This is a genomic window from Streptomyces sp. NPDC030995 (assembly GCF_055571215.1).
This window is the reverse complement of the sequence record NZ_JBVIFS010000014.1, coordinates 27,429-81,391: the sequence shown is the minus strand read 5'-3', so window position 1 is coordinate 81,391 and position 53,963 is coordinate 27,429. Positions and strand designations below refer to the sequence as shown.

47 protein-coding genes are annotated in these 53,963 nt (G+C 72.3%); 24 read left to right on the top strand and 23 right to left on the bottom strand.

Translation table 11 applies throughout. The features are described from left to right. Nucleotides 1-290 precede the first annotated feature (290 nt). Nucleotides 291-3,278: a bifunctional [glutamine synthetase] adenylyltransferase/[glutamine synthetase]-adenylyl-L-tyrosine phosphorylase gene (locus ACZ45T_RS21600; RefSeq protein ID WP_468443626.1), complete on the top strand. Its 2,988-nt coding sequence runs from the start codon at nucleotides 291-293 to the stop codon at nucleotides 3,276-3,278. Nucleotides 3,279-3,387: 109 nt separating this feature from the next. Here the strand turns inward: ACZ45T_RS21600 and ACZ45T_RS21595 are convergent, their stop codons facing one another. From ACZ45T_RS21595 to ACZ45T_RS21585, 3 genes are all read right to left on the bottom strand, one after another. Continuing rightward, nucleotides 3,388-3,597, bottom strand: coding sequence for a DUF4287 domain-containing protein (locus ACZ45T_RS21595; protein WP_468443831.1), 210 nt, complete (start codon nucleotides 3,595-3,597; stop codon nucleotides 3,388-3,390). 115 nt (nucleotides 3,598-3,712) lie between these two features. Beyond that, the gene (locus ACZ45T_RS21590; RefSeq protein ID WP_468443624.1) at nucleotides 3,713-4,282 is read right to left on the bottom strand and encodes a maltokinase N-terminal cap-like domain-containing protein; all 570 of its coding nucleotides are present in this window, start codon (nucleotides 4,280-4,282) and stop codon (nucleotides 3,713-3,715) included. 83 nt (nucleotides 4,283-4,365) lie between these two features. Beyond that, nucleotides 4,366-4,884, bottom strand: coding sequence for a VOC family protein (locus ACZ45T_RS21585; RefSeq protein WP_468443622.1), 519 nt, complete (start codon nucleotides 4,882-4,884; stop codon nucleotides 4,366-4,368). A 172-nt stretch (nucleotides 4,885-5,056) separates the two neighbouring features. Between ACZ45T_RS21585 and ACZ45T_RS21580 the strand changes: the two genes are divergently transcribed. Then, complete coding sequence (locus ACZ45T_RS21580) at nucleotides 5,057-5,827, top strand: hypothetical protein (RefSeq protein WP_468443620.1); 771 nt, start codon at nucleotides 5,057-5,059, stop codon at nucleotides 5,825-5,827. Between the two features lie 32 nt (nucleotides 5,828-5,859). Here ACZ45T_RS21580 and ACZ45T_RS21575 read toward each other — a convergent pair whose 3' ends face one another. The 3 genes from ACZ45T_RS21575 to ACZ45T_RS21565 form a co-directional block, all read right to left on the bottom strand. Next, nucleotides 5,860-6,753 carry a phosphatase PAP2 family protein gene (locus ACZ45T_RS21575; protein ID WP_468443618.1) on the bottom strand — a complete coding sequence of 298 codons (894 nt, stop codon included), beginning with the start codon at nucleotides 6,751-6,753 and terminating at the stop codon, nucleotides 5,860-5,862. 74 nt (nucleotides 6,754-6,827) lie between these two features. After that, nucleotides 6,828-7,868 (bottom strand): LacI family DNA-binding transcriptional regulator, encoded by a 1,041-nt coding sequence (locus ACZ45T_RS21570; protein WP_468443616.1) that lies wholly within the window; start codon nucleotides 7,866-7,868, stop codon nucleotides 6,828-6,830. 26 nt (nucleotides 7,869-7,894) lie between these two features. Continuing rightward, nucleotides 7,895-9,823: a glycoside hydrolase family 13 protein gene (locus ACZ45T_RS21565; RefSeq protein WP_468443614.1), complete on the bottom strand. Its 1,929-nt coding sequence runs from the start codon at nucleotides 9,821-9,823 to the stop codon at nucleotides 7,895-7,897. A 222-nt stretch (nucleotides 9,824-10,045) separates the two neighbouring features. On the opposite strand from ACZ45T_RS21565, the gene ACZ45T_RS21560 reads away from it, so the two are divergent. Genes ACZ45T_RS21560 through ACZ45T_RS21540 form a run of 5 tightly spaced genes read left to right on the top strand, consistent with a single transcriptional unit; the run spans nucleotide 10,046 to nucleotide 15,856 of the window. Continuing rightward, entirely contained in the window at nucleotides 10,046-11,320 is a 1,275-nt protein-coding gene (locus tag ACZ45T_RS21560) for an extracellular solute-binding protein (protein ID WP_468443612.1), read from the top strand. A gap of 7 nt (nucleotides 11,321-11,327) precedes the next feature. Continuing rightward, complete coding sequence (locus ACZ45T_RS21555; protein WP_468443610.1) at nucleotides 11,328-12,362, top strand: carbohydrate ABC transporter permease; 1,035 nt, start codon at nucleotides 11,328-11,330, stop codon at nucleotides 12,360-12,362. A 2-nt stretch (nucleotides 12,363-12,364) separates the two neighbouring features. After that, nucleotides 12,365-13,207, top strand: coding sequence for a sugar ABC transporter permease (locus ACZ45T_RS21550; protein ID WP_468443608.1), 843 nt, complete (start codon nucleotides 12,365-12,367; stop codon nucleotides 13,205-13,207). A 49-nt stretch (nucleotides 13,208-13,256) separates the two neighbouring features. Beyond that, a complete protein-coding gene (locus ACZ45T_RS21545; RefSeq protein ID WP_468443606.1) occupies nucleotides 13,257-14,846 on the top strand; it encodes a glycoside hydrolase family 13 protein in 1,590 nt (529 codons plus the stop codon). Next, a complete protein-coding gene (locus tag ACZ45T_RS21540; protein ID WP_468443604.1) occupies nucleotides 14,834-15,856 on the top strand; it encodes a LacI family DNA-binding transcriptional regulator in 1,023 nt (340 codons plus the stop codon). The genes ACZ45T_RS21545 and ACZ45T_RS21540 overlap by 13 nt, the downstream gene beginning before the upstream one ends. 110 nt (nucleotides 15,857-15,966) lie before the next feature. Here the strand turns inward: ACZ45T_RS21540 and ACZ45T_RS21535 are convergent, their stop codons facing one another. Then, nucleotides 15,967-16,629, bottom strand: a complete 663-nt coding sequence (locus ACZ45T_RS21535; RefSeq protein WP_468443602.1) for a hypothetical protein — start codon at nucleotides 16,627-16,629, stop codon at nucleotides 15,967-15,969. 381 nt (nucleotides 16,630-17,010) lie between these two features. Between ACZ45T_RS21535 and ACZ45T_RS21530 the strand changes: the two genes are divergently transcribed. Both ACZ45T_RS21530 and pulA read left to right on the top strand, forming a co-directional pair. Further along, on the top strand, nucleotides 17,011-18,714 hold the full coding sequence (locus tag ACZ45T_RS21530; RefSeq protein WP_468443600.1) for a carbohydrate-binding module family 20 domain-containing protein: 1,704 nt from the start codon (nucleotides 17,011-17,013) through the stop codon (nucleotides 18,712-18,714). A 145-nt stretch (nucleotides 18,715-18,859) separates the two neighbouring features. Beyond that, on the top strand, nucleotides 18,860-24,205 hold the full coding sequence (gene pulA, locus ACZ45T_RS21525; protein ID WP_468443598.1) for a pullulanase-type alpha-1,6-glucosidase: 5,346 nt from the start codon (nucleotides 18,860-18,862) through the stop codon (nucleotides 24,203-24,205). On the opposite strand, the gene ACZ45T_RS21520 is transcribed toward pulA, so the two are convergent. The 7 genes from ACZ45T_RS21520 to ACZ45T_RS21490 all read right to left on the bottom strand — a co-directional run bounded on the left by ACZ45T_RS21520 (nucleotide 24,192) and on the right by ACZ45T_RS21490 (nucleotide 31,042). Then, the gene (locus ACZ45T_RS21520; RefSeq protein WP_468443596.1) at nucleotides 24,192-24,728 is read right to left on the bottom strand and encodes a GNAT family N-acetyltransferase; all 537 of its coding nucleotides are present in this window, start codon (nucleotides 24,726-24,728) and stop codon (nucleotides 24,192-24,194) included. The genes pulA and ACZ45T_RS21520 overlap by 14 nt on opposite strands. 42 nt (nucleotides 24,729-24,770) lie before the next feature. Then, complete coding sequence (locus ACZ45T_RS21515; RefSeq protein ID WP_468443594.1) at nucleotides 24,771-25,535, bottom strand: TetR/AcrR family transcriptional regulator; 765 nt, start codon at nucleotides 25,533-25,535, stop codon at nucleotides 24,771-24,773. Between the two features lie 22 nt (nucleotides 25,536-25,557). Further along, the gene (locus ACZ45T_RS21510) at nucleotides 25,558-26,604 is read right to left on the bottom strand and encodes a PDR/VanB family oxidoreductase (RefSeq protein WP_468443592.1); all 1,047 of its coding nucleotides are present in this window, start codon (nucleotides 26,602-26,604) and stop codon (nucleotides 25,558-25,560) included. Further along, nucleotides 26,601-27,497: a metal-dependent hydrolase gene (locus ACZ45T_RS21505; RefSeq protein WP_468443590.1), complete on the bottom strand. Its 897-nt coding sequence runs from the start codon at nucleotides 27,495-27,497 to the stop codon at nucleotides 26,601-26,603. The genes ACZ45T_RS21510 and ACZ45T_RS21505 overlap by 4 nt, the downstream gene beginning before the upstream one ends. A gap of 81 nt (nucleotides 27,498-27,578) precedes the next feature. Further along, entirely contained in the window at nucleotides 27,579-29,519 is a 1,941-nt protein-coding gene (locus ACZ45T_RS21500; protein WP_468443588.1) for a hypothetical protein, read from the bottom strand. 73 nt (nucleotides 29,520-29,592) lie between these two features. Continuing rightward, entirely contained in the window at nucleotides 29,593-30,387 is a 795-nt protein-coding gene (locus ACZ45T_RS21495; protein WP_468443586.1) for a tyrosine-protein phosphatase, read from the bottom strand. A 55-nt stretch (nucleotides 30,388-30,442) separates the two neighbouring features. After that, complete coding sequence (locus ACZ45T_RS21490) at nucleotides 30,443-31,042, bottom strand: rhomboid-like protein (protein WP_468443584.1); 600 nt, start codon at nucleotides 31,040-31,042, stop codon at nucleotides 30,443-30,445. A 65-nt stretch (nucleotides 31,043-31,107) separates the two neighbouring features. Between ACZ45T_RS21490 and ACZ45T_RS21485 the strand changes: the two genes are divergently transcribed. Both ACZ45T_RS21485 and ACZ45T_RS21480 read left to right on the top strand, forming a co-directional pair. Beyond that, nucleotides 31,108-31,821 carry a hypothetical protein gene (locus ACZ45T_RS21485; protein ID WP_468443582.1) on the top strand — a complete coding sequence of 238 codons (714 nt, stop codon included), beginning with the start codon at nucleotides 31,108-31,110 and terminating at the stop codon, nucleotides 31,819-31,821. A gap of 61 nt (nucleotides 31,822-31,882) precedes the next feature. Next, nucleotides 31,883-33,364, top strand: a complete 1,482-nt coding sequence (locus ACZ45T_RS21480; RefSeq protein ID WP_468443580.1) for a PepSY-associated TM helix domain-containing protein — start codon at nucleotides 31,883-31,885, stop codon at nucleotides 33,362-33,364. A 107-nt stretch (nucleotides 33,365-33,471) separates the two neighbouring features. Here the strand turns inward: ACZ45T_RS21480 and ACZ45T_RS21475 are convergent, their stop codons facing one another. The 3 genes from ACZ45T_RS21475 to glnII all read right to left on the bottom strand — a co-directional run bounded on the left by ACZ45T_RS21475 (nucleotide 33,472) and on the right by glnII (nucleotide 35,849). After that, nucleotides 33,472-34,059 (bottom strand): winged helix-turn-helix domain-containing protein, encoded by a 588-nt coding sequence (locus ACZ45T_RS21475; protein ID WP_468443578.1) that lies wholly within the window; start codon nucleotides 34,057-34,059, stop codon nucleotides 33,472-33,474. 347 nt (nucleotides 34,060-34,406) lie between these two features. Continuing rightward, nucleotides 34,407-34,736, bottom strand: coding sequence for a hypothetical protein (locus ACZ45T_RS21470; RefSeq protein ID WP_468443576.1), 330 nt, complete (start codon nucleotides 34,734-34,736; stop codon nucleotides 34,407-34,409). 93 nt (nucleotides 34,737-34,829) lie between these two features. After that, nucleotides 34,830-35,849, bottom strand: a complete 1,020-nt coding sequence (glnII, locus tag ACZ45T_RS21465; protein WP_468443574.1) for a glutamine synthetase — start codon at nucleotides 35,847-35,849, stop codon at nucleotides 34,830-34,832. A gap of 278 nt (nucleotides 35,850-36,127) precedes the next feature. Here glnII and ACZ45T_RS21460 point away from each other — a divergent pair, with 278 nt between their 5' ends. After that, nucleotides 36,128-37,006, top strand: a complete 879-nt coding sequence (locus tag ACZ45T_RS21460) for a Gfo/Idh/MocA family protein (protein WP_468443572.1) — start codon at nucleotides 36,128-36,130, stop codon at nucleotides 37,004-37,006. Here ACZ45T_RS21460 and ACZ45T_RS21455 read toward each other — a convergent pair. Further along, nucleotides 36,999-37,547: a hypothetical protein gene (locus tag ACZ45T_RS21455; protein ID WP_468443570.1), complete on the bottom strand. Its 549-nt coding sequence runs from the start codon at nucleotides 37,545-37,547 to the stop codon at nucleotides 36,999-37,001. The two genes, ACZ45T_RS21460 and ACZ45T_RS21455, sit on opposite strands and share 8 nt — an antisense overlap. Nucleotides 37,548-37,879: 332 nt before the next feature. Here ACZ45T_RS21455 and ACZ45T_RS21450 point away from each other — a divergent pair, with 332 nt between their 5' ends. Both ACZ45T_RS21450 and ACZ45T_RS21445 read left to right on the top strand, forming a co-directional pair. Next, nucleotides 37,880-38,752, top strand: coding sequence for a nuclease (locus ACZ45T_RS21450; protein WP_468443568.1), 873 nt, complete (start codon nucleotides 37,880-37,882; stop codon nucleotides 38,750-38,752). 722 nt (nucleotides 38,753-39,474) lie between these two features. Further along, a complete protein-coding gene (locus tag ACZ45T_RS21445; RefSeq protein WP_468443566.1) occupies nucleotides 39,475-40,029 on the top strand; it encodes a GNAT family N-acetyltransferase in 555 nt (184 codons plus the stop codon). A gap of 466 nt (nucleotides 40,030-40,495) precedes the next feature. Here ACZ45T_RS21445 and pdxR read toward each other — a convergent pair whose 3' ends face one another. Both pdxR and ACZ45T_RS21435 read right to left on the bottom strand, forming a co-directional pair. Further along, nucleotides 40,496-41,977: a MocR-like pyridoxine biosynthesis transcription factor PdxR gene (pdxR, locus tag ACZ45T_RS21440; RefSeq protein ID WP_468443564.1), complete on the bottom strand. Its 1,482-nt coding sequence runs from the start codon at nucleotides 41,975-41,977 to the stop codon at nucleotides 40,496-40,498. Then, nucleotides 41,974-42,465 (bottom strand): MarR family transcriptional regulator, encoded by a 492-nt coding sequence (locus tag ACZ45T_RS21435; RefSeq protein WP_468443562.1) that lies wholly within the window; start codon nucleotides 42,463-42,465, stop codon nucleotides 41,974-41,976. The genes pdxR and ACZ45T_RS21435 overlap by 4 nt, the downstream gene beginning before the upstream one ends. A gap of 62 nt (nucleotides 42,466-42,527) precedes the next feature. Here ACZ45T_RS21435 and ACZ45T_RS21430 point away from each other — a divergent pair, with 62 nt between their 5' ends. Continuing rightward, entirely contained in the window at nucleotides 42,528-43,412 is an 885-nt protein-coding gene (locus tag ACZ45T_RS21430) for an alpha/beta fold hydrolase (RefSeq protein ID WP_468443560.1), read from the top strand. Here ACZ45T_RS21430 and ACZ45T_RS21425 read toward each other — a convergent pair. Further along, the gene (locus ACZ45T_RS21425) at nucleotides 43,409-43,780 is read right to left on the bottom strand and encodes an ArsC/Spx/MgsR family protein (RefSeq protein WP_468443558.1); all 372 of its coding nucleotides are present in this window, start codon (nucleotides 43,778-43,780) and stop codon (nucleotides 43,409-43,411) included. The two genes, ACZ45T_RS21430 and ACZ45T_RS21425, sit on opposite strands and share 4 nt — an antisense overlap. 117 nt (nucleotides 43,781-43,897) lie before the next feature. On the opposite strand from ACZ45T_RS21425, the gene ACZ45T_RS21420 reads away from it, so the two are divergent. Then, a complete protein-coding gene (locus ACZ45T_RS21420) occupies nucleotides 43,898-44,149 on the top strand; it encodes a hypothetical protein (RefSeq protein ID WP_468443556.1) in 252 nt (83 codons plus the stop codon). Nucleotides 44,150-44,273: 124 nt separating this feature from the next. Here ACZ45T_RS21420 and ACZ45T_RS21415 read toward each other — a convergent pair whose 3' ends face one another. Further along, nucleotides 44,274-45,362, bottom strand: coding sequence for a PP2C family protein-serine/threonine phosphatase (locus ACZ45T_RS21415; RefSeq protein WP_468443554.1), 1,089 nt, complete (start codon nucleotides 45,360-45,362; stop codon nucleotides 44,274-44,276). Between the two features lie 89 nt (nucleotides 45,363-45,451). On the opposite strand from ACZ45T_RS21415, the gene ACZ45T_RS21410 reads away from it, so the two are divergent. From ACZ45T_RS21410 to ACZ45T_RS21400, 3 genes are all read left to right on the top strand, one after another. Further along, nucleotides 45,452-46,192 carry a VIT1/CCC1 transporter family protein gene (locus ACZ45T_RS21410; RefSeq protein WP_468443552.1) on the top strand — a complete coding sequence of 247 codons (741 nt, stop codon included), beginning with the start codon at nucleotides 45,452-45,454 and terminating at the stop codon, nucleotides 46,190-46,192. Between the two features lie 195 nt (nucleotides 46,193-46,387). Continuing rightward, complete coding sequence (locus ACZ45T_RS21405) at nucleotides 46,388-47,275, top strand: TIGR01777 family oxidoreductase (RefSeq protein ID WP_468443550.1); 888 nt, start codon at nucleotides 46,388-46,390, stop codon at nucleotides 47,273-47,275. A gap of 176 nt (nucleotides 47,276-47,451) precedes the next feature. Beyond that, complete coding sequence (locus tag ACZ45T_RS21400; protein WP_468443548.1) at nucleotides 47,452-48,723, top strand: FAD-dependent oxidoreductase; 1,272 nt, start codon at nucleotides 47,452-47,454, stop codon at nucleotides 48,721-48,723. Between the two features lie 49 nt (nucleotides 48,724-48,772). Here the strand turns inward: ACZ45T_RS21400 and ACZ45T_RS21395 are convergent, their stop codons facing one another. Continuing rightward, nucleotides 48,773-50,212, bottom strand: a complete 1,440-nt coding sequence (locus ACZ45T_RS21395; protein WP_468443546.1) for a regulator — start codon at nucleotides 50,210-50,212, stop codon at nucleotides 48,773-48,775. A gap of 173 nt (nucleotides 50,213-50,385) precedes the next feature. Here ACZ45T_RS21395 and ACZ45T_RS21390 point away from each other — a divergent pair, with 173 nt between their 5' ends. The 5 genes from ACZ45T_RS21390 to ACZ45T_RS21370 all read left to right on the top strand — a co-directional run bounded on the left by ACZ45T_RS21390 (nucleotide 50,386) and on the right by ACZ45T_RS21370 (nucleotide 53,826). Beyond that, the gene (locus tag ACZ45T_RS21390; RefSeq protein ID WP_468443544.1) at nucleotides 50,386-50,646 is read left to right on the top strand and encodes a hypothetical protein; all 261 of its coding nucleotides are present in this window, start codon (nucleotides 50,386-50,388) and stop codon (nucleotides 50,644-50,646) included. Nucleotides 50,647-50,791: 145 nt separating this feature from the next. Next, nucleotides 50,792-51,592, top strand: a complete 801-nt coding sequence (gene lipB, locus ACZ45T_RS21385) for a lipoyl(octanoyl) transferase LipB (protein WP_468443542.1) — start codon at nucleotides 50,792-50,794, stop codon at nucleotides 51,590-51,592. Nucleotides 51,593-51,745: 153 nt separating this feature from the next. Next, nucleotides 51,746-52,696 (top strand): lipoyl synthase, encoded by a 951-nt coding sequence (gene lipA, locus ACZ45T_RS21380; protein WP_468443540.1) that lies wholly within the window; start codon nucleotides 51,746-51,748, stop codon nucleotides 52,694-52,696. 223 nt (nucleotides 52,697-52,919) lie between these two features. Further along, nucleotides 52,920-53,117 (top strand): SCO2195 family GlnR-regulated protein, encoded by a 198-nt coding sequence (locus ACZ45T_RS21375; RefSeq protein ID WP_468443538.1) that lies wholly within the window; start codon nucleotides 52,920-52,922, stop codon nucleotides 53,115-53,117. Nucleotides 53,118-53,127: 10 nt separating this feature from the next. Next, nucleotides 53,128-53,826 carry a DUF4191 domain-containing protein gene (locus ACZ45T_RS21370; RefSeq protein WP_468443536.1) on the top strand — a complete coding sequence of 233 codons (699 nt, stop codon included), beginning with the start codon at nucleotides 53,128-53,130 and terminating at the stop codon, nucleotides 53,824-53,826. The last annotated feature ends 137 nt before the right edge of the window (nucleotides 53,827-53,963 follow it).

The window sequence follows — 53,963 nt, the reverse complement described above, 5'->3', positions numbered from 1 at the left end:
CTGCGGGGCCCAGGCTCCGGCCGGGTCGGCCGTCCAGGCTCCGCCCTGGTCGGTCCAGGCTTCGGGGGCCTGCCAGGCGGGGCCGGAGCGGGGGTGTCCGTCGGACATGGGGCTCCTCGTGGCCGGTCGGCGGGGAGCGGGCCCCATCACGCGATAAGTATTCGGATAATCCGATAATCGACGTCATGGTACGTGCCGGTGGGTAGAACGCCTGCTCGGCCCGGGCCAGCCCGTAAGCTCACCTCAGGCACGCCAGGGCAGTGGCAGCGACAACCGCGGGAGGCGGCGGGATGACAGTCCCGGGACGCAGGAGCAGCACCTTCATCCGGCTGCTGCGCAGCGGTTTCACCGACCCCTCCGCCGCCGCCCGGCTGCTGGACGCCGCCGCGCTGGCATCCGTACGCGCCGATCCGGTACTGCTGGACGCCCTCGGGGCGACCGCCGACCCCGACCTCGCCCTCCTCGGGCTCGTCCGGCTCGCCGAGGCACAGCCGCCGGACGAGCTGCCCGGGCTCCTCGACACCCTCGTCAGCGCCAAGCCGCTGCGCGACCGGCTGCTCGGCGTCCTCGGCGCCTCCGAGGCACTCGGCGACCACCTCGCCCGCCACCCCCGCGACTGGCAGAGCCTCGTCACGTACGAGGCCGCCGATCTGCACCCCGGACTCCCCGAGTTCGAGCGCGGGCTCGCGGACGCGCACGACCCCGTCGCCCTGCGCGTCGCCTACCGCCGCTGCCTGCTCTCCATCGCCGCCCGCGACGTCTGCGGCACCATCGACGTCGCCCAGACCGCTGCCGAGCTCGCCGACCTCGCCACCGCCACCCTCCGCGCGGCCCTGCGGATCGCCTCCGCCGCGGCCCCCGAGGACGCCGCCCAGTGCCGCCTGGCCGTCATCGCGATGGGCAAATGCGGCGGCAACGAGCTGAACTACGTCTCCGACGTCGACGTCATCTTCGTCGGCGAGGCGGCCCCCGGCACCGACGAGGGCAAGGGCATCCAGGCCGCCACCCGCCTCGCCTCCCACCTCATGCGGATCTGCTCCGAGACCACCGTCGAGGGCACCATCTGGCCCGTCGACGCCAACCTCCGCCCCGAGGGCCGCAACGGTCCCCTCGTCCGCACCCTCGCCTCCCACCTGGCCTACTACCAGCGCTGGGCCAAGACCTGGGAGTTCCAGGCCCTCCTCAAGGCCCGCGCCGTCGCCGGCGACCCCGACCTCGGCACGCAGTACGTCGACGCCATAACGCCCCTGGTCTGGCAGGCCGCCGAACGCGAGAACTTCGTCGCCGACGTCCAGAAGATGCGCCGCCGCGTCGTCGACAACATCCCCGCCGCCCAGGTCGACCGCGAGCTCAAACTCGGCCCCGGCGGCCTGCGCGACGTCGAGTTCGCCGTCCAGCTGCTCCAGCTCGTGCACGGCCGCAGCGACGCCACCCTGCACTCCGGCACCACCCTCGACGCCCTCCAGGCCCTCGCCGCCGGCGGCTACGTCGGGCGCGCCGACGCCGCCCAACTGCACGACGCCTACCGCTTCCTGCGCGCCATGGAGCACCGCATCCAGCTCTACCGGCTGCGCCGCACCCACCTCGTCCCCGAGGACGAGAACGACCTGCGACGCCTGGGCCGTTCCATGGGCCTGCGCACCGAACCCGTCGCCGAGCTCAACAAGGCCTGGCGCCGGCACGCCTCCGTGGTCCGCCGCCTCCACGAGAAGCTCTTCTACCGGCCGTTGCTCGACGCCGTCGCCCAGCTGGCCCCCGGCGAGACCCGGCTCTCCCCGCGCGCCGCCGGCCAGCGCCTCGAAGCCCTCGGGTACGCCGACCCGGCCGGCGCCCTGCGCCACCTCGAAGCGCTCGCCTCCGGCGTCACCCGCAAGGCCGCCATCCAGCGCACCCTGCTGCCGGTCCTCCTCGGCTGGTTCGCCGACTCCGCCGACCCGGACGCCGGGCTCCTCAACTTCCGCAAGGTCTCCGACGCCCTGGGCAAGACCCCCTGGTACCTGCGCCTGCTGCGCGACGAGGGCGCCGCCGCCGAGAACCTCGCCCGCGTCCTGTCCGCCGGACGCCTCGCCCCCGACCTGCTGCTGCGCGCGCCAGAAGCCGTCGCCCTGCTCGGCGACCCCGAAGGCCTGCAGCCCCGTACGCACGAGGCCCTCGAACAGGAGGTCCTCGCCGCCGTCGGCCGCGCCGAGAACCCCGAAGCCGCCGTCACCGCAGCCCGCGGGGTCCGCCGCCGCGAGCTGTTCCGTACCACCGCCGCCGACATCATCGGCTCGTACGGTACGGAGGACAACCCGGCCGAGGAGGACCACGGAGCCCTCGTCGGCCGGGTCGGCGGGGCCGTCTCCGACCTCACCGCCGCCACCATCGCCGGAGCCCTGCGCGCCGCCGTCCACAGCCACTTCGGCGACACCCTGCCCACCCGCTTCGCCGTCATCGGCGTCGGCCGCTTCGGCGGGCACGAGCTGGGCTACGGCTCCGACGCCGACGTCCTGTTCGTCCACGAACCCCGCGAGGGCGTCGACGAACAGGAGGCCGCCAAGGCCGCCCAGACCGTCATCGCCGAGATGCGCCGGCTGCTCCAACTGCCCACCACCGACCCGCCGCTGCTCATCGACGCCGACCTGCGGCCCGAAGGCCGCTCGGGCCCCCTCGTCCGTACGCTCGCCTCCTACGCCGCGTACTACCGGCGCTGGTCCCTGACCTGGGAGAGCCAGGCCCTGCTGCGCGCCGAAACCGTCGCGGGCGACATGGAGCTGGGCGGCCGCTTCATCGAGCTGATCGACCCGCTGCGCTACCCGATGGAGGGCCTCGGCGAGGACGCCGTACGGGAGATCCGCCGGCTCAAGGCCCGCATGGAGTCGGAGCGGTTGCCGCGCGGCGCCGACCCGACCCTGCACACCAAACTCGGCCGCGGCGGCCTCAGCGACGTCGAGTGGACCGTCCAGCTGATCCAGATGCAGCACGCCTGGGCGGAACCGGGCCTGCGCACCACCCGTACCCGCCAAGCCCTGGCCGCCGCCCACGCGGCTGGGCTGATCCCGACCGAAGAGGCGCAGATCCTGGACGAGGCCTGGGTGCTGGCGACCCGGGTCCGCAACGCCGTGATGCTGGTCCGCGGCCGCGCCGGGGACACCTTCCCGTCCGAGGCGCGCGAACTCGCGGCGGTGGGCCGCTACCTCGGCTACGCCGAGGGCACGGTCGGCGAGATGCTGGACGACTACCGCCGCATCACGCGCCGCGCCCGGGCCGTGGTGGAGGAGCTGTTCTACGGCGCGTAGCGACACGGAGCAGTGCGGAGCGGGGCCTCGCCGCCGACCCCTGTAGACGGCCGCGGTCCACGGACCCGACGTGAGTCCGTGCACCGCGCTCAGGGGCGGCCCGGCTGCCCTACTTCGCCTTGTCCTCGGTGAGGGTGTGGGCGACCAGAGCGTTGGCGTGGCCGTGGCCCAGGCCGTGTTCGGACTTGAGCCAGGAGACGAGTTCCATGTGCTTGCTCAGGGGTGAGGACCGGATGAGGTCCTTCCATTCCGAGATCGGGCGGCCGTACTTCTGCTCGATCGAGGGGAAGTACGCGGCGCCCTTCACCGTGTCCGTCATGTCGTCCATGCCTTCCTCGCGCTGGAATCCCGTTGCCTGTATGACCGCGGGGGAGGGCAGAACTCATCGGTCCGGCGGAAGTGACGTGGGTCACGGCCGAAGCCGCGGGCTCACGTCACGCGCGCAGTGCCGCGAAGACGCCTCGGGCAGGGCTGCCGGCCGCGTCCTGCCACGTGGCTGACACGCGGGTGTGCGGGTCCGCCGGGGCTTCCGGGCGCAGGACGCGGGTCACCGCCACGGTGGGCCCGTCCTCGCCCGGGACCACCACGACCGTGGGGTCCGGGGTGTCGCTCGCGCTCTGCGCCTGCGGGACCGCCTCGCCGCGGAGCAGTGCGCGGAGTTGGGCCAGCAACACCGGGTCCTGGGCGCCGTCGTAGATCCACCGGGTGCCCAGTACGCCGTGCTCCGAGGTGCCGACGAGGGCCTGTTCGGCGTCGGGAAGCGGGGCGCCGCGGTAGGTCAGGGGGACGTGGTACGTGACCGGGCCGTCGGCATCGGCGGTGTCGGTGACCACCATGAACTCGATGCCCACTTCGCCCTCCGGGTCGTCCAGCCGGAAGCCGCCCACCCTGGTCAGCTCCGGGACCCGGCCGGGCCGCCCCTCGTACCAGGGCTGCGACGGGAGCCACGACACCAGGAGCTCCAGCTTGCCGGGGGTCATGGTGGTGCGGTGGACGACGGCCATGCGGACGGACCTCCAGGGGTTGCGAGTTGTACGACGAAGCCTACGATCCGCCCGCCCGCCGGCCGCAGTGACCGCTGCGGTCTTCAGATCCCGGCGGTGGCAAGGCGGCTTCGGAGTTCCTCGTCCGAGAGGTCCTCGAGGTGGGTCAGGAACACCCACATGTGACCCGAAGGGTCCTTGAGGATGACGGTGCGGTCCCCGTGGAACATGTCGGTCGGCGGCTGGAGGATCTCGGCCCCGGCGGCCTCCGCACGCTCGGCCAGGGCGTCGACGTCCGCCACGTAGACGTGCAGGGTGACGGAGGTGCCCCCACCGAGCGCGGTCGGGGCGGCGAAGGAGCCCTGCTCGGCCGCGTCCACGCTGGCGTCGCCCAGCATCAGGACCGACGGCCCGATGCTGATCTCGGCGTGCAGGACCCCGCCGCCCGGAGCGTCGAGCCTGAAGTCCTCCCGGGCCCCGAACGCCCGCTGGTAGAAGTCGATCGCCGCGGCGGCGTCGTCGACCATGATGTGCGGGATCACGGCGTAGCGGTAGCGCTCGGGGATCTGGGTCTGGATCTGGGTCTGGGTCTGGGTCTCGAGGTGGGCAGTGCGCTCGGTCATGGCGAACCTCCTTGAGAAGCACCGCCGGTCGTTTCCGGCGGCCTCTGGAAACGAACCTAAAAGCTCAAGTTTGGTTCAGGTCAAGCGCCGGTATGCGGTACGCGGCCGCCGGAGCACGGTGGCCGGAGCGCGCCTCCACGTCCCGGCGATCCACCGGCCCAGAATGTGTGCGGTGACCGAGAACAACGGCTCGGAGGCGGACCGCCGGCTGGTGGAGTCGCTGCACCGACGCCTGAACCGGATCGAGGCCCTGCTCGAAGCCTCCGCCGAGACGGTGGAGGAGAGACCGGCCTGGCGGCGGCCCACCGAGGGCGAGGAGCGCTGGGCGGTCACCGCCGCGATCCTCGTCGCCGTGGGCCTCCAGCTCGCCCTGCCGGACCGGCTGACCATCGACCCGCGCTGGCTGCTCCCGGCCCTGGAGGTCACCCTGCTGCTGGCGCTGGCCGCCCTCCACCCGCACCGCCGCCTCGACCGCGGCTCGTACCTGCTGCGCGCACTCGGGCTGAGCCTGGCCGCCGCGGTCAGCCTGGCCAACGCGTGGTCGGCCGTGATGCTCGTACGCGAGCTGCTGCGCGGCACCGGACCGGAAGGGGCGCTCGCGCTGCTGACCACGGCCGGCGCGGTCTGGCTGACCAATGTGATCGCCTTCGCGCTCTGGTACTGGGAGTGGGACCGGGGCGGCCCGGTGGCCAGGGCCCAGGGCACCAAGGAGTACCCCGACTTCCTCTTCCCGCAGATGGGGCAGCGGGGCATCGCCCCACCCGACTGGGAGCCGTACTTCGGGGACTACCTCTACGTGGCCTTCACCAACGCCACCGCTTTCAGCCCGACCGACACCATGCCGCTGACCATGTGGGCGAAGCTGCTCATGATGACGCAGACCGCGGTGTCGCTGGTCACCGTGCTGCTGGTGGTGGCCCGGGCGGTGGGCATCCTGGAGTGAGCCCGCGCTGCCCAGCTCGGTCAGACGTCGCGCTAGGGGCGCGTACGGAACCTGTTCACCACGGCCGCCGTCACCGGGTGCGGCGACGTCTCCTCCGGGCGGCGCGGCAGGTGGTGGGGGAGCGAGCCGTACCAGCTGCGCGACACGGTGTAGCCGAAGGTCAGGCAGAGGAGGCCACCCACCGCGTCGAGCCAGAAGTGGTTGGCGGTGGCCACGATGACGACGAGGGTCGCCGCCGGGTAGAGCAGGCCCAGGATCCGGGCCCACGGGGCCGAGGCGACCGCGAAGATCGTCAGCCCGCACCAGAGTGACCACCCTATGTGCATGGACGGCATCGCAGCGTACTGGTTCGACATCTGCTTGAGGTTCCCGGAGGCCATGGAGCCCCAGGTGTGGTGGACCAGCACGGTGTCGACGAAGTTCTGCCCGTTCATCAGCCGGGGCGGCGCGAGCGGATAGAAGTAGTAGCCGAGGAGCGCGACGCCCGTGGTGGCGAAGAGGACGAGGCGCGTGGCCGCGTAGCGCCCGGGATGGAAGCGGTAGATCCACACGAGCACGCCGATGGTCACGACGAAGTGGAGCGTGGCGTAGTAGTAGTTCATGCCGACGATCAGCCACGTCACGGAGTTGATGGTGTGGTTGACCGACTCCTCCACGGCGATGCCGAGGCTCCGCTCGACGCGCCAGATCCAGTCGGCGTTCGCGAGCGCTGCGGTCTTCTGCTCGGGCACCGCGTTGCGGATCAGTGAGTACGTCCAGTAGCTGACCGCGATGAGGAGGACCTCGAACCAGATCCGCGGCCGGCGCGGGACACGCAGCCGGGAGAGCAGGGCGCGGTCCGACCCCGGGCGGGTCTTCGTCTCGGTCACGGTGGGCGACGAGACATCCGTCCGGGTTTCCAGTGTCTTCACGCTCGATTCACCCATGGGGAGAGAGTCTGCCAGATGCGTTCTCGCCTCCGATCATCCCTCGGGACGGTCTTCGGCGCAGCCGCTCCGCCTCAGGGACGAGTCCGACTGCGACCCTGTCCGGGGCCCGAGGCCGTGGATCCGCGCACCACCAGCTCGGGCAGGAAGACGAACTCGCTGTGCGGTGCCGGCGTACCGCCGATCTCCTCCAGCAGGGTCCGCACCGCCGCCTGCCCCATGGCCTGCACGGGCTGCCGGATGGTGGTCAGCGGCGGATCGGTGAACGCTATGAGCGGGGAGTCGTCGAAGCCGACGACCGACACGTCCTGCGGCACCTTCAGCCCCTGCTGCCGGGCCGCCCGGATCGCGCCGAGCGCCATCATGTCGCTCGCGCACACCACCGCCGTGCAGCCCCGCGAGATCAGCGCGGCCGCGGCGGCCTGGCCGCCCTCCAGCGTGTACAGGGAGTGTTGGATGAGCTCCTCGACCTCGGCCTCGCCGAGCCCGAGCCGCTCCTTCATCCCGAGCCGGAAGCCCTCGATCTTGCGGAGCACGGGCACGAACCGCTTCGGCCCGACCGCCAGTCCGATCCGGGTGTGCCCGAGCGCGGTGAGGTGGGTGACCGCGAGCTGCATCGCGGCCCGGTCGTCGGGGGAGACGAAGGGGGCCTGCACCTTGTCGGAGAACCCGTTGATGAGGACGTACGGGACGCCCTGCCCGCGGAGTTGGTCGTAGCGGCCCATGTCGGCCGTCGTATCGGCGTGCAGGCCGGAGACGAAGATGATCCCTGAGACCCCGCGGTCGACCAGCATCTCGGTCAGCTCGTCCTCGGTGGACCCGCCGGGCGTCTGCGTGGCCAGCACCGGCGTGTACCCCTGCCGGGTGAGGGCCTGGCCGATGACCTGGGCGAGCGCCGGGAAGATGGGGTTGTCCAGCTCGGGGGTTATCAGACCGACGAGGCCGGCGCTGCGCTGGCGCAGCCGTACGGGACGCTCGTAGCCGAGTACGTCGAGGGCGGCCAGCACGGACTCACGGGTGCCCGCGGCCACACCGGGCTTGCCGTTGAGCACGCGGCTGACTGTGGCTTCGCTGACCCCCGCCTGGGCTGCGATGTCGGCTAGCCGTGCGGTCACAGGATTGGACTGTACCGGTCTCGGGTTCACGATGCCCACCACGTGCACGAATCCGGGGGAAGACGGACGGTGCGCCCGTCCGTCTCCACGGGAGCGCTGGAGAGTACGGGTCGTCCGGGCGCGGGAAGCTCCACCGCGACGGGGCGGGTGTTGAGCGTGCAGGCGAAGCCGGGGCGGGTGAAGAGGAGTACGCCGTCGGGCGCGGGCAGCCAGGTCAGCGGGCCCGCCTCCAGGGCGCCCAGGCCCGGCAGGGCGCGGCGCAGTTCCAGGGCGGCGCGGTAGAGCTCCAGGGTGGAGTGCGGGTCGCCGGTCTGCGCGGCCACGCTGAGGTCGCCCCATCCGGCGGGCTGCGGCAGCCAGCTCCCGGCCGGGCCGAAGTCGTACGGGGGCTGCGCGCCGGACCAGGGCAGCGGCACCCGGCACCCGTCGCGCAGCCCGTCCTGGCCGTCCGCCTCCCGCGGGGCCCGCCGCTCCGCCTCCGGCGCGGCCTGCCCTTCCGCCTCCGGCGCGGCCTGCGGGTCGGCCTCCGGCCCGGCACCGGGATCGGCGTCGGCCCGGGCCCCCGGTCCTGCCGGCCCGGCACCGGGACCGGCGGCGGCCCCCAGCGCCTCCGGCCCGGCAAGCACCGGGCCGGAGGGGGCCCCGGCCCCGGCCCGGTCCAGGGAGGCGGCCCCGGCCTCGGAGGCGCTGCCGGCCCCGGCATCGGATGCGGCTCGGGCCCCGGCCCCGGCCCGGTCCAGGGCGGCGGCCCCGGATTCCTGCCGACGGCGCCCGCGGCGGAAGGCGGGGTCCTGGCGCACCTCGTCCGGGAGGTCCGTCACCTCCGGCAGGCCGAGCTCCTCGCCCTGGTAGACGTACGCCGATCCGGGCAGGGCCAGCATCAGCAGGGCGGCGGCCCGGGCCCGCTCCAGGCTGCCGAAGCGGGTGCGGTGGCGGACGACGTCGTGGTTGGAGAGCACCCAGGTGGTGGGGGCGCCGACCGAGGTGGTGGCGGCCAGGGACTCGTCGATGACGGTGCGCATCGCGCCGGGTGCCCACGGGCAGTTGAGGAAGCGGAAGTTGAAGGCCTGGTGCAGTTCGTCGGGGCGGACGTACAGGGCGAGCCGCTCGGAGGTCGGCGCCCAGGCCTCGGCGACGCCGATGCGCGCCCCCTCGTAGGAGTCGAGGAGGCGGCGCCAGGAGCGGTGGATCTCGTGGACCCCGTCCTGGTCGAAGAAGGGGAGCGGCTCGGTGCCGATGAGGGTGGCCTGGGCGCCGCGGCCGATGTCCGGCAGGCCCGGGGCCTTGACCATGCCGTGGGCCACGTCGACGCGGAAGCCGTCGGCGCCGAGGTCGAGCCAGAAGCGCAGGACGGACGCGAACTCCTCCGCGACCTCGGGGTCCTCCCAGTTCAGGTCGGGCTGCTCGGGGGCGAAGAGGTGCAGGTACCACTCGCCGTCCGCGACCCGGGTCCAGGCCGGTCCGCCGAAGACGGACTCCCAGTCGTTGGGCGGAAGCTCCCCCGAGGTCCCCCGCCCCGGGCGGAAGTGGTAGCGGGCCCGGGCGGCGGGATCGTGGAGGGCCGCCCGGAACCAGGGGTGCTCGGCGGAGGTGTGGTTCGGGACCACGTCCACGATGATCCGCAGCCCGAGAGCGTGCGCGGCCCGGACGAGCTCGTCGGCGTCGGAGAGGTCCCCGAAGAGCGGGTCGACGGCCCGGTAGTCGGCGACGTCGTAGCCGCCGTCCGCCTGCGGGGAGACGTAGAAGGGGGTGAGCCACACGGCGTCGACCCCGAGGCGGGCGAGGTGGGGGAGGCGGGAGCGCACTCCGCGCAGGTCCCCGATGCCGTCGCCGTCGCTGTCCGCGAAGGACCGTACGTAGACCTGATAGATGACGGCATCGCGCCACCACTCGCCGCTTGCGGTCGCGTTGCTGGAAGCGCTTGCAAGCCGGGATGCGGTCAGCTCATGGGTCATATCGGGGTCAACGCGGCTACACGCCCCCTGGTTGCGGGCCCAAGCAGTCGAAGGTGACTCGAACTAACAGCAAGCTGCGGCAACCGTACGGACACACGGATGTAACGATCAGCCCTTCTTGCAGAAAATTGCCGCAAGCTCTTTCGGACGGCTTTCAGGCTTGTTACGTTCCCTGCAACTCGGGACCGCGAGGGCGCGGCCGGGATCATCGAAGGAGTTCATATGCGGCGTGGCATAGCGGCCACCGCGCTGGTCGCGACCCTGGCGCTCGCGGCTACGGCTTGCGGCGGTGACACCAAGGGCGACGGTGGCGAGACCAAGGCCGGCGGCGAGCTTTCCGGCACGGTCACGTGGTGGGACACCTCGAACGACGCCGAGAAGGCCAGCTTCCAGAAGATCGCCGAGGCGTTCACCGCGAAGCACCCGAAGGTCACCGTCAAGTACGTCAACGTCCCGTACGGCGACGCGCAGAACAAGGTCAAGAACGCCTTCAGCAGCGGCTCCGACGCCCCCGACGTGATCCGGGCCGACGTCGGCTGGGTCGCCGACTTCGCCTCGCTCGGCTACCTCGACGAGGTCCCGGCCGAGACCGCGAAGAAGGTCGACGCCGAGTTCCTCGCGCAGGCCGCGGCCAGCGGCAAGTACGAGGGCAAGACCTACGCCGTGCCGCAGGTCATCGACACCCTCGGCCTCTTCTACAACAAGAAGATGCTCGCCGACGCCGGCGTCCAGCCCCCCAAGACGCTGGAAGAGCTCAAGACCGCCGCCGCGGCCATCAAGGAGAAGACCGGCAAGGCCGGTCTCTACCTGCGCGGCGACGACTCCTACTGGTTCCTCCCGCTGATCTACGGCGAGGGCGGCGACCTCGTCGACGCCAAGAACAAGACGGTCACCGTCGACAACGCGGCCGGCGTCAAGGCCTTCAAGACCGCGCGCGACCTGGTCACCTCCGGTGCGGCGATCACCAACGCCACCGACGGCTGGAACAACATGCAGACCGCCTTCAAGTCGGGGCAGGCAGCCATGATGATCAACGGCCCGTGGGCGGTCGCCGACAGCTACGCCGGCGACCAGTTCAAGGACAAGGCCAACCTCGGCATCGCCGCGGTCCCGGCCGGTTCGGTCAAGGCGGGCGCCCCGCAGGGCGGCCACGACCTCGCCGTCTACGCCGGTTCCAAGAACACCGCCGCCGCGCACGCCTTCGTCGAGTACATGACCTCGCAGGAGGTCCAGGTGCAGTCCGCCAAGGAACTGAGCCTGCTCCCCACCCGTACCGCCGCCTACGAGCAGCCGGACGTCAAGAGCAGCGAGATGGTGCAGTTCTTCAAGCCGGCCGTGGACAAGGCCGTCGAGCGGGCCTGGATCCCGGAGAACGGCTCCCTCTTCGAGCCGCTGAAGGTCGAATACACCAAGGCGATCACCGGGGCCTCGAGCCCGGAGGACGCGGCCAAGGCGGCCGGCGTCGAGTTCCGCAAGATCCTCAAGGGCTGGAAGTAACGAAACCATGGCTGCTCACACCAGCCAGTCGGTGGCGAAGGCCGCGGGCGACGAAACCGGGAACACCGGCGTCGCCCGCGGCCGGAGCCGCAGGACTGACAGCGGGAACGGGAACAAGGGTGGACTGAGGCGCGCCCTCGCCACCCACTGGTACGCCTGGGCCATGGTCGCCCCGGTGGTGCTCGTCCTCGGCGTGATCATCGGCTGGCCGCTCGTCCGCGGCGTCTACCTGTCGCTGACCGACGCCAACGAGCGCAACGTCGCCCGTGACATCGGCGCCCGTCACATCGACGCCACGTACGAGTTCGTCGGACTCGACAACTACGCGGCCGTGCTCGGCGACCCGGTGTTCCTGCAGCGGCTGGTGTGGACGGTGGTGTGGACCGTCGCGTGCGTGTCCGTCACCTTCACGCTCGGCCTGATCCTGGCCAACATGCTCAACCGGGAGTTCCGGGGCCGCGCCGCCTACCGGATGGCGCTCATCCTGCCCTGGGCCGTCCCCGGCTTCGTCTCCGTCTTCGCCTGGCGGTTCCTCTTCAACCGCGACAACGGCATCCTCAACAAGATCCTCGACGGCGGCGGCATCGCCGCGATCCCGTGGCTCGACGACCCGACGTGGGCCAAGTTCTCCGTCGTCGCCGTCAACGTCTGGCTCGGCGTCCCCTTCATGATGGTCGCCCTGCTCGGCGGACTGCAGTCGATCCCCGGCGAGCTCTACGAAGCCGCCGAGATGGACGGCGCCGGCCCCTGGCAGCGCTTCCGGCACATCACGCTGCCCGGCCTGCGCGCGGTGAGCATGACGGTGATCCTGCTCTCCACCATCTGGACCTTCAACATGTTCCCGGTGATCTTCCTGCTCACCCGCGGCGGACCGGGCGACTCCACCGAGATCCTGGTGACCCAGGCCTTCCGCGAGGCCTTCATCACGAGCCCGCGCGACTTCGCCGTCTCCGCCACGTGGGGCGTACTGATCCTCGCCCTGCTCATGATCTTCGCGCTGGTCTACCGGCGCTCGCTGCGCAAGCAGGGAGAGGTGTGGTGACCGTGACCACTACGCGCACAAGGGGGAGCCGATCCCCGCTCGCCTCCGTCGGCCTGCACACCACCCTGATCGTCGCGGCCGTGATCGCCGTGTTCCCGGTGCTGTGGATCCTGCTGACCTCGCTCAAGCCCCCGCAGCACGCGATCACCACGGACTTCGTCAAGGAGCCCACCCTCTCCAACTACCGCTACCTGCTGGAGTCGAGCCACTTCTTCAGCTGGTTCGCGAACTCCGTCCTGGTCGCCGGCGTCACCACCGTCCTCGGTGTGTTCATCGCCGCCACCACCGGATACGCGGTCAGCCGCTTCAAGTTCCCCGGCATGCGGCCGCTGATGTGGACCCTGCTCATCACGCAGATGTTCCCGATGGCCATCCTCATCGTCCCGCTCTACAACCTGATGGGACAGCTCGGGCTGCTCAACCAGCCGCTCGGCCTGATCATCACCTACCTCACCATCGCCGTGCCGTTCTGCGCGTGGATGATGAAGGGCTTCTTCGACACCATCCCGGTGGAGATCGACGAATCCGGCCGCGTCGACGGGCTCAACCCCTTCGGCACCTTCTGGCGGCTGATCCTGCCGCTGGCCAAGCCCGGCCTCGCCGTCACCGGCTTCTACGCCTTCATCACCGCCTGGGGCGAAGTCGCGTACGCCTCCGCCTTCATGGTCGGTGAGGAGAACCTCACCCTGGCCGGCGGCCTGCAGACCTTCGTCACGCAGTACACCTCCAACTGGGGTGCGATGAGCGCCGCTTCGGTCCTCATCGCGATCCCCGCGGCGATCTTCTTCGTCTTCGCCCAGCGTCACCTCGTCGCCGGAATGACCGCAGGCGCCACCAAGGGCTGACCACCCGCGCCCGCTCCTTTCGTACCGGCCCGATCTCTTCAAGGACGACATGACCCAGCACCTCGCCGACGCACTTCCCACCTCCACCGGCACCCAGCCCGGCTGGTGGAGAGACGCGGTGATCTACCAGGTCTATCCGCGCAGCTTCGCCGACTCCAACGGGGACGGCATGGGGGACCTCGAAGGCGTCCGCAGCCGCCTGCCCTACCTCAAGGAACTGGGCGTCGACGCCGTCTGGCTCAGCCCCTTCTACGCCTCCCCGCAGGCCGACGCCGGCTACGACGTCGCCGACTACCGGGCCATCGACCCCATGTTCGGCAGCCTGCACGACGCCGACGCCGTGATCCGCGAGGCCCACGAGCTGGGCCTGCGCATCATCGTCGACCTGGTCCCCAACCACTGCTCCGACCAGCACGAATGGTTCAAGCAGGCACTGCGCGAAGGCCCGGGCACCCCGCTGCGCGAGCGCTTCCACTTCCGCCCGGGCCAGGGCGAGAACGGGGAACTCCCGCCCAACGACTGGGAGTCCATCTTCGGCGGACCGGCCTGGACCCGGGTCGCGGACGGCGAGTGGTACCTGCACCTCTTCGCCCCCGAGCAGCCCGACTTCAACTGGGAACACCCCGCCGTCCAGGACGAGTTCCGCTCCATCCTGCGGTTCTGGCTGGACCTCGGCGCCGACGGCTTCCGCATCGACGTCGCCCACGGCCTGGTCAAGGCCCCCGGCCTGCCCGACCTCGGCCGCGACGAGCAGCTCAAGCTGCTCGGCAACCAGGTGCTGCCCTTCTTCGACCAGGACGGGGTCCACGAGATCTACCGCTCCTGGCGCCTGGTCCTCGACGAGTACGCGGGCGACCGCATCGGCGTCGCCGAGGCCTGGACGCCGAGCGCGGAGCGCACCGCGCTGTACCTGCGCCCCGACGAGCTGCACCAGGCCTTCAACTTCCACTACCTGAACACCGGCTGGGACGCCGAGGCGCTGCGCTCCACCATCGACGAGTCGCTCGACTCGATGCGGCCGGTCGGGGCGCCGACCACGTGGGTGCTGTCCAACCACGACGTCGTCCGCCACCGCACCCGCTTCGGCAGCCTGGAGCGGGCGCGGGCGGCCGGACTGCTGATGCTGGCCCTGCCCGGATCGGCGTACGTCTACCAGGGCGAGGAGCTCGGCCTGCCGGAGGTGACGGACCTCCCGGACGAGGTGCGCCAGGACCCCTCCTTCTTCAAGGCGAACGGCCAGGACGGGCTGCGCGACGGCTGCCGCGTGCCGATCCCGTGGTCCGGCGACCAGGCCCCGTACGGCTTCGGGGCCGGCGGCAGCTGGCTGCCGCAGCCCGCCGAGTGGGCCGGGCTGAGCGTGGAGGCGCAGACCGGAGACCCGGCGTCCACGCTGGAGCTGTACCGCGCGGCCCTGCGGGTGCGGCGCGCGCACCCGGCACTGGGTGCGGGCGACGCCGTGGAGTGGCTGCCCGCGCCGGAGGGCGTACTGGCCTTCCGCCGCGGTGACTTCGTCTGCACGGCGAACACCACGGACAAGGCCGTACGGATGCCCGCGCCGGGCACGGTACTGCTGGCGAGCACGGACCTCGCGGAGCCCGGCCTCCTTCCGGCGGACAGCACGGTGTGGTGGCAGGGGTGACTTCCCCGCTGCGGCTGACGGACATCGCTGCGCAGGCCCAGGTCAGCGAGGCGACCGTCAGCCGCGTGGTCAACGGCAAACCGGGCGTCGCGGCCGGCACCCGGCACAAGGTGCTGGCCGCGCTCGACCTGCTCGGCTACGAGCGGCCCGTACGGCTCAAACGGCGCAGCAACGGCCTGGTGGGGCTGCTGATCCCGGAGCTGACGAACCCCATCTTCCCGGCGTTCGCGCAGGTCATCGAGCAGGCGCTGGCCGGGCACGGGTACACCCCGGTGCTGTGCACGCAGACCCCCGGCGGGGCCACCGAGGACGAGCTGGTGGAGCAGCTGGAGGAGCGCGGGGTCACGGGGATCGTCTTCCTGTCGGGCCTGCACGCGGACTCGGCGGCCGACCCCGCGCGCTACCAGCGACTGGCGGCGCGCGGGGTCCCCTTCGTGCTGATCAACGGCTTCAACGAGCAGATCAGCGCACCCTTCGTCTCCCCGGACGACCGGGCGGCGGCGGACATGGCCGTGCGGCACCTGGAGGACCTGGGCCACCGCAGGATCGGCCTGGCGATCGGGCCGACGCGGTACGTGCCGTCGGCGCGCAAGGAACAGGGCTTCCTGGCGGCTCTGCCGTCGGCCGACGCGGAAGGCCTGATCCAGCGCACGCTGTTCACCGTCGAAGGCGGCCACGCGGCGGGCATCGCCCTGCTGGAGCGCGGCTGCACGGGCATCGTGTGCGGCAGCGACCCGATGGCGCTGGGCGTCATCCGCGCGGCGCGCGAGCGCGGCCTTCGGGTGCCGGAGGACGTGTCGGTGGTCGGCTTCGACGACTCGCCGCTGATCGCGTTCACGGACCCGCCGCTGACGACGGTCCGCCAGCCGGTCCGCGCAATGGCGACGGCGGCGGTCGGCGCCCTGCTGGAGGCGGTGTCCGGCACGCCGGTCCAGCGCACGGAGTACGTCTTCCAGCCGGAGCTGGTGGTCCGCGGCTCGACCTCGGCCCCACCGACCCGCTCCCTCTGAACTCGGGGCTCCCCCGAGACCCCGCCCGGCGCCGGGGCCCTGTCACGGGGCTCCGGCGCCACCCCGGCCCCTGCCCCCGACCGGCGGTGGAGGCAGGGGCGGGCGGTCTCTCAGGGCGCGTTGACCCGGAAGTTCTGGCTGTTGGTGTTGCTGGCGCCGGGGCTGTTGATGTTGTTGTTCGTGTTGATGTTGTTGTAGACCGGGATCAGGCCGCTGAGGCTGATGGGGAGAATGGACGTTCCGCCCCCGTTCCCACCGTTCCCGCCGTTGCAGTTGGGGCCGGGGATGTTGACGGTGTCACTTGCCGAGTCGCTGAGGCCGCCTTGGATATCGATCACGTTGGCGGTGTTGGTGACCGTGCAAGGAGCGTCCGTGGCCACGCTCATGATCACTTCGATCGTGTAGCCGCCTCCAGCGGCGATGGAGCCGTCGGTTGTGCACTCAACCCTGGTGCGTGCATCGTTGAGGAAGCACCCCACCCCGCCGCCGGTGGTGTTCTGGGTGATCGCGATCGATACGCCTGTAAGCCCTGCGGGGAAAGTGTCCGTCATCCGCGTCCCGTCAGGGTGGGTCTCCTGGTCGCCGGGGTTGGTCACCGTGATGGTGAAGATCCCCTGCCCGCCCCGGGGGAAGTCCCCCGAGTGGGTCTTCGTGATGTCCAGCTGAGCCTGTGCGTAGGCGGGGGTGACCCCTACGGCGAACGGCAGGGCGACGCCCAGCCCCAGGACGGTGCCGAGGGCGGCGAAGCGCCGCCTCAACGTGTGGATGGCCATGGTGGGTTTCTCCTGTGGTGTGTAGGTCTGCCGTGATGCGGCTCCGGGCGCGAAGGACGGGGGAGCTCGGCTCACGCGGATGCCTGCACACACAGGAACGCGGCGCGGTACGGCTTGATCACGGGTGCGAAGCCGGTGTCACTCGATCGCCACGGGGCGGTACGGCCTTACGCGCGCGGGGGCTTTCACCCCCCGACCCCGCCGCACAGCTTGATGAGGCCCCGCCCCCCGCCCCCGGCCGCCCCCCGAAGCCCCCCGCCCGAACCCCCGTAGGACACGCGCAAGAAACAATTCTGCAATTTCTTGCGCAAGGTATTGCAGGGCTGTTGGCAGGCCCATACGGTCGCCAGCAATCCCCACCTCTCCGCCAGGAGGCCCCACATGTCCCGCACCGGCACCGCAAGAACCGGCAGAGCCCTGCTGGCAGCCACCGCCCTCGCGGCTGCGACCCTCACCTCCGTCGCGCCGCAGGCGCAGGCGGCGCCTCCCGGCGAGAAGGACGTCACCGCCGTCCTCTTCGAGTGGAAGTTCGACTCCGTCGCCAAGGCCTGTACCGACAGCCTCGGGCCCGCCGGCTACGGGTACGTCCAGGTCTCGCCTCCCCAGGAGCACATCCAGGGCGAGCAGTGGTGGACCTCGTACCAGCCCGTCAGCTACAAGATCGCCGGGCGGCTGGGTGACCGGACCGCGTTCAAGAGCATGGTCGACACCTGCCACGCCGCCGGCGTGAAGGTGGTCGCCGACTCCGTCATCAACCACATGGCGGCAGGAGACGGCACCGGGACGGGCGGGAGTTCGTACACGAAGTACAACTACCCGGGTGTGTACTCCGGTTCCGACATGGACGATTGCCGGGCGACCATCTCGAACTACCAGGACAAGGCGAACGTCCAGAACTGCGAGCTCGTCCAGCTCGCCGACCTCGACACCGGCGAGGAGTACGTACGCGGCCGGATCGCCGGGTACCTGAACGACCTGCTCTCCCTCGGCGTCGACGGCTTCCGGATCGACGCCGCCAAGCACATGCCCGCCGCCGATCTCGCCAACATCAAGTCCCGGCTGACGAACCCCGGCGTCTACTGGAAGCAGGAGGCGATATACGGGGCCGGCGAGGCCGTATCGCCGAGCGAGTACCTCGGCAACGGCGACGTGCAGGAGTTCCGCTACGCCCGCGACCTCAAGCGGGTCTTCCAGAACGAGAACCTCGCCTACCTCAAGAACTTCGGCGAGGCCTGGGGCCACATGCCCAGCGGTCAGTCCGCCGTCTTCGTCGACAACCACGACACCGAGCGCGGCGGCGACACCCTCACCTACAAGAACGGCTCCGACTACACCCTCGCCAACGTCTTCATGCTGGCCTGGCCCTACGGCTCCCCGGACGTGCACTCCGGCTACGAGTGGACCGACAAGGACGCCGGCCCGCCCAGCGGCGGCGCGGTGAGCGCCTGTTACGCCGACGGCTGGAAGTGCCAGCACGCCTGGCGGGAGATCTCCTCCATGGTCGGCTTCCGCAACGCGGCCCGCGGGCAGTCCGTCACCGACTGGTGGGACAACGGCGGCGACCAGATCGCCTTCGGGCGTGGCTCGAAGGCGTACGTCGCCATCAACCACGAGGCGAGCGCCCTGACCCGTACCTTCCAGACCTCCCTCGCGGCCGGCGACTACTGCGACGTCCAGAGCGGGCGCGCCGTGACCGTGGACTCCGGCGGCCGGTTCACCACCACCCTCGCCGCCGGGACGGCCGTCGCCCTGCACGTGAACGCACGGACCTGCTCGGGCACACCGGCCGCCTCCTCCGGCGCCTCCTTCGCCGTCAACGCCACCACCGCCCTCGGCCAGAACATCTACGTCGTCGGCGACCGCGCCGAGCTCGGCGCCTGGAACACCGCCGGCGCCCTCAAGCTCGACCCGGCCGCCTACCCCGTCTGGAAGCTCGACGTCACGCTCCCGGCCGGCACGTCCTTCGCGTACAAGTACGTCCGCAAGGACGTCTCCGGGAACGTCACCTGGGAGAGCGGCGCCAACCGCACGGCCACCGTCCCCGCGAGCGGCAAGGTCACACTGACCGACACCTGGCGCAGCTGACCTGCGAGCCCCCGCCCCACAGACCAGGGCCGCCCGGCACCACCTTCCCCGCCACCGCCGGGCGGCCCTTATCCATGCGACACGTGACGCGCGCACGACACGTACGCGGCACGTGCACGAGCACGTACACAAGGAGAGACCCGCCTTGATACGCCCTGCCGCAGGAGTCCTCGCCGCCGCCCTGGCCGTGACGCTCCTGCCCGCCCTCCCCGCCGCGGCTGCCGCCGCGAGGCCTCCCGCCCCGCCCTCGGACGCGAAGCTGGCCGCCGAGCCCGCACGCCATGACCTGACCCGGGAGCAGTTCTACTTCGTGCTCCCGGACCGGTTCGCGAACGGCGACCCGGGCAACGACCGGGGCGGCCTGACCGGCTCCCGGCTGGAGACCGGCCTGGACCCGACGGACAAGGGCTTCTACCAGGGCGGCGACCTCAAGGGGCTCACCGACCGGCTCGACTACATCAAGGGCCTCGGCACCACGGCCATCTGGATGGCGCCGATCTTCAAGAACCAGCCGGTGCAGGGCAAGGGGACCGACGTCTCCGCCGGCTACCACGGCTACTGGATCACCGACTTCACCCAGGTCGACCCGCACTTCGGCACCAACGCGGACTTGGAGCGGCTGATCGAGAAGGCGCACGGGAAGGGGATGAAGGTCTTCTTCGACGTCATCACCAACCACACCGCCGACGTGGTGGACTACCGGGAGGCGTCCTACTCCTACCTGTCGAAGGGGGCGTTCCCCTATCTGACGAAGGACGGCGTGCCCTTCGACGACCACGACTACGCGGGCGGGAAGGGGAAGTTCCCGAAGGCCGACGGCGAGTCCTTCCCGAGGACGCCCTTCGTGGCGGACGCGAAGAAGAACCTCAAGTCGCCCGCCTGGCTCAACGACCCGATGATGTACCACAACCGCGGCGACTCCACCTTCGCCGGCGAGTCCTCCGAGCAGGGCGACTTCTTCGGCCTCGACGACCTGTGGACCGAGCGCCCCGAGGTCGTCAGCGGGATGGAGAAGATCTACGAGAAGTGGGTCGAGGACTTCCGTCTCGACGGCTTCCGCATCGACACCGTCAAGCACGTCAACACCGAGTTCTGGACGCAGTGGGCGACCGCCCTCGACACGTACGCCGCCAAGCGCGGCCGCGACGACTTCTTCATGTTCGGCGAGGTCTACTCCGCCGACACGGCCGTCACCTCCCCGTACGTGACGCGCGGACGGCTCGACGCCACCCTCGACTTCCCGCTCCAGGACGCGATACGCGCGTACGCCTCCCAGGGCGCGGGAGCCGGCCGGCTGGGCTCCGTCCTCGCGGACGACTACCGGTACACCAGCGGCAAGGCGAACGCCTACGAGCAGGTGACCTTCCTCGGCAACCACGACATGGGCCGCTTCGGGACGTTCCTGAAGCAGGACCGGCCGGGGGCGGGGGAGCAGGAGCTGCTCGACCGCTACCGGCTCGCGAACGAGCTGATGTTCTTCTCCCGGGGCAACCCGGTGGTCTACTCCGGCGACGAGCAGGGCTTCACGGGCGCGGGCGGTGACAAGGACGCCCGCCAGACCCTCTTCGCCTCCCAGGTCGGCGACTACCTGGACGACGACCAGCTCGGAACGGCGCGCACGCACGCGAGCGATGCTTACGATCCGGGTCACCCGCTCTACAAGCAGATCAGTGCTCTCTCGAAGCTGACCAAGGACCACCCGGCCCTGCGCGACGGCGTCCAGAGCGAGCGCCTCGCCGACGGATCCGTCTACGCCTTCGCGCGCACCGACGCCCGCAGCCGCACCGAGTACCTCGTCGCCGCCAACAACGGAGCCGAGTCCAGGACCGTGGAGATCGACGCCCCGGCCGGAGCCCAGTACCGCACCCTGTACGGCGGCACCGCACTGCTCCGCGCCTCCGCCGCCGGCAAACTCACCGTCGTCGTCCCCGCCTTCGGCTCGGTGGTCCTCCAGGGCGCAGCCCCGCTCGCGGCTCCCGCGGCCAAGCCCGCCCTGACCCTGAAGGCCCCGGCCCCGGGCGCCACCGGAACCGTCGAGCTCTCCGCCGACGTCAGCGGCGGCGGCCTGAACCGGGTCGTCTTCGCCGCCCAGAGCGGCAACGGCAAGTGGCAGGTGCTCGGTTCGGCCGACCACGCCCCCTACAAGGTCACCCAGCACATCGAGGCGCCCGCCGGCACCGCCCTGCGCTACAAGGCCGTCGCCGTCGACTCCACGGGCCGCACCGCCAGCGCCCTCGCCGAGTCCGTCGCCGGCCAGGCCCCGCCCGTCGAGGTCCCCACCGCCACCCAGCGCGACTACGCCGTCGTCCACTACAACCGCCCCGACGGGGACTACACCAACTGGCGCCTCTACGCCTGGGGCGACATCGCCGAGGGCGAGCAGACCCCCTGGCCCGCCGGCCACGACTTCACCGGCCGCGACGCCTACGGCGCCTTCGCGTACGTCCGCCTGAAGCCCGGCGCCTCCTCCGTCGGTTACCTCGTCATCGACAAGGACGGCAACAAGGACGTCGCCGCCGACCGCACCATCGACGTGACCAAGACCGGCGAGATCTGGCTGGAGCAGGGCAAGGAGCCCGCCCGCACCGACCGCCCCGCCTACCCGCCGCAGGACACGGCGAAGGCCGTCATGCACTACCAGCGCCCCGACGGCGCCTACGACGGCTGGGGCCTGCACGTCTGGACGGGAGCCGCGGCCCCCACCGACTGGTCCAAGCCCCTGCTCCCCGCCCGCACCGACTCCTACGGCGCGGTCTACGAGGTCCCGCTCGCCGCGGGCGCCACCAGCCTGAGCTACATCCTCCACAAGGGCGACGAGAAGGACCTGCCCTCCGACCAGTCCCTGGACCTCAAGGCCACCGGCCACGAGGTGTGGATGCTGGGCGGCAAGGAGAAGTACCTCCTCCCGCAGCCCGCCGGCTCCTCCGCCGCCCTGGACCTCACCAAGTCCCAGGCGGTCTGGATCGACCGCGACACCGTCGCCTGGAACGCCCCCGCGGCCGCCGCCTCCGTACAGCTCCTCGCCTCCCGCGAAGGCGCCGTCAAGGCCGAGAGCGGCACCCTGCACGAGGGCGGCGCCCAGTGGCTCCGCCTCACCGGGTCCGAGCTCACCGCCGCCCAGAAGCAGAAGTTCCCGCACCTGGCCGGGTACACCGCCTTCACCGTCGACCCCCGCGACCGGGACCGGGTCCGCGAAGCCCTGCGCGGCCAGCTCGTCGCGAGCGCCCGCGCCGCGAACGGCGCCGTGCTCGCCGCCACCGGCGTCCAGCTCGCCGGGGTCCTGGACGACCTGTACGCGACGACCGCCGCCCTCGGCCCGGTCTTCAAGGACGGCCGTCCCACCCTCTCCGTCTGGGCCCCGACCGCCCAGCAGGTCTCCCTCGAACTCGACGGCCGCACCGTCCCGATGCGCCGCGACGACAGCACCGGCGTCTGGTCGGTCCGCGGCGAGCGCTCCTGGACCGGGAAGCCGTACCGCTTCGCCGTCACCGTCTGGGCCCCGAGCACCCGCCAGGTGGTCCGCAACCTGGTCACCGACCCCTACTCCACCGCCCTGACCACGGATTCCACCCATAGCCTGGTCGTGGACCTGGCCGACCCCAAGCTGGCCCCGCCCGGCTGGAAGACGCTGCGCAAGCCCGCGCCCGTGCCCTTCACGTCCGCGCAGATCCAGGAGCTGCACATCCGCGACTTCTCGGTCGCGGACCGCACCAGCACCCACCCCGGCCAGTACCTGGCCTTCACCGACACCGGCTCGGCGGGCATGCGGCACCTGCGCGACCTGGCCGCCGCCGGCACCTCCTACGTCCACCTCCTGCCCGCCTTCGACATCGGCACCATCCCCGAGAAGGCGGCCGACCGCACCGAGCCCGCCTGCGACCTCAAGGTGTACGCGCCGGACTCGCAGGAGCAGCAGGCCTGCGTGGCCGCCGCGGCCGCGAAGGACGCGTACAACTGGGGCTACGACCCGCTGCACTACACCGTCCCCGAGGGCAGTTACGCGAGCGACCCGAACGGCACGGCCCGTACGGTCGAATTCCGCAAGATGGTCCAGTCCCTCAACGGGTCCGGGCTGCGCACGGTGATGGACGTGGTCTACAACCACACCGTCGCCGCCGGACAGTCGGACAAGTCCGTCCTCGACCGCATCGTCCCCGGCTACTACCAGCGCCTGCTGGCCGACGGCAGCGTGGCCACCTCCACCTGCTGCTCCAACACCGCCCCCGAGAACGCCATGATGGGCCGCCTGGTCGTGGACTCGGTCGTCACCTGGGCCAAGGAGTACAAGGTCGACGGCTTCCGCTTCGACCTGATGGGCCACCACCCGAAGGCCAACATCCTGGCGGTCCGCAAGGCCCTCGACGAGCTGACCCCGGCCAAGGACGGGGTCGACGGCAAGAAGATCGTCCTCTACGGGGAGGGATGGAACTTCGGCGAGATCGCCGACGACGCCCGCTTCGTGCAGGCCACGCAGAAGAACATGGCCGGAACCGGCATCGCCACCTTCTCCGACCGGGCGCGCGACGCCGTCCGCGGCGGCGGCCCCTTCGACGAGGACCCGCGCGTGCAGGGCTTCGCCTCCGGCCTGTTCACCGCTCCGAACTCCTCGCCCGCCAACGGGACGCCGGAGCAGCAGAAGGCCCGCCTCCTGCGCTCCCAGGACCTGATCAAGGTCGGCCTGTCCGGCAACCTCGCCTCGTACGCCTTCACCGACACCACCGGCCGCCGCATCAAGGGCTCCGAGCTGGACTACAACGGCGCCCCGGCCGGCTACGCGGCCGCCCCCGGCGACGCCCTCGCCTACGCGGACGCCCATGACAACGAGACGCTCGCCGACGCCCTGACCTACAAACTCCCGCCGGCCACCAGCAACGCGGACAAGGCCCGCATGCAGGTCCTGGCCATGGCGACGGCCACCCTCTCCCAGGGACCGGCCCTCTCGCAGGCGGGCACCGACCTGCTCCGCTCCAAGTCCCTGGACCGCAACTCCTACGACAGCGGAGACTGGTTCAACGCCGTCCACTGGGACTGCAAGGACGGCAACGGCTTCGGCCGCGGCCTGCCGCCGGCCGCCGACAACACCCCGAAGTGGCCCTACGCGAAGCCCCTCCTGACGGGACCGGCCCCCACCTGCGCGGACATCACCGCCACCGCGGGAGCCCACCGCGACCTGCTCAAGATCCGCACCACCGAGCCCGAGTTCGCCCTCACCACGGCAGAGGCCGTCCAGTCCCGGCTGGCCTTCCCCCTGTCCGGCAAGGACGAGACCCCGGGCGTGATCACCATGACCCTGGGCGACCTGGTGGTGGTCTTCAACGCCACCCCCACCGCCCAGCCCCAGCGCGTGGCCGCCCTCGCGGGCACCGCCTACACCCTGCACCCGATCCAGGCGGCGGGCTCCGACGCCACGGTCAGGCAGTCCACCTACGACGCGCAGACAGGAGAGTTCACCGTCCCGGCCCGCACGGTCTCGGTCTTTACACGACGCTGAGCCGGTCCAGCCGCTTCTCCAGCAGGATCACCCCGTAGACCCTGCCGTCCTTCCCCACCTTGTTGGGGAGCTCCCCAACCACCCGGTAGCCCGCACCCCGGTAGTACGCGAGCAGCCGGGGGTTGGTGGAGACGCAGTCCAGCCGCGCCCGCTCCCGCCCGGTCCTGGCGATCCGCCGCTCGGCGTGTTCGAGCAGGCGCCGCCCGGCGCCGGCGGGCGCGGCCTCCCGCTCCACCATCAGCCGGTGCACGTACCCGGCCACCGGCGGCTGGACGCCCCAGGCGTCCTCGTCGGACCACCACAGTTCGTACGCCCCGACCACCCGCCCGTCGCAGTCCCCGCCGAACCACACCTCGCCGTCGGCCATCCGCGCGCGGAAGTGGTCGGCGTCCTTGTCGCCGGGCTTCCACTGCTCGATCCCGTGCTTCTGCATCCAGCGGGCGGCCTGGTCGTACAGGCGCACCAGAGTGCCCGCGTCCTTCTCCTCGGCCGGCCGGAACAAGATCCCGTCGTCAATGATCACGCGGGCATTATCGATGATCATGGGCAGCGGCGGCACGGGGGTTCACCGCGGGGAGGGCACCCCGCCGGACACCCCGCCGGACACCTCACCGGGCACTTCGCCGGACGCCCCGCCGGGAACGAGCGCGACGAGCCGCCCGACCAGCTCCCCGAAAGGCCCGTCGGCGGGCTCGTGGGCCAGGATCCGTACGAGGATCCCCGCCATCTCCGCGTCGTACGCCGCGCTCACGGCGGCCAGCGCAGCGAAATCGTGCACCAGCTGCAGCTCCAGCTCGCCCCGCGGGATCCTGCGCCCGTCCAGCCAGATCAGCGCGGTGGACTCGGCGAGCGACACCCAGGACCGCACCACGAGTTCCAGGCGCGCCGGCGGATCCGCGAGCCCGATGCCCAGGTGCGCGAGGATCTGCTCGTACGCCGCCTGCCGGACCTCGTCGATCATCGCGTTGGCCCGGCTGCTGCCGACCGCCGGACCGCCCCGCATCAGCGCCGAGAAGCCCGGCCCGTGCTCGTCGACGAAGGCGAAGAACCGCCCCATCACACGCAGCAACCGCGCCCCGAGCGGCCCGTCCTGGGGCTCCACGAACCGCGCCGCCAGCTCGTCGGCCGCCCGCCGCAGCGCGGCCTCGTACAGGCTCAGCTTGCCGGGGAAGTAGTGGTAGACGAGCGGCCTGGATATCCCCGCGGCCGCCGCGATCTCGTCTATCGACACATCGTCGGGCGACCGGTGGCTGAACAGCTCCAGGGCAACCCCGATCAGCTGCTGCCGCCGCTCCTCGACACCCATCCTGCGCCGCACTCCGGTTGTCATGCGGGACACCCTACTGGGGCGCTCACAGGTCCAGGACGAGGCGGTTCCCCTTCGCGCGGGAGACGCACAGCAGCATCGAGTCCGCGCGCTCGCCGTCCGTGAGCAGCTCGTCGCGGTGGTCCACCTCGCCCGCCAGGACGCGGTGTTGGCAGGTTCCGCAAAAGCCCTGCCCGCAGGAGTACGGGGTGTCCGGCAGCTCCCTGCGCACCGCGGCCAGGGTGGTCTCCTGCGCGCCGACCTCGACGGTCCGCCCCGAGCGGTGGAGTTCGACCGTGAAGGGCTCCGCCGGGCCGGGCGGGGCCGCCGGGGTGAAGCGTTCCAGATGGACCAGGGCCGGGTCGGGGGCCGCGGCCGTGACGGCCCGCATCAGGGGGTCCGGGCCGCAGCAGTAGACCGGCGTGCCGGGCGCCGCCCCGGACAGCCGGGTCAGGTCGGGCAGGCCCGTCTCGTCCTCGGGCAGGACCGTGACCCGCTCCCCGTAGGCCGCCAGTTCGGCCAGGAAGGGCATCGAGGCGCGCGAGCGGCCCCCGTACAGGAGGGTCCAGTCGGCGCCCGCCGCCGTGGCCGCCCGGAGCATCGGCAGGATCGGGGTGATGCCGATGCCGCCCGCGACGAAGACGTACGAGGACGCCTCTACCAGCTCGAAACGGTTGCGCGGCGGCCGTAGTTCCAGCTCGGCGCCCTCGACCAGCTGGGCGTGCGCCTCGCGGGAGCCGCCGCGGCCGTCCTCGATCAGCCGGATCGCGATCGTGTACCTGCCGCCGTCCGCGGGGTCCCCGCACAGGGAGTACTGGCGGACCAGCCCCGAGGGCAGGGTGACGTCCACGTGCGCGCCCGGGGCCCACGCCGGGAGGTCCGGTGATTCCAGGGCCAGTTGCAGCACGCCCTCGGCCGGCTCCGTACGGGAGACGATCAGCGCGCGCAGCCGGCGGCGCGGGGAGTGGCCCGAGACGGGCGTCTCCAGGGCCGGCAGGGGCCAGAGCGGGGACTTCCCGATGCGGCGGCTCAGGGCGCGCCGGGCCACCCAGGCCGCACCCGCCACCGCCGTGACCGCGAGGGCGCGCCTCATGGCCGGACACCGCCGTTCGCGCCGGGGGAGGAGGCGAGGTAGGCCACCGCCTGGGCCGTCGAGCCCTCCTGCGAGGGGTGGTACGTACGGGAGAGGTACTTCGGGATGGACTTCAGCATCGCGCCCGTGGAGGGGAGCACGCCCTGCTGCCCGGCCAGGAAGAACTGCCCGAAGGAGGCCTTGCCGTCCACCAGGTGCGGATCGTTCGCCATGAAGAAGCGGACCCCGCGCTGCCACAGGAAGACCAGCGCCGAGAAGGCGGTCGCCCAGGTCCGGGCCCGGCGCCGGTAGCTGCCGTCGACGTGCATGAAGAGGTCGAAGGCCACCGAGCGGTGCTCGACCTCCTCGGCCCCGTGCCAGCGCAGCAGGTCCAGCATGCTGGGGTCGGCGCCCCGCCGGTCCAGGGCCTCGGCGTTCAGCACCCAGTCGCCGAGGAACGCCGTGTAGTGCTCGATCGCCGCGATCATCGCGACCCGCTCCATCAGCCACCAGTGCCGCGCCCTGCCGGGCGGCAGGGTCCGGTCGCCGAGCAGCTTCTCGAAGAGCCAGTCCACCTGCGCGGTGTACGGGGTCGGGTCCAGCCCCAGCCGCTTCAGATGCGGCAGCACGTCGTCGTGGGCGGCGGCGTGCATGGCCTCCTGTCCGATGAAGCCGACGACGTCCGCGCGCAGTTGCTCGTCCTCGATGTACGGGAGCACCTGCTTGTAGACGTGTACGAACCACCGCTCACCCGCCGGGAGCAGCAGGTGCAGCACATTGATCATGTGCCCGGCGAAGGGATCGCCGGGCAGCCAGTGGAGCGGGGTGTCCTCCCAGCCGAAGGACACGTTCCGGGGCTTCAGGTCTATGTGTTCCGACGCCACGGGGGCGGGCGCGAGCGGCCTATTAGACATGGCGTCAATGTACTGAGGGGTAGGGGCGAGGAAAACCCCTCTGCACCCACCATTTGCGCATACGGCCTGGCCGCACGCCGATTAGCGCAGGACCCCCGCCTTCGACCCGTCCGTGAGCTTGCCCGACAGATCGACCTGCGCACCGGCCGGCGCCTTGACCGCCAGCCGGTTGCCGTTCGCCGAACCGCTCACCCCGCCGCCCGACACCGACAGCGAGGCGAACTGCGCACTGCCCGCAGCCAGTACGTACCACTGGCCCGCCCGCGACTTCCACAGCACGCCCGCCAGCACCCGCGGCTCCCGGGGCCCGCACGCCGGGGACCCCTCCGCGGTGGCCGCCTGCGCCGCCACCGGGGTGCCCGGGGCCAGGAACTGCGCCTGCACCCGGTCCGCCGCGCCCTGCCAGGTCTCGGCGCGCGTACAGAGCCAGGTCGCCGTCCCGTCGCCCTCCGGCAGCGGCTGCCTCGCGTAGGTCCAGGCGTTGACCGTACGGACCCCGTGCGAGCGGACCGAGGGCAGCAGGCACGCGATCCGCGACCAGTCACCGAGCTCCGCGGCCTCCGCGACGTCGCGCTCGGCGCCCGGCGCGCCCGAGGTCAGCCGGGCCGGGGTCAGCTCACCGAGGTCGGTGATCAGCCGGGTGGTCCCGTCGCCGCTCAGGGACAGGGCGTTCCAGCTCGTGCAGTTGCCCGCCGGTGCCGGGCCCGGCACCGGCGGGGTCACCCCGTCCGGGGCCGGCTTCAGCGTCGTCGCCGGGTCGCCGGGCTTGAGCAGGTCCCGCAGGGCCACACCCGTGACCCAGGGCGCGGTGAGGTAGCGGACGTTGCCGTCGACCCGGCTGAGGACCAGCGCGGTGGCGGTGTCCGCCGAGGCGCCGTCGGTCCGGGCGAAGTCGAGGGCGGCGCCGGTGGTCCCGGTGCGCGGTTCGGCGTAGCGGACCACGCGCAGGCCGTCGTGCAGCAGGACCACGACGGCCTGGTCGACGGCGCCCGCGAACAGCAGCTGCGCCGGTCCCATCGGCGGCCCGGCTGGGGTCCCCGGGGTGGCCGAGACCACCACGGACGCGCCGGGCCGGGCCCAGACGGACAGCGCCCGGCGCAGCAGCGCGGCGTCGTCGGCGCGGTCACCGCGGGCGGGCCAAGTGGAGAAACCCGTACGGGAGGACGTACGCCACAGCGTGGGCGCGGCGCGGACCAGCTTCCCGGGGTCCAGGGCCTGCTCGGCCGCGGCGTTGCGGGAGTACAGCGGGGCGGCGGCGCCGTCCGAACCCCAGCCCCCGCCGGGCAGCGCGAGCAGCGCCCCGCACACGGCGAGCGCGGCGGCCGCGGCCAGGGCGGCGCGCGTGAGACGGCGCCGGCGCAGCAGGTCGGTGGGCCGGGCCTGGAGCACGCACGGGTCGAACTCGGGGGAGGCGAACAGGGCGTCGTTCGCCGGATCCCCGGAGCCGGCCACCGCGGCGGCCGGGTCCGGGATCCCGGCCTCGTCGAGTACCCGCAGCACCTCCGGCTCGGGCAGCCGCTCCAGGGCCCGCAGCACGCAGGCGGCCCGGCCGGCCCCGTCGAGGGTGGCCAGCCACTGGTCGAGGGCGAGCTCCTCGGCCCCGCCCGAGCGGGGGAACAGCCGCAGCCCCCAGACCTGGGGGAGCACCGGCGGGAGCTGCGCGCGCCGGGGCAACGCCCGGAAGGTCAGCGGAATCCCCGCTTCCAGGGCGGCGCGCAGCACGCGCAGCCGGACGTACGCGTACCCGGAGTCGTCCGCGCCGGCCCGCTGCCCCGGAACCCCGCCCTGCACGGCCGCCACGGCCGCCGCCGCGTCCCGCCGGCCGCGCGGCAGTGCCCGCTGGACCAGCGAGTGGGCGGTGAGCACCCGCCTCTTGCGGCCGAGGGCGGGCGGCAGCACCAGATAGGCGAGCCGCACCAGCCGCGGGTAGTGCTCGACGATGGCGGCCTCGGCCTGCTCGACGTCCGGCGGCACGGGAGAAACGGGAGGCAGGGAGCGGGTGGCGGTATCCGGCGCAGTCACGTTCAGCAGAACGAGCGAATGGTCGGATGGTCACCCGCCTCCCTATCGCTCGTTCAGGTCAATCTCGGGGCGCTCAGGCCACCAGACGGGCGCGCAGCGCCTCGACCGTCTCGTCGGAGACGACGAGCCCCTCGCGCACGTACTTCTCCATGGAGCCGTAGCGCGTCTCGACCTCGTCCAGCGCGGCCTCCAGGTAGGAGGGGAAGACGCCGATCAGCGCGAGCGCGATGTCCGGGTCGCCGCCGGCCACCGTGAAGCCCTCGATCATCGGGGCGAAGGCCTGCTTGACCGCCGGGTTGACGGAGAGGTACTCGGCCATCAGCGTCTCGTCGTCCGCGCCGAGCAGCGACAGGATGACCGTCGCGCCCCAGCCGGTGCGGTCCTTCCCGGCCGTGCAGTGGAACAGCAGCGGGCCCGACCCGGAGTCGGCGGCCTCGGTGAGCAGCATCCGGTACGCGGCCTGCGCGGAGCCGGAGTTCACGAACGACCGGTAGGTGTCGGCGAACAGCGCCTGCGCCCGGCCGCCGCCCAGGTGCTTCTCGGCCATCGCCGGATCGGACAGCAGGTCCTTCAGCTGCACCGCGGCGGGCACCTTGCCGGCGCTCAGCTTGTCCGCGAGGACGTCGGCGACCAGCATCCGGGCGCCGGCGGGTATCCGGTCGGGGTGGTCGGCGCGCTCGGCGCCGGTGCGGAAGTCGATGACGGTACGCACGCCCAGTGCGGCCACCGCCGGGTCGGCGTCGAGGTCGAGCCGGTCGAGCTGGCCGGAGCGCAGGACCACGCCGGGACGGACGGTGCGGCCGCCGGGGAGCGGGGTGCCTCCGAGGTCGCGGAGATTGGCGACGGTGGTGGAGGGGGTGGCGGTCATCGTGGCGGCTCCAGCGGTGTGCGCGGTACTCGGGTCGTGCGACAGTCGCGTCGCATTATGCGGCGATTCCTGCAATTTTCTGATGTTTCGCACCGGAAAGACAATCGATGGCCAGCGAGACCCCGATGCCGACGCCGAGCGCAGCCAGATGTCCGGCGTCCGTGAAGGTCCGCCCCCGCTTGACCACCGGCGCCGCCGCGAGCAGCAACACCCCCGCCCGGGCGGCCGTACGGACCGCCCCGCGCGGAAGGGCCGAGGTCAGCGCGCCGAGCACGGCGTTGAATCCGTAGCTCGTGCCCACGTCCAGGGCGCGTCGGGTCTGCGGATCGGCGGTCCTGCGCAGGGCGCCGAACACGAGGAGGGTCGCCGTGGTGTGCCCGAACAGGAACACCGCGGCCGTCCACCAGGCGCCGTACGCGTACTCGGCGTATCCGAGGACCGCGACCAGCAGCAGCGCGTAGGGCAGGGGCATCGGCTCCTCGACGACGAAGGCGCTGCTCAGCAGCGTCTCCCAGCGCCCGGCGGCGAGATTGTCGACATTCGTCGAGCATGCGCGGAGCAGTTGCTCCCGCTCGGCCGCTCCCATCCGCTCCAGGGCGTACGCCCCGAGCTGGACCCCGCCGGCGTACACCGCTCCCAGTGGAATTGGATTCACCCGTCCATGATCGGATACGGCCCCCTGGCGGGCATCACCGGGCCCCGTGCGAACATGTCCCGGCCATGTTCGAACATTCCGCGCCGATGCGCGTCACGCGGGCCGCGGTATTCGCGGCGATGTGCGTCGCTTTGGGTGCGGTGGGGCATTCGTACATGTCCGGTACGGATATTCCCCTTGCAGGGCTGCTGGGTGCTTTCGGGGCGACCGGCGGGTTCGCCTGGCTCGCCGCCCGCAGGCGCCGGGGGCCGGTGGGGATCACCGCGACACTGCTCGCCGTACAAGGGGTGCTGCACCTCGTCTTCTCGGAGAGCCGGCCGGCCGGGCGCGCGCCCGCGCACCACCACATGCCAGGCATGGACATGGGCATGGACATGGGCGCGGACATGGGTGCGGAGATGGGTGTCGCAACCTCCGGCATGGCAGACATGGCAGACATGGCCGGCATGGCCGGTCACGGCGGTCTCGGGATGATCGCCGCACACGTGCTCGCCGGGCTGCTCTGCGCCGCATGGCTGGCGCGGGGCGAGGCCGCCGTCTTCCGGCTGGCCCGCGTACTGGGAGCCGCCGCGCTGCACGCCGCCCGGCCGCTGTCCCGTGCGCTCGCCCTCGTACGGGCACGGGCGGCCGCCCGGCCGGCCCCGCCCGCCTTCTGGGCCCCGTACGAACGGCCGCGCCGCCTGCGCGGGGCCGTGCACGCGCATGCCGTGGTCCGGCGGGGGCCGCCGGCGTACGGAGCGTTCCGCGTCACGGCCCCCGGCCGTCCTGCCTGCGCCTGAGTGGCGAACGGCGAGACCTGGGGCCGGTTTCCCCATGTCTTCGCCAACACCTAGGACCAACATGTCCCTTGACGAGGTTCAGGACGTCCGCACCCCGGACGCCGACCCGACCGCCGCAGCCGACCCAGCCGCCCCCGCCACCCCGGCCGACAGTGCGAAGGGCCGCGGCGGCAGCTGGGCCGCCGTGCGGCCGCTGCTCCTGCGCATGCACTTCTACGCGGGTCTGCTGATCGCTCCGCTGCTGTTCCTCGCCGCCGCCACCGGGCTGCTCTACGCCGCCTCCTGGCAGGCCGAGAAGATCATCTACGCCGACGAACTGACCGTCGCCCACGTCGGCGAGAGCGTCCTGCCGCTCAGCGCCCAGGTCGAGGCCGCCAAGGGCGCCGCGCCCGAGGGCAAGGTCGTGTCGGTGTGGCCGGCTCCCGACGAGGAGGCCACCACCCGGGTGATCATGGAGAGTGCGGGGCTCCCGGAGGGCGAGACCCTCACCGTGTTCGTCGACCCGTATACGGCCGACGTGCGCGGGCAGCTCACCACCTCCGGCGACGCGCTGCCGCTGCGGGCCTGGCTGAGCGAGTTCCACGCCAGCCTCCAGCTCGGGGAGTTCGGCCGGAACTACAGCGAGCTCGCCGCGAGCTGGATGTGGGTGGTGGCGCTCGGCGGACTCGCCCTGTGGATCGGCCGCCGCCGCAAGCGCACGTCTCAGCTCGTCCTCCCGGACCGCAAGGCCACCGGCCGCCGCCGGACCCTGTCCTGGCACGGGGCCGTCGGCCTCTGGTCCGTCGCCGGACTCGTCGTACTCTCCGCGACCGGCCTGACCTGGTCGAAGTACGCCGGCGAGAACATCGGGCAGCTCCAGGACAGCCTCGGCGGGGCCACCCCCGCCGTCTCCGCCAAGCTGAAGCCCGGTGCGGGCGCCGACGGGGCCGACGAGCACGCCGGGCACACCATGGCCCCCGGCGAGGAGATGCCCGCGGCCCCGGCCGCCGTCGACGTCGGCATCGACAAGGCCGTGGCCGCCGCCCGGGCGGCCGGTGCCACCGAGGAGCTCCGCGTGACCCTGCCCGCCAAGGGCAAGGGGTACGTGATCAAGGAGCAGGACAAGCAGGTGCCGGTGCACCTGGACGCGGTCTCCGTCGACCCCGCGGACGGCCGGGTCATGGACGAACTGCGCTTCACCGACTACCCGCTGCTCGCCAAGATGACGCGCTTCGGCATCGACCTGCACATGGGCAAGACCTTCGGGATCGTCAACCAGCTCGCGCTGGCCGCGCTCGCCCTCGCCGTGATGTTCCTGGTCTTCTGGGGCTACCGGATGTGGTGGCTGCGCCGGCCGACGAAGGACGTCAAGCTGTCCGTCGGCCGCGCCCAGCCGCGCGGTGCCTGGCGCAAGCTGCCGGTGACCGTACTGCTGCCGCTGGCCGCGGTGACCGCCGTCTTCGGGTGGTTCATCCCGCTGCTCGGGATCAGCCTGGTCGCCTTCCTCGCGGTCGACGTGCTGCTGGGCTTCGTCGCGGGCCGCCGCGCCGCCAGGGCCGCGTAGTCCCGTATGGCTCCGCGTAGTCCCGCGTAGTTCTCCGCGCAAGCCGGTGGGCCCGTACTCGCTTCCACGAGTACGGGCCCACCGCGCGCTTGCGCTCAACCGGCCCGTCAGGGGGCGTACTTGTAGCCCACCCGGCGGACCGTCCGGATCGCGCCGCGGTGCGCCGCGCCCAGCTTGCGGCGCAGGCGGGCGATGTGGACGTCCACGGTCCGGCCGTCACCGACGTGGCCGTAGCCCCAGACGGTGGTGACCAGCTGGTCCCGGCTGTGCACCCGGTGCGGGTGCTTCACCAGATGGGCCAGCAGCTCGAACTCCAGGTACGTCAGGTCGAGCGTCCGGCCGTCGACCTCGGCCGTGCGCTGCGCGGCGTCGATGCGGACGAGGGCGTCGCCGGTGGCGGCCGGGGCGCCCGGGGCGGGCAACGGTGCGGCCACGGCCTGCGGGGCGAAGGCGATCGGCGGCTGCTGGTCGGCCGGTACGAGGACCAGGTAGCCGACCATCGGAGGCTGGCCCGGCAGCGCCGGGAGGGTGTGCTGGGGTGCGGGCAGCCAGGTGGCCCCGGGCGGGAGCAGGTCCACGACTCGGGCCACTTCGTCTCGGTCCACGGAACGCAGGCGGTGGCGCGGACTGGGCGGATGGGTCAGGGAAGCGGTCGCAGCGGAGGCGGCGGAGGTGAGGGAGCGGGTGTTCGCCATGAGTGGTCAGCTCTTTCACGCGGAGTGGTCGGCAGGAGACGTGCGTACGTCATCGATGTCGTACCGCGCAGACCGAAGGCCTCGGGCAAGGTCAGAAGGGTGATCCCGGAGGCTTTAGAGGGCCGGCGCGTTCTTCGCGCGGCAACACTCCCGGTCGAAATCGTGCGCCTGACGGGACGGCCAGAACGGCTCGAGGTCGCTGCGACCTGACGAGGTGTGCGAATGGCTGGCCATGGCCCCATTCAAGCAGATGTCATGTCTCCGAGGCAGACCTTGTCTCACGTCGTGGATCGCAATCTCATATTCCGACCCCATGGCCCGACCAATCCGGGACAAAAAGCAACTCCTCAGTCGAGGTGCAGCTTTTCCCAGGCCGGTCCGACGTCCCAGCCCTTCTCCTGACGGGCCCAGCGCGCCATGACCTCCACCACCTCGGCCGCAGCGGGCAGATACGCCTGGAAGTGCCGGTCCGCGGAACCGTCCCGGTGCTCCAGCTGGTAGTCCTCGCCCTCGTCGTGCCACACCTGTATGTACACGTCCGGGTCCTCGACGAACCGCTCGACGATGACGAAGCGGTCCCCGTCCGCGCCGATGCGCTCCACGAGTTCGGACAACGTGCCGAGCGCGGGCCGCTCGTAGGACTCGCCGCGCTCCGTCTGGATCTTGATCGCCAACATGGACCACACCGTGCCACACGGCACTGACAACGCCCGCCGGTCCACGGGGGACCGGCGGGCGTCGTCGATGCTTCGAGGGGTGCGGCGCGGGTACTAGACCAGGCCGTCCTTCTCCAGGCCGGCGCAGCAGGTGTCCGTGATGAGGCGGGTCACCACGTACGGGTCCACGTTCGCGTTCGGACGGCGGTCCTCGATGTAGCCCTTGCCGTCCTTCTCCACCTGCCACGGGATGCGGACCGACGCGCCGCGGTCCGAGACGCCGTAGCTGAACTCGTTCCACGGGGCCGTCTCGTGCAGACCCGTCAGACGCTCGTCGATGCCCGCGCCGTAGTTCTTCACGTGGTCCATCGGCTTGCTGCCCTCGCCCAGCGCCTCGCACGCGGAGATGATCGCGCGGTAGTCCTCGCGCATCGCCTTCGTGGAGAAGTTGGTGTGCGCGCCCGCGCCGTTCCAGTCGCCCTTCACCGGCTTCGGGTTCAGCGTCGCGGAGACGTTGAAGTCCTCGGCGGTGCGGTAGAGCAGCCAGCGCGCGATCCACAGCTGGTCGGAGACCTCCAGCGGACCGACGGGGCCGACCTGGAACTCCCACTGGCCGGGCATGACCTCGGCGTTGATGCCGGAGATGCTCAGGCCCGCCGCGAGGCAGTGGTCCAGGTGCTTCTCGACGATCTCACGGCCGAAGATCTCGTCCGAGCCGACGCCGCAGTAGTAGCCGCCCTGCGCGGCCGGGAAGCCGTTGACCGGGAAGCCGAGCGGACGCGTGCCGTCGAAGAAGGTGTACTCCTGCTCGATGCCGAAGATCGGCTCCTGCGCGGCGAACTTCTCGGCGACCGGACGCAGCAGCGCGCGGGTGTTCGACTCGTGCGGGGTCATGTCGATGTTCAGGACCTCGCACAGGACGAGGAGGTTGTCGCCCCCGCGGATCGGGTCCGGGCAGGAGAAGACCGGGTTGAGCACGCGGTCGGAAGCGTGACCCTCGGCCTGGTTGGTGCTCGATCCGTCGAAGCCCCAGATCGGCAGCGCGTCGCCGTCGCCGAGGATCCTCGTCTTGGAGCGAAGCTTCGCCGTCGGCTCGGTGCCGTCGATCCAGATGTACTCAGCCTTGTAGCTCACGGGCCCCATCCTCAGACTCTGCGGGTGCTGCTGGTCGCTGCTTCATCGCTGCGGTGATGACCGCAGCGTGCCCGCCCGCGATTTCTCTTCCGTTGCCCGTGTGTGAACCCCGTGTTACCGAGGTTTACGCCGCAGGTCGGGTGGGCTGTGCGGAGTGGCAGCGGGTTGATGACGGAACGCCCGTCCGGGTGGGGCAGACTGACCGTGTGAGCATTTCGTCTGATTTGAACCCTGTTGGAGACCCCGGCCCCGGCCACCCCGAAGAGCCCCGCCCCAGGGTGGGGCTGCTGGGAACCGGCCCCTGGGCGCACCGCACCCACGCCCCCGCCCTCGCCGCGCACGCCGGTTCCGAGTTCGCCGGCGTGTGGGGCCGCCGGCCCGAAGCCGCGGCCGAGCTGGCGGGCGCGTACGGCGTGAAGGTGTACGAAGACCCCGACGAGCTGTTCGCCGAGTGTGACGCCGTGGCCTTCTCCCTGCCGCCCGACGTACAGGCCCCGCTCGCCGTGCGCGCGGCCGCCGCCGGCTGCCACCTGCTGCTCGACAAGCCCGTCGCGACGACCGCGGCCGACGCCCGCGCCGTGGCCGACGCGGTGGCCCGCCACGACGTCGCCTCCATCGTCTTCCTCACCCTGCGCTTCGCCGAGCCCACCGCGGGCTGGGTCACGGAGCAGGCCGGGCGCACGGGCTGGTTCACCGCGGCCGCGCACTGGCTCGGCGCCGTCTTCCCGCCCGACGGCACGCCCAGCGCGTACGCCGACTCGCCCTGGCGCAGGGCCAAGGGCGGGCTGTGGGACGTCGGCCCGCACGCGCTCTCCGTCCTGATCCCGATCCTCGGCGAGGTCACCGAGGTCAGCGCCACCCGGGGCCCCTCCGACGTGGTCCAGCTGGCCCTGCGGCACGCCTCCGGCGCCGCCAGCACCGCCGTGCTCAGCCTGGGCGCGCCGCGCGCGGCCGCCGGGGTGGGGCTGGAACTGCGCGGCACCGAGGGCGTGTACGAGCTGCCCGGCTGGAGCGACGTACCCGGCGCCTACGGGCGCGCCCTGGACGCGCTGCTCACCGCGGCCCGGACGGGCGTCCCGGATCCGCGCGGGGCGGAGTTCGGGGCCCGGCTGACGGAGCTCCTGGCGGAGGCGGAAGCGCAGCTCCCGACTACTTGATCACGGCGTTCGCCACGATGATGGCAAGGCCGATCGTGGCGTCGGCCAGGCCGATGAGCAGCGCGGAGCGGAGCCGGTAGCCGACCCGGATCGCCACAACGGACCCCCAGGCGAACAACAGCGCGGTGTTCAGGCCGAGCCCGACGGCGGTCACCCCGTGGGAGTCCCAGCCGGTGAGCCCCGCGAGGAGCAGCAGCAGGACGGTGGGAAGAGTGGCCGCGATCATCGGCCACTCTTCCCGCAGCGCCCGCGCCAGCTGCGCCCACCGGTGCCCTACGGAACCCTGCTGGTGGGTCGCCATGTGGTGCGAGTAGCCGTGCGCGAGCGCGGCGGTGGCCGCGGTCACGAGCACCCAGCTGGCGTCGTAGTAAGGGGTGTAGTCCCCACCCTTCTGATCCAGCGCGGCCAGCAGCCCGGCGGCAAGCACGGTCCCGTACACCCCACCGAACATCCAGTCGACCCCGCGGCGGGGCGGGGCGAAGGCCGGGCCGCCGGGGCTTGCCGCCTGCGGCTGCGCCTGCGGCTGCTGTTGCTCGTTCACGACGGGTCCTTTGGTGCGATACGTCCCTCTTTGGTGCTGGGGTCACCCTACGGGGTGGGGGTTCGGGGGAGGGGGTGCGGTTCCACCGGGGGCGGGGTCTTTCCGCTGGGGCGGGGCCTTCATCCCCTTTCGCGCCACCGCTCCGGGGTGGTGACTGCCCGCCAACCCCCGGGCGATCAGGTAGGCCGGTCGGGACGCCGGGATGCGCCCCGGCTGGTTCCGATGCAGCTTGTAGTTAGTCCGTCGCATTCGGCGGTGGACGGGTCGCCGACCACTACGCCGGGCGTCCGTCGCTCGCCTCTCTGAATCCCCCCTACCTGAAAGGCGTCACCATGCCCATGCTCCTCATCCAGGGTGTCTACCGGATCGCCGGGACGCGCCCGGACGGAGACACAGTCCGCTTCGTCCCGAACGACCCCACCGAGTGGGACTTGGTGCCAGGCCCCAATCAGGTGGACCGCAACGCCACCGGCGGTGCGAACCTCCGCCTGGAGGCGATCGACACGCTGGAGACCCACTACCGGCCCCCGACCGGTGGTGCGGAGCTGCACCAGCCGCCGCCGTTCGCCGACGAGGCCGCCGCCGAGCTGCTGAAGTTCCTGGGTTTCCAGCCCGTGCAACACAACCCGGACGGGACCATCAAGGCGCCCACCACCCCGCCCGAGACGCCCGGGTTCATCCTGACCCGGGGCGCGGACAAGTTCGGCCGCTGTGTGGCCCTGGCCGGACGCGGCGCGGGCCCGGCGGCCAGCGGTACACAGGTCCAGGTCACCACGGCGATGCTCCAGCAGACCGCCAACCACCACATGCTCGCCACCGGCATGGCCTTCCCGACGTACTACCGCAGCCTCTTCCCCGAGCTGCGCACCGAGCTGACCGCGGTCGTCAAGACCGCCCGGCAGGGCAACCTCGGAGTGTGGTCGGTGGACAAGACGAACTCGGGGGCGGAGGTCGTCGCACCGCCGGTGATCAGCCCCGATGTCGTACTGCCCAAGCTCTTCCGCCGGCTGGCCGAGTACATCGTCCTCAACGACGGCGATCCGGACCTCTCCGGGTTCCGCGCGTTCCTGTCGCAGAAGGCCGACAAGTTCACCATCATCTCCACCACCCACTTCTCCACCGGCCTCGACCTGGTCGTCGATGTCAACACGACCAAGGTCAAGATGACCGAGCCTCCCGAGAACCTGCTCTTCGACGAGGGCTGAGGGAGACGGCCATGCTGCGGCCCTGGACCGGGTGAGCTGATCCCTGTTCGGGGCGCTCGCGGTGCGGGGTGGCTCCGGGGTTGGCGGGAGCCCCTCAGGCGGAATCAGAGATCTGTATGGGGGTTTCCCGTCAGTCTCATCGTCTCTCCGTGGCGGGCCGGTCCCTCAAGGGCGCTCCCTACGGTCGCGTCGCTTCGCGATGGCCTTCGGCCACCCTTGACCGACCGTCCCGCCACGGACATACGAAGACTGTCGGGAAACCCCCAAAGGAACGGGCCGGTCCGAGCCTTCAAGCACGGGCCGAGCGGGGACGGACGGGCGGGTGCCGGCGGCCCAGTTTCCGAGGCGGCCCCATCTCCGCCGATTCCGGGGTCGGGGAGTCGGGGGCGCGTCAGATCGCTACGCGCTTCGCACGTCTCAGCGTCCGACGGCCGTCCGGGGCCGGACATAAGCCGCCACAGCCCTTGGGTGCTCCTCGAAGACGGCGTCTGGCGGCTGTCTGGGGAATTGCAGGCGTCAGACAGCGGCTATGGCGAGCTGTGCTCGGGTCAGGGAAGGTGGCCGGTCGAAAAGGCCGTCCGGTTGCCCCAATTGCACCCGTCTGTCCTCGCATTGTGGTGACGAGGTCGTTCTGATGGGGGTAGAGCTCGGCTGAGGTGAGGAATCGCCCCTCCGGGCCCGGACGGGGGTCACAGTGAGAACGGAGTCTTTAGCATCGGGGTATGCCTCAGCTCCAGCTGCTCCGCTTCGACCATGCCCCGGCGCTTCTTGAATTCGAGCAAGAGAACCGGACCTACTTCGCTGCGTCGGTACCCGACCGTGGCGATCACTACTTCGCTCATTTCGACGCGCGGCACCAGGCGCTGATGGCCGAGCAGGCGGCGGGGCTGTGCTTCTTCCATGTACTGGTGGGCAGCAGTGGTGAGGTACTGGGAAGGGTCAACCTCATCGATGTGGAGGACGGTTCGGCCGAACTCGGGTACAGGATCGCCGAACAGGCCGCAGGGCGGGGGCTGGCCACCGCTGCCGTTCGTGAGGCCTGCGCCTTGGCTGCCGCCGAGTACGGCCTGACCACGCTGCGAGCCGTCACGACGCTCGACAACCCCGGTTCGCGGACCGTACTGGCCCGCGCAGGATTCGTCCCCACCGGCGAGATCGAAATCGACGGCCGCCCGGGCCTCACCTTTGTGCGGAAGCAGCCGCATGACAGCAGGGTACCGAATGGCCTTGGGCAGCTTATGTCCAGCCCCAGACGGGTCGCAGACGCTGAGAGATGAGGAGCGCGTAGCGATTTGACGCGTGCACCCCGTCTGGCCGGTCGCCAGCTCGGTCTGGCCGCCGTGTGGTGGAGCTTTGGCCGCCCCAGACCCCGGATCTGATGGAGATGGGCCCGCTCCTGGGGATCTGCCCGCCGAACCCCGCCCGCCCATCTCCGATCTCCCCGTCCCTGAAAAGAACGCCCGGCCCGTTCCTTTGGGGGTTTCCCGTCGGTCTTCGTATGTCCGTGGCGGGACGGTCGGTCAAGGGTGGCCGAAGGCCATCGCGTAGCGACGCGACCGTAGGGAGCGCCCTTGAGGGACCGGCCCGACACGGAGAGACGATGAGACTGACGGGAAATCCCCAAACCTTCTCTGATGCTGGTCGAGGGGCTCCCGCCCACCCCGAAGCCGCCCCTGCACGTTCCTATTCCGCCCCGCCAACACCCCGCACCCCGCAGCCCGAAGCCCGTCCCGCCCCCTCCCCTTACGCCGCCCCCGCCCCCACCACCCCCGCCAGTGCCTCCAAGGCGCGGGTGAATGCCGCGTTCGGTGGGGACGCGTAGCCGATGATCAGGCCTTCGCGGGGTGGGGTGGGGGAGGCCGGGTGGTGGTAGGAGGAGAGGCCGTCCAGGGCGAGGCCTGCCGCTTGGGCCGATGCGAGGGTGGGGGCTTCATGGCCCGGGGGGAGTTCCAGGACCGCGTGCAGGCCCGCCGAGATGCCCGTCACGCGGATGTGCGGGGCGCGGGTCGACAGTACGGAGACCAGTCGGTCGCGGCGGTCGCGGTAGCGCAGGCGCATCCGGCGGACGTGGCGGTCGTACGCGCCGCATTCGATGAAGTCCGCCAGTGCCAGCTGGTCCAGCGTGCTCGCCCAGGATTCCCGCAGGCCCTTCGCCGCCAGGACCCGGTCGATCAGGTGGTCCGGGAGGACCAGCCAGCCGAGGCGCAGCGCGGGGGAGAGGCTCTTGCTGAGCGAGCCCGCGTACACCACGTGCTCGGGGGCCAGTCCCTGGAGGGCGCCGACCGGTTTGCGGTCGTAGCGGAACTCCCCGTCGTAGTCGTCCTCCACGATCACGCCGCCGGTGCCACGGGCCCACTCCACGGCCGCGGCGCGCCGCGCGGGCAGCAGGCGGGCGCCGGTGGGGAACTGGTGCGCCGGTGTGAGGAGCAACGTGCGGGTCCGGGAGGGGAGTCCCTCCCCCAGCCGGGCGCCGTCCTCGTCCACCGGGACGGGGTGCGGGCGGACCCCGGCCGCGTCGAGGATGCCGTGGTGGAAGGGGAGTCCGTACGCCTCGACGGCCCAGTCCAGGGGGCGGACCGAGGCCAGCAGGCGCAGGCCGTTGGCGAAGCCGGAGCAGATCACGATGTTCTCCGGGCCGGTACGTACGCCCCGCGCCCGGGAGAGATAGCCGGCCAGGGCCCGCCGCAGCTCGGGGCGGCCCCGCGGATCGCCCGGCCCGAAGGCCTCGGTGGGCGCCTCGGCCAGGGCCCGTCGGGCGCTGGCGGCCCACGGGCCCCGCGGGAAGGAGGCGGGGTCGGGCTTGCCCTGGAGCAGGTCGTGGCGGGGGCCCGTGGGCGCGGGCGCGGTCGTCGCGGCCGGCGGGCCGGCGGCGGCGACGCCCTCGGCGACCCGGGTGCCGGAACCCTGGCGGGCGGTGAACCAGCCCTCCGCGACCAGCTCGGCATACGCGTCGGCGACGGCGTTGCGGGCCAGCCCGAGGTCGGCGGCGAGCGTCCGGTACGGCGGCAGGCGCGTCCCGCCGGCCAGTCGCCCGCTGCGCACGGCGCTGCGCAGGGCCTGGGCGAGGGCGGTCCGCCGGGCGCCTTCGGGGGGAAGGTCCAGGTGCAGGTCAGCGCCGACGCCGACGCCGACGCCGACGCCGACGCCGACGCCGACGCCGACGCCGACGCCGGTGTCGGTGTCGGAGGGGGAGGTCGAGTTCGAGTGGGAGTCGGGGGCCTTCATGCGCCCGGCTCCGGCGTGAAGACGGTGTGGGTGGCCGTCAGGAAGCGGCGGACGGTGTCCCGTTCGGCGGGGTCGAAGGAGTCCAGCACCCGCAGCACCCCGTCGATCAGCGGACCGAAGAACTCCCGGCCCAGGCGGATCGCCTCCGGCTCCACGCGCAGCAGGATCCGGCGCCGGTCGCGGTCGTCGCGGATCCGGGCCACGTGGCCGAGCCGTTCCAGCCGGTCGATCACGGCGGTGGTGCCCGCCGAGCCCTGCCCGAGCCGGGCGCCGAGCAGGCCCGCCGTGGCCGGTTCGCCGGCGCGGGCCGCGTCCAGCAGGCAGATCAGGGCCCGTACGTCGGTGGGGTGCATGCCGTTGCGTGCGGCGAACTCCGCCTGGCGCAGGCCGAACTCGACGCTCACCGCCCGTAGGAGGTGCACCAGTTCCAGGTTCTCGGGTTCCGGGTTCTCGGGTTGCTGGTCGTCGGGTTGCCGGTTTTCGTCCATGTTGCTCCCGCCTAGTATCTCGCTGAGCGAGATTATCGCCTGGCGAGACACTGGAGCGGTTCATGTTCTCTGCGTCTTCCTTCCGTGCCGCCTACGACGAGGCGCTCGGCCAGTGGCCCGGGCCACCCGTCGAAGCCGTCGACCTGCCCACCCCGTACGGGGTCACCCGCGTCAACAGCCGTGGCCCGGCCGGGGCCCCGCCGCTCGTGCTGCTGCCCGGCGGCGGGGCCACCTCCACCGTGTGGGGCGCATGCGCGGCCGCCGGGCTCGCCCGCAGCCACCGGGTGCACGCCGTGGACCTGGTGGGCGACCCCGGGCTCAGTGCGCCGGAGCCGGGGCGGGCGATACGGACCACCGGGGACCTCGTCGGCTGGCTCGACGCGGTCCTCGACGGGCTCGGCCCGCTCGGCCCGCATGGCCCGCTCGGCCCGCTCGGCCCGCACGGGCCGGTCGCCCTCGGCGGGCACTCGTACGGGGCCTGGATCGCCGCCCACTACGCCGCCGCGCGTCCCGCCCGGCTCGGCCGCCTCGTGCTGCTCGACCCGACCCAGGTCTTCGCCGGGCTGCGCCCCGGCTATGTGCTGCGCGCCCTGCCCATGCTCGCGCGGCCCACCCCGCGGCGGATCCGCTCTTTCCTCGCCTGGGAGACCGGCGGGGCGGCGCTCGATCCGGCCTGGCTTCGGCTCCAGGACGCGAGCGCCGGTTTCCCCGCCGTCCGGCCGGTCACCGGGCCGCGCCCGGACCTGGCCCGGCTCGCGGAGCTGCCGGGAGCGCGGGTCGAGATCCTGTTCGCCGGGCGTGCCCGCTGCCACGACGCGGACCGCGCGGCCCGGGCCGCGCGCGAGGCGCTGCCGGGTGCGCGTGTCGACGTACTGCCCGGCGTCTCGCACCACGCGCTGCCGCTGACCGCGGCCGCGGAGATCGCCCGCCTCCTCGCCCCTGCTTAGGCCTTGCGCGACAGGGCCTCGCGCACGGCCTCCTCGGAGCGGGCGACCACGGCCGTGCCGTCCTCGGCGGTGATGATCGGGCGCTGGATCAGCTTCGGGTGCGCGGACAGGTGGGCGATCCAGAGGGCCCGGGCCTCCTCGGTCTCCTCGCGCGGCAGGTCCCGTACCCCGGTCTCCTTGGCGAGCGGGTCCGACGTACGCGTGATGTCCCACGGCTCCAGCCCGAGCCGGCCGAGCACCTCGCGGATCTCGTCCTCGGAGGGCACGTCCTCCAGGTAGCGGCGCACGGTGTAGTCGGCGCCCTCCGCGTCGAGCAGGGTCAGTGCGCCACGGCACTTGGAACAGGCGGGATTGATCCAGATCTCCATGGCGCCAAGCCTATCCAGGGCCTGTCCGGGGCCTGTCCGGCCAGGGCTTTTGTCAGTGGTCCCCGGTAAAATCGAGGGAGAACGACAGGACGCCAACTACCGTTTGGGAGGCTGTAGATGGCCACTGCCACCACCATCCAGCACGTCAAGAAGAAGCCGCTGCCGGCGGGCCTGCCCCGCGAGTGGTACGAGAGCCACAACCGCCGCCTGAAGGCCATGCGGCTGGCGATATCCCTGCTCGACTCGGGGACGTATGACGCTCGGCGCGCCACCAACCGGAAGATCCGGACGATGGCCGTCCGGACGGGGATCCACCGGCCGTCCAATGTCACCTGCAAGATGGTGCGCGCGTTCATCAAGGACTCATGAGCGTCATGAGCGTCATGAGAGCCGTGAGTGTCATGAGCGGCATGAGGCGCGTGGAGCAGGCGTAACGGCTCGTCATCGTGTGCCGGGGCCCCGACCGACCGGGAGTGGTCGGGGCGCCCGGTCGTCACGGCGGTGGCGGTCCGTCCAGTGAGAGCAGCAACAGGGCCACGTCGTCGCGCGGACCGCCGTCCGTGAAGGCCGCCAGGTCCCGCCACACCGCATGGACCAGACCCGCCGGGTCCCGGGCCAGTACGGGCACCCGGGCGGCCAGCGGGTAGAAGCGCCCCGCCGCGTCCCGGGCCTCCGTCACCCCGTCGGTGTGCAGCAGCAGCCGGTCCCCGGGCAGCAAGGGGAGCTCCGTCACCGCCGGGGCGGGCCCCGAGAGCCCCAGCCCCAGCGGCGGGCCGGGCTCCACGGCCACCTCCGACACGACGGACCCGCGCAGCCGCAGGGCCGGAGGATGCCCGCACGACACGATTCGTACGAGGTCCAGCCCGGGCGGGAACTCCAGCAGCACCGCCGTCGCGAACAGCTCCGGATGCTCGACGGGGGCGGCTGCCGAGTCCGCCAGCAGCCGACGGTCCAGCCGGGCCGCGACCGCCGCCAGCCCGGCGTCGTCGAGCACCGCCTCGCGGAAGGCCCCCAGCAGCGCGGCCACGGTGGCGACCGCCGCCAGGCCGTGGCCCTGCACGTCCCCGACCAGCGCCCGCACCCCGTACGGCCCGGCCCGTACGTCGTACAGGTCGCCGCCGACCAGGGTGCCGCGCTGCGCCGCCCGGTAGAGGCCCGAGCAGCGCACGCCGCCCACCCGTTCCGGCACAGGCGGGAGCACCGCCAGCTGGGCCGCTTCCGCAACGGTGCGGACGCTGACCAGCTGCGCGTCCCGGCGCCTGCGCACCCAGGCGATCACCACGCTCAGCACCCCGACGGCGGCCACCGTGGCCAGGTCCGTACCCCGGGCGCGCGCGATGCCGAGGTCGGGCACCCCCAGCAGGAGGAGGACGAGACCGGCGAAGACCGCGGTCCCGCCCGCCCCGTACGCGAAGGCCGCCACCGGCGGCAGTCCCGCCAGGAAGAACCCCAGCTCCACATCGCCCGGGGTGAGCGACTGCGCGAGGACCAGCACCACGAGGGCCACCGCGGGCGCGATCCGCGCCCAGCGCGGCGGTGGCTCCCCGCGCAGCCAGCCGGGCTCCCCGCGTCCGCGTCTCACACCTCCACCCTGGTACGGGGGGCGGACCCGCGCACCCCGGACCGGCCCGCCGGGTGGCTCTGCCGGGCGCGTGCCACGACAGTGGTGGCGTGACGGAAGACGATTCCCCGACGCGGGCGCACATCGAGGCGCACGGCGCGGGCGGCGGCTCGCAGAGCGCGGAGATCAGCACGCGGCTCAACTGGCTGCGCGCGGGGGTGCTGGGCGCGAACGACGGGATCATCTCCACCGCGGGCCTGGTGGTCGGCGTGGCCGGGGCCACCACCTCGCGCTCGGCGATCCTGGCGGCGGGTGTCGCGGGGCTGCTGGCGGGCTCGCTGTCGATGGCGGCGGGGGAGTACGTCTCCGTCAGCTCGCAGCGGGACTCCGAGCGGGCCGCGCTCGACCTGGAACGCCGGGAACTGGCCGAGGAGCCGGAGGCGGAGCTCGACGAACTCACCGACCTGCTCGTCGCGCGGGGGCTGAGCCGGGGGGTGGCCCGGGAGGCGGCCGAGCAGTTGACGGAGCGGGACGCGCTGCGGGCGCACGCCCGGGTGGAGCTCGGGATCAATCCCGACGAGCTGGCCAATCCGTGGCACGCGGCCTTCGCCAGTCTCATCGCCTTCACAGTGGGGGCGGTGCTGCCGCTGCTGGCGATCATCCTGCCGGGGCCTTCGGAGAGGGTGCCGGTGACGGTGGTGGCGGTGCTGGCTGCGCTGACGCTGTGCGGGGTGCTCAGCGCACGGCTGGGCGGGGCGCCTGTGGTTCGCGCGGTGCTGCGGAATGTGGGCGGGGGTGCGGTGGCGATGGCCGTCACGTACGGGGTGGGCACCTGGCTCGGGGCCGCCTGAACCGGACCCCGCCCGGCCCCGGGGCGCTGCCCCGCACCCCGCGCCTCAATCGCCGGCGGGGCTGAAAAGACCGGGGCTCCGCCCCGCGCCTCAAACGCCGGCGGGGCTGAAATATAGCCCCGCCGGCGTTTGAGGCGCGGGGTCTGGGGCGGAGCCCCAGGTCCGGGCCGGCCCGGCCACCGGCAGGATGGGGGCATGCGAATCGCAGTCACCGGTTCCACCGGGCTCATCGGCAGCGCACTCGTGCGGTCCCTGCGGGACGACGGGCACGAGGTGGTCCGGTTCGTGCGGCGGGAGCCCGCCGCGGCGGACGAGGCGCGGTGGGATCCGGTGCGCGGGTACGTGGACCCCGAGGGGCTGGCCGGGTGCGGGGCCGTCGTGGGGCTGGCCGGGGCCGGGGTCGGTGAGCACCGGTGGACGGCGGCGTACAAGAAGGAGATCCGCGACAGCCGGGTGCTCGGCACCGCCGCGCTGGCCCGGGCGACGGCCGCGCTCGACGAGCCGCCGCGGGTGTTCGTCGTGGGGTCCGCCATCGGCTACTACGGGGACACCGGCGACCGGATCGTCGACGAGACCACCCCCGCCGGGCACGGGTTCCTGCCCTCGGTCTGCGTGGAGTGGGAGGCGGCCGCCGCCCCCGCCCGGGAGGCCGGGATCCGGACCGCGTTCGCCCGTAGCGGCCTGGTCGTCGCCCGGGAGGGCGGGGCCTGGGGGCGGATGTTCCCCCTCTTCCGCGCAGGCCTCGGCGGCCGGCTCGGCAACGGCCGCCAGTTCTGGTCGTACATCTCCCTCCGGGACGAGATCGCGGCCCTGCGCCACCTCATCGACACCCCCGGCATCGACGGCCCGGTCAACCTCACCGCCCCCGAGCCGCTGACCAACCGCCAGGTCACCGCCGCCATGGCCCGGGTGCTGCACCGGCCCGCGGTGCTGCCCGTACCGGCCGTGGCCCTGCGCATCGTGCTCGGGGAGTTCTCCTCGGACGTGCTCGGCAGTCAACGGGCCCGCCCCACCCGGCTGCTGGAGTCCGGCTTCGCCTTCCGTGACCCCGGCATCGAGCAGGCCATTCGCGCCGCGCTCTGATACGACCGCGTGCTCGGCCCGAACCGCGTGCGACCGGCGTGCGACCGTTTGTGACCCGGATGCGACCGTCGTGCGACCGGAGTTGACCGTAATACCCGGCCGAACTCGGGTTCCCCTGGAGCCGGTTGGGGGAAGGAGGATCCCCACACAGCCGCGCCGACCTCGGGGAGGGGCACGTGCTCAGCAGCACACACCATGCCGCACACCATGCGGACGTCGTCATCGTAGGAGCCGGAGTCTCAGGACTCGCGGCCGCGCACCACCTGATCGCAGCCGGGGTCACGGTCACCGTCCTGGAGGCCGCGGGCGACCCCGGCGGGCGGATGGCCACCGAATCGGCCGACGGATTCCGGCTGGACCGGATCGGCCAGTTGCTCAACACCTCGTACACGGAACTCGCACGCACCCCCGCCCTCCAGGCCCTGACCCTGCGCCCCTTCGCGCGCGGGGTCCTGGTCCACACCGACGGCAAACAGCTCCGGGCCGGGGCCCTCACCCCCGCCCGCGCCCTGGCCAGCGGCTCCCTCGACCAGGCCCGGCTCAGCGCCGCCCTCGGCCGGCTCGCCGCCGTGCCCGAGGACAAGCTGCTCGCCCGGCCCGAACGCGCCGCGCACGCCGCGCTGCGCTCCCGCGGGCTGCCGGCGCGCACCCTGGGCGGGGTGCTCCGGCCCCTGCTCGCCACCCTGCTCCGCGACCCGGAGCTCACCACCTCCAGCCGGGTCGCCGACCTCGCCCTGCGCACCTTCGTCCGCGGCCGGCTCGCCGTGCCCGAGGGCGGTGCGGCGGCCCTGCCCGACCTGCTCGCCGCCGCCTTGCCGCCGGGGACGGTACGGACCGGGGTGCGGGTCCGGTCGGTGGCCATCAACCTCGTCACCACCGAGGAGCACGGCGACTTCAGCTGTCGCTCCGTCCTGCTGGCCACCGGCGCCCGCGCCGCCGCCGAGCTCCTGCCCGGCCTGCGCGTACCCGCCTTCCACGAGGTCACCGTCCTGCACCACGCCACCGCCACCCCCCTGCCCAGGGACGGCTCGCTGCTCCTGGACGGCGACCCGAACTGGCCCGTCTCCCACACCGCCGTGATGAGCGCGGTCGACCCGACGCGAGCCCCGGCCGGCCGGAGCCTGGTCACCACCACGGTGCTCGGCCCGCCGCCACCCACCCGTACGGTCGCCTCGCGCCTCGCCCGGCTCTACGACACCACCACCCGGGACTGGGAGCTGCTGGCCGTCCACCACACCCCGGAGGCCGTCCCCGCCATGCCCCCGCCCTACGACCTGCGGCGCCCGGTACGGGTGCTGGCCGGGCTGTACGTGTGCGGCGACCACCGCGACACCAACACCGTCCAGGGGGCCCTGCACTCGGCCCGCCGCGCCACCGGCGCCGTCCTGCGCGACTTCGGCATCCCGCTCCCGGCCACCGCGGAGTGCGCAATTCCGGTGGCGGCCTGAGAACCACCCAGTCCAGGGGCCCGGTCCCGCGAGGAACCGGGCCCCTCGTTCACGACAGGGCGGCCACCCGGTCCCGGTAGCTCCGTACCGCCGAGGCGTCCCGGTACGGCTCCAGCCGCCGCTCGAAGTCCCGTACGTACTCCACCGCGCGCACCGACCGCATCTCCATCGCCTGCTGCGCCGCCTCCGCGCCCAGCGCGCACGCCTGGTCCAGCTCGCCCAGCCCCAGCCGGGCCGTGGCCAGCACCACCCGGCAGAACAGCCGGGACCGGGCGTACACCGGGGCCCGCAACTGCAAGGACCGCTCCGCGTGCTGCGCCGAGGCCCGGTACTGCTGGAGGTCCCGGTGGCAGTGCCCGAACTCGTCCGCCAGCTGCGCCTCGTCGTATGCCCGGGCCCAGTGCGGTACGTCGTCCCCGGGCCGGGCCGCGCCCAGCGCCCGCTCGGCCCGCACCAGCGAGGCCGTCGACGCCCGGACCTCGCCGAGGACCGCGTGCCCCCGCGCCTCCGCCGCGTGCAGCAGCGCCTGCACGACCGGCGGCGGGCCGGAGCCGACGCCCTGCTGGGCGACCCGGGCCAGCTGCACCGCCTCCCGGCCGTGGCCGAGGTAGACGGCCTGCCGGCTCATGGTGACCAGGACGTACGAGCCGTAGGGCCGGTCCCCGGCGGCCTGAGCGAGCCGCAGGGCCTGCACGAAGTACCGCTGCGCCAGGCCGTGCGCGGCGATGTCGTACGAGGTCCAGCCCGCGAGCCGGGTCAGGTCGGCCGCGGCCGAGAACAGCCGCCGGCCGGTGGTCTCCCCGTAGGTCCCGCGGAGCATCGGCTCGGCCTCGTGCTCCAGGTACCGCACCAGTGCCTGCCGGGCGTGTCCGCCGCCGTAGGTGTGGTCCAGGGTCCGGAACAGCTCGCTCACCGAGCGCAGCGCGGCGATGTCCCCGCTGGTCACCCGCTGGCCGGGACCCCGGTCGATCTGGCGCTGGCGGGGCACGGAGGCCCGGCCCTGCACGGGGACCCGGACGGCGGCCGGATCGGCGCCGCGCCCGACGCGCTCGTCGGCCCGCCCGATCAGCCAGTCCCGGCTGGGCACGACCAGTCCGGCCGGCGTGAAGGCGATCTTCCGCAGCTCGGCGTGGGAGCCGGAGTCCTTGCGCCACAGGCCGCTCGCGATGTCCACGGCCTCCTCCGGGGTGGCCGCGAACTCCAGCCCCGCGTACACGGGCGCACAGGCGTCCAGGCCCAGATCCTGCGCGGAGAGGCGCCGCCCGAGGCGCCGGGTGAAGACCTCGGCGATCAGCGCGGGGGTGGTCCCGCGCGGCTGCTGCCCGCGCAGCCACCGGGTCACGGAGGTCTTGTCGTACCGCAGATCGAGACCGTGCTCCAGGCCGAGCTGGTCGACGCGGCGGGCGAGCCCGGCGTTGGAGAACCCGGCTTCCGCGATCAGCGCCGCGAGCTGCCGGTTGGGGACGCGCTGGGCAGGTCGTTCCGTCATCGGCTCCACGGTTTCCTGACGTGACGGACCGGAGTCCCGGCCCTGTGAACGGCGTGAATGTAGCGGCGAACTCCGCTCATGCCGCCCTCTCTGCCCCACATTCATCCGATCGTGTGCAGAATGCGTAGGGCTCTTTACGGACCGGCCCCCTCCGCGCGCGTACGCTGCGGGCCATGACGCCTCGGCCCCACAGGGCGCACCTCCCCGAGGAGCGAACCGAATCCACCGCTGCGCTGCCCCCGCCCGAGCTGACCGAGGCGGAGTGCCGGCGCTGCGGCACCTACATCGCGGGGCTCGACGGGCGGTACGCGTGCGGGGTGTGCGGCTGGGTGAACGACCACTCGGAGGGGCACCGGAGGCTGCCGCGCGCGGACGAGGACCCGGACCGGCCGCCGAAGGGACGACGCCGGCCGAGGCAGCTGCCGGGGCCCTAGGGGGTGTAGCGGTGTAGCCCGCACCGGGGCCCTGACGGGGGCCTCGAAGACGCCTCGAAGGGGCCCTGACGGGGCCCGCGCGGGTCGCCGTACCCTTGCTCAGTGGGATACGTGCACACAGCAGGTTCAATGAGGAGGCGCTGCGGTGGCTGAGCTTGGGTTTGTCCATCTGGGCTTCGGGCCGGAATCCGTCGAGTACACCCAGGCCTGGGAGGAACAGCGCAGGGTGCACGCGGCCCGCTTCGCGGACGAGATCGAGGACACCTGCCTGCTGCTGGAGCACCTCCCGGTCTACACCGCCGGCCGGCGCACCGACCCCAGCGAGCGCCCGCTCGACGGCACCCCCGTGGTCGACGTGGACCGCGGCGGCAAGATCACCTGGCACGGCCCGGGCCAGCTCGTCGGCTACCCGATCATGAAGCTGCCCCGCCCGGTGGACGTGGTCGCCCACGTCCGCCGCCTGGAGGAGGCGCTGATCCGCACCGCCGCCGAGTTCGGCCTGGAGACCACCCGGGTCGAGGGCCGCAGCGGCGTCTGGGTGCTCGGCGACCCCGTCGAGGACCGCCCCATGATCGGCGGGCTCTCCCTCGACCTGGACCCGCGGCTGCAGGACGAGGAGTTCGACGCCCGGCTGAACGGCCCCGAGTACGCCCCGTCCAACGCCGGCCAGCGCCGCGAGGACCGCAAGCTCGCCGCCATCGGCATCCGGGTGGCCAAGGGCGTCACGATGCACGGCTTCGCGATCAACGTGAACCCCGACAACACCTGGTTCGACCGGATCGTGCCCTGCGGCATCCGGGACGCCGGTGTGACCTCGCTCTCGTACGAACTGGGCCGCGAGATCACCATCGCCGAGGTACTGCCGGTCGTCGAACGGCACCTGAAGGACGTACTGGAGCAGGCGGAGCTGCGGCCCCGCGAAACAGAGCAGGTCGCGGGCGCCTAGCGGCCGGGGACGGCCTGGGCACGGCCAGGGCAGGGCCCGGGGACGGTCCGGGAATGCGGTCGCCCCCTCGCAGGTTGGCCGACGTAAGAGCGTACGAAATTACGGGCGTACCCTGGTGGGCGCCCGAACAATCGAAGTCACAGGGAGCCGGTCGTGTCCGCAGTCGCACCCGACGGACGCAAGATGCTGCGCCTGGAGGTCCGTAACGCCCAGACCCCCATCGAGCGCAAGCCCGAGTGGATCAAGACCCGGGCGAAGATGGGTCCCGAGTACACCAAGATGCAGGCCCTGGTGAAGGGCGAAGGACTGCACACGGTGTGCCAGGAAGCCGGTTGTCCCAACATCTACGAATGCTGGGAGGACCGCGAGGCCACCTTCCTCATCGGTGGCGACCAGTGCACCCGGCGCTGTGACTTCTGCCAGATCGACACGGGCAAGCCCGAGGCGCTGGACCGTGACGAGCCGCGTCGTGTCGGCGAGTCCGTGGTCACGATGGACCTGAACTACGCCACCATCACGGGCGTCGCGCGCGACGACCTGGCCGACGGCGGCGCCTGGCTGTACGCGGAGACCGTGCGCCAGATCCACCAGCAGACGGCCGGCCGCGAGAGCGGCCACACCAAGGTCGAGCTGCTGGCCCCCGACTTCAACGCGGTCCCGGAGCTGCTGGAGGAGGTCTTCGCCTCCCGCCCCGAGGTCTTCGCGCACAACGTCGAGACGGTGCCGCGCATCTTCAAGCGGATCCGCCCCGGCTTCCGCTACGAGCGCTCGCTCGAGGTGATCACCAAGGCGCGCGCCTACGGCCTGGTCACCAAGTCGAACCTGATCCTCGGCATGGGCGAGGAGCGCGAAGAGGTCTCGCAGGCCCTGAAGGACCTGCACGAGGCCGGCTGCGAGCTCATCACCATCACCCAGTACCTGCGGCCCTCGCCGCGGCACCACCCCGTCGAGCGCTGGGTGAAGCCGGCCGAGTTCGTGGAGCTGGCGAAGGAGGCCGAGGAGATCGGCTTCTCCGGTGTGATGTCCGGTCCGCTGGTCCGGTCCTCGTACCGCGCGGGTCGCCTGTACACCCAGGCGATGGAGAAGCGCGCCGCGACCGTGTGAAGTCGCGCACAGAACCTTACTAGTGGGTAACACCGCATCGACGCGGCCCCTAGGCTCTTCCGTGAGGGAGAGCCCGGCGGGCCGCGTCAATCTTTCATCACGTTTGACCGTCCGGTCATGCGCTGGTAACACCACTGAGTGACGCTGGATCCACACACCGCACGCAGAGCACGCACCACACGCACCGCCCACACGGCCCCGTGAAAGGGAAGGGATCGACATCATGCAGGCCGCGCCCGTACGCGCCATCGCCATCCCGTCCCTCTCCGAAGCCTTCCGGGGCTTCGAGTCCCTGCTGATGAGCGGCGCCCGCCGCAACGCCTGGGCGGCCGTCCTCGAGGACCGCCGCAGGGCCAAGGACCGGGTCGAAACCGAACACGTACTTGAGGCCGCGGCTACCCGAACCCCGCAGGCCACGTAAACTTCGCTCTATGGCGAGGAAGTCAAACGCAGAGACTGCTGCGAACCCCGGGCGACTGAAGCAGATCGCCCTGACGTACAAGATGACGCGCAAGGCCGACCCGAAGGTCGGTCTGATCGTCGCGGGCGTGGGAATCGTCACCTTCGGTGTCTTTCTTGCGATCGGCTTCCTGATCGACCACCCGGTCTACCTGGGCATCCTGGGATTCCTGGTGGCGTTCCTCGCGATGGCGATCGTCTTCGGACGACGGGCCGAGCGGGCTGCCTTCGGGCAGATGGAGGGACAGCCGGGCGCGGCCGCGGCCGTACTGGACAACGTGGGGCGGGGCTGGACGACCACCCCGGCCGTCGCGATGACCCGCAACCAGGACATCGTCCACCGGGCCGTCGGCAAGGCCGGTGTCGTGCTGATCGCCGAGGGCAACCCCAACCGCGTGAAGCCGCTGCTCGCGAACGAGAAGAAGAAGCTGGCCCGGATCATGCCGGACGTGCCGGTTCACGACTTCATCGTGGGTACGGGCGAGGGCGAGGTGCCGCTCAAGAAGGTGCGCACCACCCTGCTCAAGCTGCCGCGCGTGCTGGCCGGCCCGCAGATCACCCAGGTCAACGACAAGCTGCGTGCCATGGGTGACCTCATGAGCAACATGCCGCTGCCGAAGGGCCCGATGCCCAAGGGCATGAAGATGCCGCGCGGCGGAAAGATGCGCTGACCCGCACACCTGATTTTCGTATACGACACAGGGGCGGGGGAAGGGGGGGGGGGGGGGGGGGGGGGGGGGGGGGGGGGGGGTGGGGGGGGGTGGTGGGGGGGGGGGGGGGGGGGGGGGGGGGGGGGGGGAGGGGGAGG

What these genes read in the sequence shown, in the direction of transcription:
- ACZ45T_RS21600 (WP_468443626.1), top strand. Translation starts at nt 291, where the DNA reads ATGACAGTCCCGGGACGCAGGAGCAGCACCTTCATCCGGCTGCTGCGC.
- ACZ45T_RS21595 (WP_468443831.1), bottom strand. Translation starts at nt 3,597, where the DNA reads ATGACGGACACGGTGAAGGGCGCCGCGTACTTCCCCTCGATCGAGCAG.
- ACZ45T_RS21590 (WP_468443624.1), bottom strand. Translation starts at nt 4,282, where the DNA reads ATGGCCGTCGTCCACCGCACCACCATGACCCCCGGCAAGCTGGAGCTC.
- ACZ45T_RS21585 (WP_468443622.1), bottom strand. Translation starts at nt 4,884, where the DNA reads ATGACCGAGCGCACTGCCCACCTCGAGACCCAGACCCAGACCCAGATC.
- ACZ45T_RS21575 (WP_468443618.1), bottom strand. Translation starts at nt 6,753, where the DNA reads ATGGGTGAATCGAGCGTGAAGACACTGGAAACCCGGACGGATGTCTCG.
- ACZ45T_RS21565 (WP_468443614.1), bottom strand. Translation starts at nt 9,823, where the DNA reads ATGACCCATGAGCTGACCGCATCCCGGCTTGCAAGCGCTTCCAGCAAC.
- ACZ45T_RS21560 (WP_468443612.1), top strand. Translation starts at nt 10,046, where the DNA reads ATGCGGCGTGGCATAGCGGCCACCGCGCTGGTCGCGACCCTGGCGCTC.
- ACZ45T_RS21555 (WP_468443610.1), top strand. Translation starts at nt 11,328, where the DNA reads ATGGCTGCTCACACCAGCCAGTCGGTGGCGAAGGCCGCGGGCGACGAA.
- ACZ45T_RS21545 (WP_468443606.1), top strand. Translation starts at nt 13,257, where the DNA reads ATGACCCAGCACCTCGCCGACGCACTTCCCACCTCCACCGGCACCCAG.
- ACZ45T_RS21535 (WP_468443602.1), bottom strand. Translation starts at nt 16,629, where the DNA reads ATGGCCATCCACACGTTGAGGCGGCGCTTCGCCGCCCTCGGCACCGTC.
- ACZ45T_RS21530 (WP_468443600.1), top strand. Translation starts at nt 17,011, where the DNA reads ATGTCCCGCACCGGCACCGCAAGAACCGGCAGAGCCCTGCTGGCAGCC.
- ACZ45T_RS21515 (WP_468443594.1), bottom strand. Translation starts at nt 25,535, where the DNA reads ATGACAACCGGAGTGCGGCGCAGGATGGGTGTCGAGGAGCGGCGGCAG.
- ACZ45T_RS21510 (WP_468443592.1), bottom strand. Translation starts at nt 26,604, where the DNA reads ATGAGGCGCGCCCTCGCGGTCACGGCGGTGGCGGGTGCGGCCTGGGTG.
- ACZ45T_RS21505 (WP_468443590.1), bottom strand. Translation starts at nt 27,497, where the DNA reads ATGTCTAATAGGCCGCTCGCGCCCGCCCCCGTGGCGTCGGAACACATA.
- ACZ45T_RS21495 (WP_468443586.1), bottom strand. Translation starts at nt 30,387, where the DNA reads ATGACCGCCACCCCCTCCACCACCGTCGCCAATCTCCGCGACCTCGGA.
- ACZ45T_RS21485 (WP_468443582.1), top strand. Translation starts at nt 31,108, where the DNA reads ATGTTCGAACATTCCGCGCCGATGCGCGTCACGCGGGCCGCGGTATTC.
- ACZ45T_RS21480 (WP_468443580.1), top strand. Translation starts at nt 31,883, where the DNA reads ATGTCCCTTGACGAGGTTCAGGACGTCCGCACCCCGGACGCCGACCCG.
- ACZ45T_RS21475 (WP_468443578.1), bottom strand. Translation starts at nt 34,059, where the DNA reads ATGGCGAACACCCGCTCCCTCACCTCCGCCGCCTCCGCTGCGACCGCT.
- ACZ45T_RS21470 (WP_468443576.1), bottom strand. Translation starts at nt 34,736, where the DNA reads ATGTTGGCGATCAAGATCCAGACGGAGCGCGGCGAGTCCTACGAGCGG.
- ACZ45T_RS21450 (WP_468443568.1), top strand. Translation starts at nt 37,880, where the DNA reads ATGCCCATGCTCCTCATCCAGGGTGTCTACCGGATCGCCGGGACGCGC.
- ACZ45T_RS21445 (WP_468443566.1), top strand. Translation starts at nt 39,475, where the DNA reads ATGCCTCAGCTCCAGCTGCTCCGCTTCGACCATGCCCCGGCGCTTCTT.
- pdxR (WP_468443564.1), bottom strand. Translation starts at nt 41,977, where the DNA reads ATGAAGGCCCCCGACTCCCACTCGAACTCGACCTCCCCCTCCGACACC.
- ACZ45T_RS21435 (WP_468443562.1), bottom strand. Translation starts at nt 42,465, where the DNA reads ATGGACGAAAACCGGCAACCCGACGACCAGCAACCCGAGAACCCGGAA.
- ACZ45T_RS21430 (WP_468443560.1), top strand. Translation starts at nt 42,528, where the DNA reads ATGTTCTCTGCGTCTTCCTTCCGTGCCGCCTACGACGAGGCGCTCGGC.
- ACZ45T_RS21425 (WP_468443558.1), bottom strand. Translation starts at nt 43,780, where the DNA reads ATGGAGATCTGGATCAATCCCGCCTGTTCCAAGTGCCGTGGCGCACTG.
- ACZ45T_RS21420 (WP_468443556.1), top strand. Translation starts at nt 43,898, where the DNA reads ATGGCCACTGCCACCACCATCCAGCACGTCAAGAAGAAGCCGCTGCCG.
- ACZ45T_RS21405 (WP_468443550.1), top strand. Translation starts at nt 46,388, where the DNA reads ATGCGAATCGCAGTCACCGGTTCCACCGGGCTCATCGGCAGCGCACTC.
- ACZ45T_RS21395 (WP_468443546.1), bottom strand. Translation starts at nt 50,212, where the DNA reads ATGACGGAACGACCTGCCCAGCGCGTCCCCAACCGGCAGCTCGCGGCG.
- ACZ45T_RS21390 (WP_468443544.1), top strand. Translation starts at nt 50,386, where the DNA reads ATGACGCCTCGGCCCCACAGGGCGCACCTCCCCGAGGAGCGAACCGAA.
- ACZ45T_RS21375 (WP_468443538.1), top strand. Translation starts at nt 52,920, where the DNA reads ATGCAGGCCGCGCCCGTACGCGCCATCGCCATCCCGTCCCTCTCCGAA.
- ACZ45T_RS21370 (WP_468443536.1), top strand. Translation starts at nt 53,128, where the DNA reads ATGGCGAGGAAGTCAAACGCAGAGACTGCTGCGAACCCCGGGCGACTG.